This is a genomic window from Streptomyces sp. NBC_01485 (genome assembly GCF_036227125.1).
GTDB lineage: Bacteria > Actinomycetota > Actinomycetes > Streptomycetales > Streptomycetaceae > Streptomyces.
Map to the genome: position 1 here is coordinate 632,570 of NZ_CP109435.1, position 57,671 is coordinate 690,240.

Annotated in this window: 42 protein-coding genes and 1 pseudogene (2 of these 43 running past the window's edge); 29 read left to right on the top strand and 14 right to left on the bottom strand. The window is 71.3% G+C overall.

All coding sequences use genetic code 11. The features are described from left to right. Positions 1-66, bottom strand: the 5' end (the start) of a protein-coding gene (locus OG352_RS02590; protein ID WP_329213868.1) for a TetR/AcrR family transcriptional regulator. 558 nt of this gene lie to the left of the window's left edge; 66 of the gene's 624 nt are visible here — the first part of the coding sequence; its start codon is at positions 64-66; its stop codon lies off the left edge, out of view. Between the two features lie 488 nt (positions 67-554). Between OG352_RS02590 and OG352_RS02595 the strand changes: the two genes are divergently transcribed. From OG352_RS02595 to OG352_RS02610, 4 genes are all read left to right on the top strand, one after another. Beyond that, entirely contained in the window at positions 555-2,102 is a 1,548-nt protein-coding gene (locus OG352_RS02595; RefSeq protein WP_329213870.1) for an ABC transporter substrate-binding protein, read from the top strand. A gap of 88 nt (positions 2,103-2,190) precedes the next feature. After that, entirely contained in the window at positions 2,191-3,132 is a 942-nt protein-coding gene (locus OG352_RS02600; protein ID WP_329213872.1) for an ABC transporter permease, read from the top strand. Continuing rightward, a complete protein-coding gene (locus tag OG352_RS02605; RefSeq protein WP_329213874.1) occupies positions 3,129-4,964 on the top strand; it encodes a dipeptide/oligopeptide/nickel ABC transporter permease/ATP-binding protein in 1,836 nt (611 codons plus the stop codon). The genes OG352_RS02600 and OG352_RS02605 overlap by 4 nt, the downstream gene beginning before the upstream one ends. Then, a complete protein-coding gene (locus OG352_RS02610; protein WP_329213876.1) occupies positions 4,961-5,857 on the top strand; it encodes an ATP-binding cassette domain-containing protein in 897 nt (298 codons plus the stop codon). Before OG352_RS02605 ends, OG352_RS02610 begins: the two co-directional genes overlap by 4 nt. A gap of 82 nt (positions 5,858-5,939) precedes the next feature. Here OG352_RS02610 and OG352_RS02615 read toward each other — a convergent pair whose 3' ends face one another. Both OG352_RS02615 and OG352_RS02620 read right to left on the bottom strand, forming a co-directional pair. Further along, complete coding sequence (locus tag OG352_RS02615; RefSeq protein WP_329213878.1) at positions 5,940-6,926, bottom strand: Gfo/Idh/MocA family protein; 987 nt, start codon at positions 6,924-6,926, stop codon at positions 5,940-5,942. Further along, positions 6,923-7,546, bottom strand: coding sequence for a TetR/AcrR family transcriptional regulator (locus OG352_RS02620; protein WP_329213879.1), 624 nt, complete (start codon positions 7,544-7,546; stop codon positions 6,923-6,925). Before OG352_RS02620 ends, OG352_RS02615 begins: the two co-directional genes overlap by 4 nt. A gap of 181 nt (positions 7,547-7,727) precedes the next feature. Between OG352_RS02620 and OG352_RS02625 the strand changes: the two genes are divergently transcribed. The 12 genes from OG352_RS02625 (at position 7,728) to OG352_RS02680 (ending at position 26,551) form a co-directional block, all read left to right on the top strand. Next, the gene (locus OG352_RS02625) at positions 7,728-8,951 is read left to right on the top strand and encodes a glycoside hydrolase family 1 protein (protein WP_329213881.1); all 1,224 of its coding nucleotides are present in this window, start codon (positions 7,728-7,730) and stop codon (positions 8,949-8,951) included. Beyond that, positions 8,948-12,004, top strand: coding sequence for a glycoside hydrolase family 2 TIM barrel-domain containing protein (locus tag OG352_RS02630; protein WP_329213883.1), 3,057 nt, complete (start codon positions 8,948-8,950; stop codon positions 12,002-12,004). The genes OG352_RS02625 and OG352_RS02630 overlap by 4 nt, the downstream gene beginning before the upstream one ends. Positions 12,005-12,091: 87 nt before the next feature. Beyond that, entirely contained in the window at positions 12,092-13,903 is a 1,812-nt protein-coding gene (gene uidA / locus OG352_RS02635) for a beta-glucuronidase (protein WP_329213885.1), read from the top strand. Positions 13,904-13,972: 69 nt separating this feature from the next. Further along, the gene (locus OG352_RS02640; RefSeq protein WP_329213887.1) at positions 13,973-15,847 is read left to right on the top strand and encodes a flavin-containing monooxygenase; all 1,875 of its coding nucleotides are present in this window, start codon (positions 13,973-13,975) and stop codon (positions 15,845-15,847) included. Between the two features lie 11 nt (positions 15,848-15,858). Next, positions 15,859-17,520, top strand: coding sequence for a hypothetical protein (locus tag OG352_RS02645; protein ID WP_329213889.1), 1,662 nt, complete (start codon positions 15,859-15,861; stop codon positions 17,518-17,520). Next, positions 17,517-19,340: a glycoside hydrolase family 3 protein gene (locus OG352_RS02650; RefSeq protein WP_329213891.1), complete on the top strand. Its 1,824-nt coding sequence runs from the start codon at positions 17,517-17,519 to the stop codon at positions 19,338-19,340. Before OG352_RS02645 ends, OG352_RS02650 begins: the two co-directional genes overlap by 4 nt. 82 nt (positions 19,341-19,422) lie before the next feature. Then, on the top strand, positions 19,423-20,046 hold the full coding sequence (locus OG352_RS02655) for a TetR/AcrR family transcriptional regulator (RefSeq protein WP_329213893.1): 624 nt from the start codon (positions 19,423-19,425) through the stop codon (positions 20,044-20,046). Between the two features lie 164 nt (positions 20,047-20,210). Beyond that, positions 20,211-21,875: an AMP-binding protein gene (locus tag OG352_RS02660; RefSeq protein ID WP_329213895.1), complete on the top strand. Its 1,665-nt coding sequence runs from the start codon at positions 20,211-20,213 to the stop codon at positions 21,873-21,875. Then, positions 21,872-22,630 carry an enoyl-CoA hydratase/isomerase family protein gene (locus tag OG352_RS02665; protein ID WP_329213897.1) on the top strand — a complete coding sequence of 253 codons (759 nt, stop codon included), beginning with the start codon at positions 21,872-21,874 and terminating at the stop codon, positions 22,628-22,630. The genes OG352_RS02660 and OG352_RS02665 overlap by 4 nt, the downstream gene beginning before the upstream one ends. Before the next feature lie 4 nt (positions 22,631-22,634). Continuing rightward, positions 22,635-23,381, top strand: coding sequence for an SDR family oxidoreductase (locus OG352_RS02670; RefSeq protein WP_329213899.1), 747 nt, complete (start codon positions 22,635-22,637; stop codon positions 23,379-23,381). Positions 23,382-23,416: 35 nt separating this feature from the next. Beyond that, positions 23,417-25,162 (top strand): CocE/NonD family hydrolase, encoded by a 1,746-nt coding sequence (locus OG352_RS02675; protein WP_329213901.1) that lies wholly within the window; start codon positions 23,417-23,419, stop codon positions 25,160-25,162. A gap of 39 nt (positions 25,163-25,201) precedes the next feature. After that, positions 25,202-26,551: an alpha/beta hydrolase domain-containing protein gene (locus OG352_RS02680; protein ID WP_329213903.1), complete on the top strand. Its 1,350-nt coding sequence runs from the start codon at positions 25,202-25,204 to the stop codon at positions 26,549-26,551. 276 nt (positions 26,552-26,827) lie between these two features. Here OG352_RS02680 and OG352_RS02685 read toward each other — a convergent pair whose 3' ends face one another. Then, positions 26,828-29,056: an MMPL family transporter gene (locus tag OG352_RS02685; protein WP_329213904.1), complete on the bottom strand. Its 2,229-nt coding sequence runs from the start codon at positions 29,054-29,056 to the stop codon at positions 26,828-26,830. A 225-nt stretch (positions 29,057-29,281) separates the two neighbouring features. Between OG352_RS02685 and OG352_RS02690 the strand changes: the two genes are divergently transcribed. Then, positions 29,282-29,989, top strand: a complete 708-nt coding sequence (locus tag OG352_RS02690) for a response regulator transcription factor (RefSeq protein WP_329213906.1) — start codon at positions 29,282-29,284, stop codon at positions 29,987-29,989. After that, on the top strand, positions 29,983-31,371 hold the full coding sequence (locus tag OG352_RS02695; protein WP_329213908.1) for a sensor histidine kinase: 1,389 nt from the start codon (positions 29,983-29,985) through the stop codon (positions 31,369-31,371). The genes OG352_RS02690 and OG352_RS02695 overlap by 7 nt, the downstream gene beginning before the upstream one ends. 22 nt (positions 31,372-31,393) lie before the next feature. Here the strand turns inward: OG352_RS02695 and OG352_RS02700 are convergent, their stop codons facing one another. Next, entirely contained in the window at positions 31,394-32,161 is a 768-nt protein-coding gene (locus OG352_RS02700; RefSeq protein ID WP_329213910.1) for an SDR family NAD(P)-dependent oxidoreductase, read from the bottom strand. Positions 32,162-32,241: 80 nt separating this feature from the next. Between OG352_RS02700 and OG352_RS02705 the strand changes: the two genes are divergently transcribed. Continuing rightward, positions 32,242-32,823 carry a TetR/AcrR family transcriptional regulator gene (locus tag OG352_RS02705; protein WP_329213912.1) on the top strand — a complete coding sequence of 194 codons (582 nt, stop codon included), beginning with the start codon at positions 32,242-32,244 and terminating at the stop codon, positions 32,821-32,823. 4 nt (positions 32,824-32,827) lie between these two features. On the opposite strand, the pseudogene OG352_RS02710 reads toward OG352_RS02705, so the two are convergent. Next, a pseudogene (locus tag OG352_RS02710) lies at positions 32,828-33,343 on the bottom strand (hypothetical protein); the annotation flags it as partial. Positions 33,344-33,422: 79 nt separating this feature from the next. Here OG352_RS02710 and OG352_RS02715 point away from each other — a divergent pair. After that, complete coding sequence (locus tag OG352_RS02715; RefSeq protein WP_329213914.1) at positions 33,423-33,545, top strand: hypothetical protein; 123 nt, start codon at positions 33,423-33,425, stop codon at positions 33,543-33,545. Positions 33,546-33,604: 59 nt separating this feature from the next. On the opposite strand, the gene OG352_RS02720 is transcribed toward OG352_RS02715, so the two are convergent. Further along, complete coding sequence (locus tag OG352_RS02720) at positions 33,605-34,399, bottom strand: carbonic anhydrase (RefSeq protein ID WP_329213917.1); 795 nt, start codon at positions 34,397-34,399, stop codon at positions 33,605-33,607. Positions 34,400-34,613: 214 nt separating this feature from the next. Between OG352_RS02720 and OG352_RS02725 the strand changes: the two genes are divergently transcribed. Continuing rightward, positions 34,614-38,396 carry an nSTAND1 domain-containing NTPase gene (locus tag OG352_RS02725; protein ID WP_329213919.1) on the top strand — a complete coding sequence of 1,261 codons (3,783 nt, stop codon included), beginning with the start codon at positions 34,614-34,616 and terminating at the stop codon, positions 38,394-38,396. A gap of 36 nt (positions 38,397-38,432) precedes the next feature. Here OG352_RS02725 and OG352_RS02730 read toward each other — a convergent pair whose 3' ends face one another. Continuing rightward, positions 38,433-38,885 (bottom strand): Lrp/AsnC family transcriptional regulator, encoded by a 453-nt coding sequence (locus tag OG352_RS02730; protein WP_329213921.1) that lies wholly within the window; start codon positions 38,883-38,885, stop codon positions 38,433-38,435. A gap of 115 nt (positions 38,886-39,000) precedes the next feature. Between OG352_RS02730 and OG352_RS02735 the strand changes: the two genes are divergently transcribed. The 3 genes from OG352_RS02735 (at position 39,001) to OG352_RS02745 (ending at position 41,432) form a co-directional block, all read left to right on the top strand. Beyond that, positions 39,001-39,618, top strand: coding sequence for a LysE family translocator (locus OG352_RS02735; RefSeq protein WP_329213923.1), 618 nt, complete (start codon positions 39,001-39,003; stop codon positions 39,616-39,618). Positions 39,619-39,634: 16 nt separating this feature from the next. Further along, the gene (locus OG352_RS02740) at positions 39,635-40,129 is read left to right on the top strand and encodes a PaaI family thioesterase (protein ID WP_329213925.1); all 495 of its coding nucleotides are present in this window, start codon (positions 39,635-39,637) and stop codon (positions 40,127-40,129) included. An 88-nt stretch (positions 40,130-40,217) separates the two neighbouring features. Further along, positions 40,218-41,432 (top strand): pyridoxal phosphate-dependent aminotransferase, encoded by a 1,215-nt coding sequence (locus OG352_RS02745; RefSeq protein ID WP_329213927.1) that lies wholly within the window; start codon positions 40,218-40,220, stop codon positions 41,430-41,432. Between the two features lie 13 nt (positions 41,433-41,445). Here OG352_RS02745 and OG352_RS02750 read toward each other — a convergent pair whose 3' ends face one another. Then, positions 41,446-42,042, bottom strand: a complete 597-nt coding sequence (locus OG352_RS02750) for a TetR/AcrR family transcriptional regulator (RefSeq protein WP_329213929.1) — start codon at positions 42,040-42,042, stop codon at positions 41,446-41,448. A gap of 108 nt (positions 42,043-42,150) precedes the next feature. Here OG352_RS02750 and OG352_RS02755 point away from each other — a divergent pair, with 108 nt between their 5' ends. Both OG352_RS02755 and OG352_RS02760 read left to right on the top strand, forming a co-directional pair. Beyond that, positions 42,151-43,080 (top strand): NAD(P)-dependent oxidoreductase, encoded by a 930-nt coding sequence (locus OG352_RS02755; protein WP_329213931.1) that lies wholly within the window; start codon positions 42,151-42,153, stop codon positions 43,078-43,080. 107 nt (positions 43,081-43,187) lie between these two features. Further along, positions 43,188-44,192, top strand: a complete 1,005-nt coding sequence (locus OG352_RS02760; protein WP_329213933.1) for an MBL fold metallo-hydrolase — start codon at positions 43,188-43,190, stop codon at positions 44,190-44,192. Between the two features lie 12 nt (positions 44,193-44,204). Here the strand turns inward: OG352_RS02760 and OG352_RS02765 are convergent, their stop codons facing one another. After that, positions 44,205-45,068, bottom strand: a complete 864-nt coding sequence (locus OG352_RS02765) for an SDR family NAD(P)-dependent oxidoreductase (protein ID WP_329213935.1) — start codon at positions 45,066-45,068, stop codon at positions 44,205-44,207. A gap of 139 nt (positions 45,069-45,207) precedes the next feature. On the opposite strand from OG352_RS02765, the gene OG352_RS02770 reads away from it, so the two are divergent. After that, positions 45,208-45,852, top strand: coding sequence for a TetR/AcrR family transcriptional regulator (locus OG352_RS02770; protein ID WP_329213937.1), 645 nt, complete (start codon positions 45,208-45,210; stop codon positions 45,850-45,852). Positions 45,853-46,080: 228 nt separating this feature from the next. On the opposite strand, the gene OG352_RS02775 is transcribed toward OG352_RS02770, so the two are convergent. Further along, positions 46,081-49,269 (bottom strand): glycosyl hydrolase family 95 catalytic domain-containing protein, encoded by a 3,189-nt coding sequence (locus OG352_RS02775; RefSeq protein ID WP_329213940.1) that lies wholly within the window; start codon positions 49,267-49,269, stop codon positions 46,081-46,083. A 356-nt stretch (positions 49,270-49,625) separates the two neighbouring features. Between OG352_RS02775 and OG352_RS02780 the strand changes: the two genes are divergently transcribed. Then, positions 49,626-53,576: a carboxypeptidase regulatory-like domain-containing protein gene (locus OG352_RS02780; RefSeq protein ID WP_329213943.1), complete on the top strand. Its 3,951-nt coding sequence runs from the start codon at positions 49,626-49,628 to the stop codon at positions 53,574-53,576. A 65-nt stretch (positions 53,577-53,641) separates the two neighbouring features. Here the strand turns inward: OG352_RS02780 and OG352_RS02785 are convergent, their stop codons facing one another. Beyond that, the gene (locus OG352_RS02785; RefSeq protein ID WP_329213945.1) at positions 53,642-54,076 is read right to left on the bottom strand and encodes an MFS transporter; all 435 of its coding nucleotides are present in this window, start codon (positions 54,074-54,076) and stop codon (positions 53,642-53,644) included. Between OG352_RS02785 and OG352_RS02790 the strand changes: the two genes are divergently transcribed. Continuing rightward, the gene (locus OG352_RS02790; RefSeq protein WP_329213947.1) at positions 54,036-55,355 is read left to right on the top strand and encodes a glycoside hydrolase family 3 C-terminal domain-containing protein; all 1,320 of its coding nucleotides are present in this window, start codon (positions 54,036-54,038) and stop codon (positions 55,353-55,355) included. The genes OG352_RS02785 and OG352_RS02790 overlap by 41 nt on opposite strands. Before the next feature lie 187 nt (positions 55,356-55,542). Here the strand turns inward: OG352_RS02790 and OG352_RS02795 are convergent, their stop codons facing one another. Together OG352_RS02795 and lnt are read right to left on the bottom strand one after the other, a co-directional pair. Beyond that, complete coding sequence (locus OG352_RS02795) at positions 55,543-56,022, bottom strand: NUDIX hydrolase (RefSeq protein WP_329213949.1); 480 nt, start codon at positions 56,020-56,022, stop codon at positions 55,543-55,545. 124 nt (positions 56,023-56,146) lie between these two features. Beyond that, positions 56,147-57,671 carry the 3' portion of an apolipoprotein N-acyltransferase gene (lnt, locus tag OG352_RS02800; RefSeq protein WP_329213951.1) on the bottom strand. It continues 86 nt past the right edge of the window, so only the last 1,525 of its 1,611 coding nucleotides appear in the window; its start codon lies off the right edge, out of view; its stop codon occupies positions 56,147-56,149.

Genomic DNA, 57,671 nt, shown 5'->3' on the forward strand with positions numbered 1-57,671 from the left:
ACGGACGATGTCCGCACGGCGGGCCGCTGTCTTGGCGTACGGTCCGCGCTGTCTTGCCCGTTCCACGTCGCGCCCCCCTTGCTGTTGGCCGCACGCGCCAGTGGGGCGGTCACGGTCGATCCTCGCTGGAGATGCCCAGCACCATAGCGCCCGTGCGCCAAAACCTGCCACATGGCCAGCATTCAAAAGTAACCGCGCGAACGCGGGCAAGACTTCAGCCAACCCTGCGACCTGGTCCTTTACCACTCAAGGCGCCCAACGCCCTCGCGAGAGCCCCGTCCCGACAGGTAACGCTCTGGTCAAGAACGGCGCATACCCCCTTCCCGTCCACTCCCACCGACGCCTACGTTCCACAAACGAAATCCAACCGCCTGGTAAGCGTTGCCGAATTAACACGTTCGAGACGCAGAGCGTCGGCTCAGGTGATGATGTGCCGCACCTGCCCTCCGACGCCGAGGTACCGACCGCACGCCGGTCGACAGGAGCACCGGGACGGTGCCGGCCGCATTCGACGCACCGGACCCCGGATCGCACGGGACAAAAAGGAATCCACCATGACGCGTATTCGATCCAACGGCCCGCGAGCGCGGTTCCGGGCACTTCCCGTGGCGATCACGGCCTCTGCGCTGCTGACGCTGACCGCGTGCGGCGGAGGGACGACGGGCTCGTCGTCGCCCGGCGCCGAGTCGCTCTCCCTCGCCATCCAGTCCACGCCGAACTCCTTCGACCCGACCCAGCTGACCGACGGGCAGGCGGGCTACGTCTGGGGCGCCCTGTACGACACGCTGCTGTACACCGACAACAAGGGCAAACTGGAGCCGAACGCGGCCGAGAGCTGGAAGTACTCCTCCGACGGGCTGAACCTCACCCTGAAGCTGCGCCAGGGGATGAAGTTCTCCTCGGGCGCGGCGGTGGACGCGGCCGCGGTGAAGGCGACCCTGGAACGCACCATGGCCACACCCGGGGCGCAGCAGGGCCAGCTCGCCTCCGTCAAGTCGGTGGAGGCTCCCGACGCCACGACCGTCGTGATCCACCTCAAGCAGCCGGACGGCTCGCTGCTGGCCACCCTCTCGATGGCGGCGGGAGTGATCGGCGACCCGGCGACGATGACCCAGAAGAGCACCGCGCTCAACCCGGTCGGTTCGGGTCCCTACGTCCTCGACAAGTCGTCGGTGACCGGCACGACGTACGTACTCAAGCGGCGGGCCGACTACTGGAACGTGAAGGCCTATCCGTTCCAGAGCGTGACGGTGAAGGTGATCCAGGATCCCACCGCCTCGTCCAACGCGCTGCAGGCCGGCCAGATCAACGCCGGTCCGGCCGCCCCCGAGAACTCCGCCAAGCTCAAGGCGACGGGCTACAAGATCTCGCCCCTCAAGGCCACGGCGGTGGCGAACCTGGTGCTCGCCGACCGGGCGGGCAGCATACTCAAGCCGCTCGCGGACCCGCGGGTGCGGCAGGCGATCAACATGGCGTTCGACCGGCCGAAGATCGCCGAGCAACTGCTCAAGGGCGCCGCGCAGCCGACGCTCCAGGTCTTCAACCCCGCGGGCGGCGCCTACGACCCCGCGCTCGAGAAGACCTACCCCTTCGACCCCGCGGCCGCGAAGAAGCTGCTGGCCGAGGCCGGCTATGCGAACGGGTTCTCCGTCACGATGCCGGGCTTCATCTACACCAAGGCGTTCGAGCCGACCGTCACGCAGGCGCTCGACGACATCGGGATCAAGGTGAAGTGGACGCCGGTGCCCGCGCAGAACAACTTCTCGGCGATCACCTCGAAGAAGTACCCGATGTTCCTCTTCCTCGACGGGCTGAGCATCTCCGCGCGTGAGGCGGGCAACAACTTCACCCCGGGCGGCTTCCTGAACCCGTTCCACTCCACGGACCCCGAGCTCACCGAGCTGCTGGGCCAGGCGGCGGGCGAGCTCGACCCGGCGAAGTCGGGTGCCGCCTACAAGAAGGTCAACGAGTTCGCCGTCAAGGACGCGTGGAGCTCGCCGATCTCCTTCCTCGGCAACAGCTGGGCGACCAAGGGCGTCGTGTACCTCGGTGACGGCTCCAACACCCTGAGCACCATCCGGGCGTTCGGCATCTCCGACTAGCCCGCGTGCGTTCCGGGCCCGCGGCGGCACCGCCGTCGCGGGCCCGGAACCACGTCCCGTCGGTCCTGGTCCGAAGGAGCCCCACCCCATGATCTCCTACGTGTTGCGTCGGCTCGGCACGAGCCTGGTGCTCACCGTCCTCGTATCAATGATCACGTTCTTCCTCCTGAGCACGTCCTTCGACGGCATCGTCAGAAGCATTCTCGGAACCGGTGCCACGGCCGCGACGGTCCAGGCGAAGAAGGCCGAGATGGGCATGGACCGTCCGGTGATCGTCCAGTACCTGGACTGGCTGCTGCACGCCCTCAAGGGCGACTTCGGCGTCTCGTACTTCACCAGCCAGCCCGTCGGAACGGCCGTCGCCGACCACCTCACCGTCACACTGTCCGTCGTCGTCGTGGCCCTGTTCCTCACCGCCGTCATCAGCGTCGTCCTCGGCGTCCTGGCGGCGTCGCGCGGCGGCGTGGTCGACCGGCTCACGCAGGTCGCCTCGCTCTTCGGCTACATCGTGCCGAACCTGCTGCTCGCGATCGGCCTCGTCGTCGTCTTCGCCGTCAAGCTGGACTGGCTGCCGGCCACCGGCTACACGCCGTTCGCCGAGAGCCCGGGCCGCTGGCTGGCCTCGATCACCATCCCGGTGATCGCCCTGATGGTGGGCGGCATCGCGAACCTGTCCGCGCAGATCCGCGGCGCCATGATCGGCGAGCTGCGCAAGGACTACGTCCGCACCCTGCGCACCCGTGGCATCTCCCCCCGGTCGATCGTGCTGCGACACGCCCTGCGCAACGCCGCCGGGCCGGCCTTCACCGTCCTGTCCCTGGAGTTCATCGCGATGCTCGGCGGCGCCCTCATCATCGAGAACGTCTTCGCACTGCCTGGAATCGGCAGTTACTCCTTCAACGCCGCCCTCCAGGGCGACGTCCCGATCATCATGGGCCTCTCCCTGTTCGGCGTCCTGTTCATCGTGGGAGTCAACCTGATCGTCGACATCGTCAACGGCTGGCTCAACCCGAAGGCGAGGCAGCAGTGAGCGCCCCCGACCTCGCGACCGTGACGGGGCCGAGCGCCCCGCAGCGCAAGTCGCCCCTGCGCAAGATCCTCAAGGACCCGCAGGCCGTCATCACCGGCGGAATACTGCTCGTCATCGTCCTGCTGGGCGTACTGAGCCCGCTGCTCACCTCGCACGGCCCGAACCAGGCCTCGCTGGACGCGATCAACGCCGCCCCCGGCAGCTCGGGCTATCTGCTCGGGGGCGACCAGAGCGGCCGCGACATCTTCTCCAGGCTGCTGCACTCCATCAACACCAGCATGATCGCCGGCCTGATCGGCGCGAGCGTCTCGCTCGTCATCGGCGTCACGGCGGGGCTCGTCGGCGGCTACTTCGGCCGCCGGGTGCGGACCACCACCGACTGGGTGTTCAACCTCATCATGACCTTCCCCGGTCTGCTGCTGCTGATCGTGCTGCTCCCCCTGACGGGCGGCGACTACCGGGCCACCATGCTGATCTTCGGCGTGCTGTCGTCCCCCGGCATCTTCCGTCTCGTCCGCGGCCTCGTCGTCGGGGTGAAGAACGAGCTGTTCGTGGACGCCGCGCGGGTCTCGGGCCTGACGGATCTGCGCATCCTCGGCCGGCACGTGCTGTTCGTGATCCGCGGGCCGATCATCATCGCGACCGCGTTCCTGATGGGCTCGTCCATCAGCCTGCAGTCGGGCCTCGCGTTCCTCGGTCTCGGGTCGAACACGGTCCCCAGCTTCGGTCTGATGATCGGCGAGGGCTTCGTCAACATCTATGAGACGCCGATGCAGTTCATCTGGCCGAGCCTCACGCTCGGCCTCATCAACGCGTCGTTCGTCCTGCTGGGCAACTCGCTGCGCGACGCGCTGGACCGGGCCCGGCCGAAGCCGGCCAAGATCACCACGCCCGCACGGCCGCAGACCGTCAAGAGCGCCAACTCCGGCGCGAACGCCGACTCCCCGGCCACGCACCTGCTGACGGTGGAAGACCTCGCCATCGCCTACCCCACGCCCTCGGGTGAGCTGAAGGAAGTCGTCAGCGGTGTGTCGCTGACCCTGGACGCGGGGGAGACCCTGGGCCTCGTCGGCGAGTCCGGGTCGGGCAAGACCCAGACCGCGTTCGCGCTCCTCGGCGTGCTGCCGGCGGAGGCGGTCGTCACCCGCGGCTCGATCAAGCTCGACGGACGCGAGCTCCTCGGCCTCGGCGAGGGCGAACTACGCGAACTGCGCGGCACGTCCGTGGCATACGTGCCGCAGGAACCCATGTCGAACCTCGACCCTTCGTTCACGGTGGGGTCGCAGCTCATGGAAGGACTGCGCGCCGCGCAGCCGATGTCCCGGCAGGCCGCGCGCGCCCATGTGCTCGCCCTGCTGAAGCGCGTGGGCATCCCCGACCCCAAGCGCACCTTCGACTCCTACCCGCACCAGATCTCCGGCGGCATGGCGCAGCGCGTGCTCATCGCGGGCGCGGTGGCCAGCAGCCCGAAGCTGCTCATCGCCGACGAGCCGACGACCGCGCTCGACGTGACCGTCCAGGCGGAGATCCTGGACCTGCTGCGGGACCTGCAGAAGCAGTTGAACATGGCCGTGCTCCTTGTCACCCACAACTTCGGTGTGGTGGCGGACAGTTGCAGCCGGGTCGCGGTGATGCAGCAGGGCGAGGTCGTCGAGGTCGGGGAGGCGCTGGAGATCTTCCGGACGCCACGGCATCCGTACACCCGGATGCTCCTGGGCTCCATCCTCGACGAGAACAACCTGCGCACCGATCCCCCGGACGCCGTGGCCGCGGCCCTGGCGAAGGCCGCCGCGGCCGACACGACCGAGGTTCTCGAGGAGAAGGCATCATGATGGCTCCCCTGCTCGACGTGAGCGATCTGCGCGTGGCCTATCCGGGGCGCGGCTTCCGGGCCCGCCCGGTGGAGATCCTGCACGGGGTGTCCCTGACGGCGCATCCGGGCGAGACCCTGGGGATCGTCGGCGAGTCCGGGTCCGGCAAGACGACCATCGGCCGCGCCGTGCTCGGCCTGGTGAAGCCGAGCGGCGGACGCGTCCTGTTCGCGGGCGAGGACATCACCCATGTCGCGGGCAAGGCGCGGCGCGCGCTCGCGCGCGACATCCAGGTCGTGTTCCAGGACCCCTACACCTCGCTCAACCCGTCGCTCACCGTCGGTGACATCCTCAGCGAGCCGCTGGTGGTCCAGGGCGCGACGCCGCACGACGCGCGGGCGCGGGTGCGTGAGCTGCTCGACCAGGTGGGGCTGCCGAAGGACGCGTCCGAGCGACTGCCGAGCGAGTTCAGCGGCGGTCAGCGCCAGCGCGTCGCGATCGCCCGGGCGCTGGCTCCCGAGCCGAAGCTCATCGTCTGCGACGAGCCCGTCTCCGCGCTCGACCTGTCGACCCAGGCGAGGGTGCTCGACCTGTTCATCGACATCCAGCGGCGCACCGGGGTCGCGTACCTGTTCGTCTCGCACGACCTCGGGGTGGTGCGGCACGTGAGCCACCGGGTGAGCGTGGTCTACCAGGGCGACATCGTCGAGACCGGTCCCGCCGGACAGGTCACCTCGACCCCCGAACACCCTTACACCCAGCGCCTGTTGCTCGCTGCCCCCGTCGCGGATCCGGTCGAGCAGGCACGGCGACGCGCCGAACGGCGCCGCCTGGCGGAGGCAGACGCCGACTCCGAAGCCGGCGCCAAGGCGAGCGCCGACGCCGAGCAGGACGTGCGGGCCGGTGCGGCCTGACCGTGTACAGGCCCCTGCACTCCAGGCCCACCGGAGCGGCCGCCCCGCGGCGGCCGCTCCGGTCGTGGTCGCGTCGGCTGCGCTAGGGGGTGAGGGGGGCGCGCGGTCGCAGGCCGCCGGCCCGGTACACCGCGTCGATGACCCGCATCGTCGCCGTCGCCTCCCGCGCGTCCGTCAGGTTGGGCGCCCCGTCGGTCACGGCGTCGCGGAACGCCTCCAGCTGGAACGAGTAGGTGGTCCGCGGGTCGCCCTGCTCCACGACGACGCCCGAGTCCGTCGTGAGCGTCAACTCCCCGTACAGGTAGGGGTGGTAGGGCATGCGCACGTACAGGGTCCCCGCCGAACCGCTGACGCGGAGGTCGGCGGCGTAACCGCCGCCCCCCTCCATGATCGCGACGACCTCGCCCGACACCCCTCCCGCGAAGGCGAGTCGGGCTGTCACCGCACCGTCGACGCCGTCCACGTCACGGATCTGCGCCCCGGTCACCTCCGGCTCGCCGAACAGGTGGCGCAGCAGCCGTACCGGATAGACGCCGAGGTCCATCAGGGCGCCGCCGCCGAGGTCCGGCTGCCACCGGATGTCGGTGGCGGTGTCGGCGTGCGGCGTGCTGAACTCCGCCCGGGCGGTGCCGATCCGGCCGAGCACACCGGAGTCGATCAGCTCGCTCATCCGCGCCCACATCGGGTGGTACCGCGAGTGCAGGGCCTCCATCACGACGAGTCCGCTCGACTCGGCGAGTTCGGCGATCGCCGCGGCCTCGTCGGCGTTCGCCGTGAACGGCTTCTCGCACAGCACGTGCTTGCCGGCCTCGATGGCGCGTCGCGTCCAGTGTCCGTGCAGGGCGGCGGGCGTGGGGACGTACACGGCGTCGACGGCCGGGTCGTCGACGACCGCGTCGTAGGAGTCGAGCACCCTCGGGATGCCGTGTTCGGCCGCGAACGCGACGGCCCGCCCGGTGTCCCGGGCGGCGACGGCGATGACCTCGACGCCGTCGAGTGTCGCGGCGGGCTCCAGGAGCGCCGACTTCACGATGCGGGCGGCGCCGAGTACGCCGACGGAGAGGCTCATCGGGCCACCAGTCCCGGGACGACGGACACCAGGAAGGCGCGGATGGCGGACTCCATCGTCACCGAGTCACGGTCGAAGAGCCACTGGGCCTGCAGGCCGTTGATGAGGGCGAGCGTCATCGCGGCGAGGGTGGCCGGGTCCACCTCCGAGCGCAGTTCGCCGCGTTCGGCGAGCGCTGTGTACGCCTCGGTGTAGAAGCGGCGGACGCTGCGATAGCGGTTCGCGAAGTACGTGTGTGCGGGGTGGCCCGGAGAGGTCGCCTCGCCGGAGAGGACGCAATGCAACTCCATGATTCCCGGCTGCAGTTCGCTGTCCACGATGACGGCCAGCATTCCCCTCAGGGCCTCGACGGGGTGGGCTGCCGGGTCGATGGCGTCGGCCGACTTGAGGAACTGGGCGCCGCGTTCGTCGCGCAGCTCCAGTACGGCGATGAGCAGGTCCTCCTTGCGCGAGAAGTGGTGCAGCAGCCCGGTGTGGCTGATCTCGGCGCGCTTGGCGATGTCCTTCATGGTGGCGCCGTAGAAGCCGGTCTCCCCGAAGGCGTCCACACAGGCTTCCAGGATCCGTCGGCGCACCTCCGCCGACTTCGCGTACGGCCCACGGCCGTTGGTTGCGTTCATGCGCACTCTCCCGCTGCTGGCCGCCCGACCGGTCCGGCGGCCTCGTGGTCGGCCACCCCGAAAAGGGCGGCCGCGAAAATAGTATCGCGATTCGAATTTCATGCTAGCGTAGAACCATCGCCGCCGGTCTCCATCGACCGAGCCGCGGCCTCTTCTCCGGTCTCCAGCAAGGATCTCGACGGTGACTGAACTGATTCCCGGCTTTCTCTGGGGCGCGTCGACCGCTCCGCACCAGATCGAAGGCAACAACACCAACAGCGACTGGTGGGCGTACGAGCCGCACATGCCCGGCATGGCGCGCAGCGGCGACGCGGTCGACAGCTACCACCGGTACGCCGAGGACATGCGCCTGCTGGCCGACGCCGGCCTGAACTCCTACCGCTTCGGGATCGAGTGGGCCCGCATCGAGCCCGCCGAGGGACACATCTCCCTGGCCGAGCTGGCCCACTACCGGCGGATGATCGACACCGCCGTGGACCTCGGCCTCACCCCGGTCGTCACCCTCCACCACTTCACCAACCCCCGCTGGTTCACCGAGGACGGCGGCTGGCTGGAAGACCGGGCGATCGACCGCTTCCGGTCCTACGTCGAGACGGCCACCCGCATCCTCGACGGCGTCGAGTGGGTCTGCACCATCAACGAGCCGAACATCCTCGCCCTGATGGCGCTGATGGGCCAGTCCCGGCAGGCACGGTCCGAGGACGACGCGGAGAAGTGGCTGAGCCCCACCCTCGAGGGGGACGCCCGCCCGGTGCTGCCCTCCCCCGACCCGACGATCGGGCGCCGGCTGGCCAAGGCCCACCAGGCCGCCCGCGAGGTTCTCAAGGAGCGCACCGGCGCCAAGTCCGGCTGGACCGTGGCCTGCCAGGCGCTGACCCCGACCCCGGGCAACGAGGAGAAGCTGCGCGAGGTGCGCTACGTCCGCGAGGACCTGTACCTCGAGGCGGCCCGCGGCGACGACTTCATCGGCGTCCAGTCCTACTCCAGCCAGACCGTCGACGCCAACGGCATCGTCCCTCACCCCGAAAGCCCCGACAACACGCTGACGGGCAACGCGTACCGGCCCGACGCGATCGGCATCGCCGTCCGGCACGCCTGGGAGACGACCGGCGGAACCCCGGTCCTCATCACCGAGAACGGCATCGCCACCGACGACGACACCCGGCGGATCGCGTACACCTCGGAGGCTCTGGGCCACCTGTTCTCGGCGATCGACGACGGCATCGACGTACGCGGCTACCTCCACTGGACCGCCCTGGACAACTACGAGTGGGGCCACTGGGAGCCCACGTTCGGACTCATCGCGGTCGACCGCGAGACGTTCGAGCGGCACCCGAAGCCGAGCCTCGGCTGGCTGGGAGAGGTCGCCCGCAGCGGCGGCAAGGCACTGGAGGAGCAGGCATGACGACGACGGAGAACACGATGGGCCCCTGGGACGCTTCCGGGCTGCACTCCGTGGGCCGGCTGCCGATGCGCGCCCTGCGCCGCACCCCCGACATCGAGCTCGACGGCACCTGGGACTTCCAGCTGCTGCCGTCGCCGACCGCGCCGCTCGACCTGAACTGGAAGAAGGTCCAGGTCCCGAGCCTGTGGACGATGCAGGAGGACCTCGCGAACGGGGACGTGCCGCACTACACGAACGTGCCGATGCCGTTCGACGAGGTGCCCCCGCAGGTTCCCGCGCACAATCCGACGGGCGTCTACCGCCGGGTGATCCAGCTGTCGCCCGTCGCCGGGCGCCGGACGATCCTGCATGTCGGGGCCGCCTCGGGTCTGCTGCGCGTGGTCGTCAACGACCGCCCGGTGGGCACCAGTTCGGACTCGCACCTGGCGGCCGAGTTCGACATCACCGACGCCGTCGTGCCCGGCACGAACCGGATCGACCTCCGGGTCGCCAAGTGGTCCGCCGGCAGCTTCCTGGAGGACCAGGACCACTGGTGGCAGTCGGGCCTGACCCGCCCGGTCTACCTCTACACGGTGGCGGACATCGCCCTGGCCGACGTGTCCGCCGTCGCCGACTACGACCCGCAGACCGGGCGCGGCGACCTTCAGGTGAACGTGTCCACTTCGGGGCTGGGCCACCTCTACGACACCGGCGGCTGGTCGGTGCGGATCGACGTGCTCGACCGGTCGATCCGGCTGCCCGTCTCCGCCCGCCTCGGCACCCGCACCCTCCCGCTGCCGTCCCTGGACCGGTCGGTGCGCCCCGAGCCGCTGCTGCCCGAAGACTTCATGGACATGATCAGCATCACCGCGGCAGGCGCGCCCGTCCCCCCGGAGTTCCGCGCGATCCCGGCGACCATGACCAAGCTCCCGGACCCGGCGGCGCCCGCCGGCTGCACGGCCTTCTCCCTCTCCGACCTCGACGTCACGCCCTGGTCTGCCGAGACCCCCCACCTCGAGGACCTCGTGGTGCAGCTCGTGTCACCGGACGGGAAGGTCGCCGACGAGGCCCGGATCCGCGTCGGCTTCCGCCGGGTGCGCGTCGAGGGCCGCGACCTCCTCGTCAACGGCGAGCGGGTCCTGATCCAGGGCATGGCACGCCACGACGTCGACCCGAAGACCGGGCGCGTCATGTCCCGGGAACGGCACCTGGCGGAGCTGTCCCTGCTCAAGCGGTTCAACGTGAACGCGATCCGCACCTCGCACTACCCCAACGACCCGCAGGTCCTCGACCTGTGCGACGAGATCGGGTTCTACGTCATCGACGAGGCGGACGTCGAGGGCCACGCCTTCGCCTCCACGATCGCCGACGACCCCACCTACCTGAACCCGATCATCGAGCGCATCGCCCGGATGGTGCTGCGCGACCGCAACCACCCGTCGGTGATCTCCTGGTCGCTGGGCAACGAGACCGGCGACGGCTCGGCGCACGACGCCGCCGCCGCCTGGATCCGGCGCTTCGACCCCACCCGGCCCCTGCACTACGAGGGCTCGATCTCCACCGACTGGCACGCCGGCCACGCCTCGACCGACATCCTCTGCCCGATGTACCCGGCCATGGCCAGCCTCACCGGCTACTCCGCCGACCCGCGCGCCGACCGCCCGCTGATCACCTGCGAGTACGCCTTCTCCATGGGCAACGGCACCGGCGGGCTCTCCGACTACTGGGAGCTCTTCGAGTCGCTGCCCGGCCTCCAGGGCGGCTTCATCTGGCAGTTCACGGACCACTCCCTGGACCGGGACGGCGACGGAAAGCTGCGCTACGGCGGCGACTTCGGCGACGAGACCCACAACGGGCCGATGCTCGTCAACGGCGTGGTGTTCCCCGACCTCACCCCTAAGCCCGCGCTGTTCGAGGCGCGCGGCCTGTTCAGCCCGGTCCGTACCGTCTCGGACGCCGAGGAGGCGCGGGCCGGGACGCTGCGGATCCGCAACCGCCAGTCGTTCGCGGACCTCAGCGCGTACACGCTGGAACTGCGCGTCGAGACCCCGGCCGGTCCGGCCGCAGCCGTGGCCGTCCCGACCCCGGAAGTGGCCGCGGGCGCCGAGGGCACGATCGAGATCCCCGCCGCACTGCGGAAGTTGCTCGCCGCCGAACCGGCGACCCTGGCGCTGACCCTGACCGTGCGGACCCGCGAGGACGCCCTGTGGGCGCCGGCGGGCACCGAGGTCGCCGCCGAGCAGGTCACGTTCCCCCAGGCACCCGTGCGGCTGCCCGCCGCCCCGGCGCGCAGGGCCGCGCTGCCGCTCGACGCCGAGGGCAACCTGAGCCACCCGCTGCTGCGCCGCTCCCCGCAGCTCAGCCTGTGGCGGGCGCTGACCTGCCACGACAAGTCGTTCTCGCTCGACAACCGGTTCGTGCGCTCCGGCTTCTTCAAGCTCACGCCCGCCGACGTCGAGGTCAAGGAGACCGGCGACGGGGCCGTGGTCACCACCCGTTACGAGGCCGCCTTCGGCGACGAGGTCGTGCACCGGCGGACGATCACCGCGCTCGCCGACGGCGACTGGGTCCTCGCCGAACAGGTGACACTGCCGGAGGGCACCCGGGACGGGCTGCGCGTCGGCATGGAGTTCGAACTCGTCGACGGGTTCCAGGACGCGGGCTGGGTCGGTCTCGGCCCGTGGGAGAACTACCCCGACCGGCGGGCCTCGGCCCTGCTCGGCTCCTGGGAGAGCCCCATCGACGACCTGGCCGTGCCCTACCTCCTCCCGCAGGAGAACGGGACCCGCGGCGGGGTCACCGCACTGAACCTGACCGGCCCCGCCGGCACGGTCCGCACCGCCCACCCGACCGCGCTCCACATGAACGTGGGCCGCTACGAGGTGAGCGAGATCGAGGCGGCCGAGCACTGGTGGGAGCTCGCGCCGAGCCACAAGACGGTGGTGCACCTCGACATCGCGCACCGCGGTCTCGGCACGGCGGTCCTCGGCCCCGACACCCACCCGCGCCACCGGCTCGCCGGCAGCGAGTACGCGTGGGAGTGGCGCCTGACACTCGAGAACACCGCCGACTGACGGCTCCGGCCCCGCCCGCCCGATGCGGCGCGGGGCCGCCCGGCCGTGCGCCGGAGCCCACGACCACACCGCGTAGGAGAACCTTCGATGCTCAAGCCCCGCTCCACCGCCACCCGCGAGCTGGTGAACCTCGACGGGATCTGGCGGTTCGCCGTCGCCCCGGCCGTCGGCCCCGAGCCGTGGACCGGCCCCCTCGACACGCGGCTGGAGGCACCCGTACCGGCCAGCTACAACGACCTGTTCACCGACAGCGCGATCCGCGACCACGTCGGCTGGGTCTGGTACCAGCGCCTGGTGCGGGTGCCGCGCGGCTGGGCGGGCGAGCGGGTCGTGCTGCGGGTCGACGCCGCCACGCACGAGGGGAAGGTGTACGTCGACGACGTGCTGGTCGCCCAACACGTGGGGGGCTACACGCCGTTCGAGGCGGACATCACCGAACACGTCCGCCCCGGCGGGGAGTTCCGGCTCACCATCGGCGTCAACAACGAGCTGACCAGCGTCACGATGCCGCCCGGCTCGATCACCGTCTCCCACGACGGCCGGCGCAAGCAGACGTACCTGCACGACTTCTACAACTACGCGGGGCTCGCCCGGTCGGTGTGGCTGTACAGCAAGCCGGTGGTCCACGTCGACGACATCACCGTCGTGACCGGCCTCGACGGCGGAGCCGGGACGGTCGGCTACTCGGTCGAGACGAACGCGCCGGCCGCGGTCCGGGTGCGCGCGGTCGACGCCGACGGCATCGAGGTCGCCGCCGGGGAGGGGGCGAACGGCACGCTGCGGATCGACGACGTGAAGCTGTGGCAGCCGGGTGCGGCGTACCTCTACGACCTCGTCGTCGAGGTCCTGGACGGTGGCGGTGACGGTGGCGGCGAGGTCGTGGACACCTTCACCGAGCCGTTCGGGGTGCGCACGGTCGAGGTGCGCGGGACCCAGTTCCTCATCAACGGCGAGCCGTTCTACTTCACCGGCTTCGGCAAGCACGAGGACACGCCGGTGCGCGGCAAGGGCCACGACGACGCCTACCTCGTGCACGACTTCCAGCTCATGGAGTGGATGGGCGCCAACTCCTTCCGCACCTCGCACTATCCGTACGCCGAGGAGGTCATGGAGTTCGCCGACCGGCACGGCATCGTCGTCATCGACGAGACCGCGGCCGTCGGCCTCAACCTGGCCGTGGAGGCCGGGCTCATGGGCACCCCGCCGCGGGCCACGTTCTCCGACGAGACGTTCGGCGACGACACGCGCGCGGCGCACGCCCAGGCGATCCGGGAGCTGATCGCCCGCGACAAGAACCATCCCAGCGTCGTGATGTGGTGCATCGCCAACGAGCCGTCCTCCAACGAGCAGGGCGCGCGGGAGTACTTCGAGCCGCTCGTCGAACTGACCCACAAGCTCGACCCGACGCGTCCGGTGAGCTATGCGGCGGTGATGTTCGCGACGCACGAGAACGACCTCATCGCCGACCTCTTCGACGTCCTGTGCATCAACCGCTACTACGGCTGGTACATCGCCACCGGCGACCTGGCCACCGCGGAGTTGTACCTGGAGGGCGATCTGCGCGGCTGGGCCGAGAAGTTCGGCAAGCCGATCATGATGAGCGAGTACGGGGCGGACACCCTGCCGGGGCTGCACTCCGTGTGGGACACGCCCTGGACGGAGGAGTACCAGCTCGCCTACCTGGAGACGAACCACCGCGTCTTCGACCGCATCGACGCCTTCATCGGCGAACACGTGTGGAACTTCGCCGACTTCCAGACCTCGCACGGCATCCACCGGGTCGGCGGCAACAAGAAGGGCGTCTTCACCCGCGAACGGCACCCCAAGGCCGCCGCCCACGCGCTGCGGCAGCGCTGGCTGCCGCTCGGCGGACGCAAGCCGTCGAACACCGGCGAGTAGACCGCCACCCCCGACGTCCGGGCGAGCAGACCGGACACCCATCGTCCGACGGACAGCAGAGAGGCCCCCATGGTCACCCCCCGCAAGCAGCCCGCCTCCTTAGCCGGCGAGCCGGACCGGCTCGACTTGCCTCGCCGGCTGCCCGCCTCCTCGGCCGGGGAGCCGGACCGGCTCGGCTTCGATCCGGACGCCCTGCGCGCCAGGTACCGGGCGGAGCGCGACCGCCGGATCCGCCCGGACGGCAACAGCCAGTACCGGCGCATCACCGGTGAGTCGGGCACGTACGGCGACGACCCCTACGCGGAGCCCGAGTCAACCCGTGAGCCCCTGTTCGACCGGGTGGAGGTGGCGGTCGTCGGAGGTGGCTTCGGTGGTCTGCTCACCGGCGCCCGGCTGCGGCAGGCCGGGGTGCGGGACATCCGGATGATCGAGCAGGCGGCGGACTTCGGCGGCACCTGGTACTGGAACCGCTATCCGGGGGTCCAGTGCGACATCGAGTCGTATGTGTACATGCCTTTATTGGAGGAGGTCGGCCATGTCCCGACCTGGCGGTACGCGCCGGGTGAGGAGATCCGGCAGCACGCCAGGGCGATCGGCCGGCACTTCGACCTCTACCGCGACGCCTGTTTCCAGACCCGGGCGACCGAACTGCGCTGGGACGAGGGCGAGTCGGAGTGGATCGTCTCCACCGACCGCGGCGACCTGATGCGGGCCCGCCACGTGGTGGTCTCCAGCGGGACGCTCAGCCTGCCCAAACTTCCCGGCATCCCCGGCATCGAGACGTTCAAGGGGCACACGTTCCACACGAGCCGCTGGGACTACGCCTACACCGGCGGTGACGCGAGCGGGAACCTCGACAAGCTCGCCGACAAGCGCGTCGCCGTCATCGGCACCGGCGCGACCGCCATCCAGATCGTGCCTCATCTCGGGCGCGACGCACGGCAGTTGTACGTGTTCCAGCGCACGCCGTCCTCGGTCGACGTGCGCGACAACCGCCCCACGGACCCCGCCTGGGCCGAGTCTCTGACCCCCGGCTGGTCCCGGCGCCGCCGGGACAACTTCCTCACGCTCGTCAGCGGCGGCCAGGCGGAGCAGGATCTGGTGCGGGACGGCTGGACCGCCTCCGCCCGGCTGTTGCAGAACCTCGTCCCGACCGACAGTTACGCCCACCTGCCGGCCGGGGAGCGGGACCACCTCGGCGAACTGGCCGACTTCCAGAAGATGAACGAGCTGCGCGCCCGGGTGGACGACCTGGTCGAGGATCCGGCCACGGCCGAGGCGCTCAAGCCCTGGTACCGCTACATGTGCAAGCGGCCCGGATTCAGCGACACCTATCTGCAGACCTTCAACCGGCCGAACGTCACCCTGGTGGACACCGCCGACCACGGGGGTGTGCAGCGCATCACCGGCAACGCCCTGGTGGTGGGCGGGACGGAGTACGAGGTCGACTGCATCGTCTTCGCCACCGGTTTCGAGGTGGGCGTCTCCGGGATCCTGTCCGGCGAGCTTCCTGTGTACGGCCGCGACGGGGTCACCTTCCCCGAGCGGTGGAAGGAGGGGCCCAGGACGCTGCACGGCCTGTACAGCCACGGCTTCCCCAACCTCTTCCAGCTCGGCTCGCTGCAGAACGCCGCGTCCGTGAACTACGTCCACATCCTGGACGAGCAGGCCACCCACGTCGCCGCGGTCCTCGCCGAGGCCCGCGAGCGCGGGGCCCGCCACGTCGAGCCGAGCGCCGACGCCGAGGCCGCCTGGGTCGACACCATCCACGAGAAGGTGCCCAGCCTCCACAAGTTCCAGGCCGAGTGCACGCCCGGCTACTACAACAACGAGGGCATGCCCAGCGGGCGCAGCGAGTCGTTCGGCGACGGGCCGATCGCCTTCCACGAGCTGCTCAGGCGCTGGCGCGCGGAGGGCGGCATGGACGAGGTCGTCGTCGGATGACCCGGGAGGCGATGACGCACCCCAGCCGATTCGACCCCACCGGCCGCCGCCGGCCGACGAGCGACCGCTTCGACGTGCGCAGGCTCAACCCGCCCAACCGGCTGTGGGGCGCCAACGGTGTCGCGTTCGGCCCCGACGGACGGCTGTACGTGGCGCAGTTCCTCGCCGGGCAGATCAGCGCCGTGGACCCGGCGTCGGGTGACGTCGAGGTCGTGGTGGAGCTCGACAGCCCCGTACAGGCGCCGGACGACCTCGCGTTCGGCGCGGACGGCTCGATGTACATCACCGACCTGACACCGGGCCGGGTGTGGCGCCGCGGCCCGGGCGGCGACTACGGCCTGGTCTGCGACGCGCTCCGGGCCCCCAACGGCATCACGTGTGTCGGGGACCGGCTCTTCGTCAACGAGATGACGATGAACGGCCGTCTCCTGGAGCTGTTCCCCGGCGGCGGCGACCCGGTCGTCCTCACCGACGGTCTGGCCCTGGGCAACGCCATGCAGCTCGGGCCCGACGGCTGGCTGTACTACCCGCACATGGTGGACAACCAGGTCTGGCGGATCCCCCCGGACGGCGGCACGCCCGAACTGTTCGCGCGGGACGTGCACGACCCGGTGGCGGTGCGCTTCGACCGGGGCGGGACCCTGGTCGTCCTCTCCCGCGGCATCGCCGGCATCGTGACCCGCATCGACCTCGCCACCGGTGCCCGGTCGGTCGTCACGTCGGGCGTCGCGGGGCTGGACAACGCGGCCTTCGACGCGGAGAACCGTATGTTCGTCTCCAGCTTCGCCAGCGGCGGCGTCACGCAGATGCACGCCGACGGCCGGATCCGCGAGATCGTGCCGCGCGGCCTCGACGGCCCGTACGGGATCACCGTCGACCTCGGCGGCACGGTGCACGCGGCCGACCACTACCGGCTGGCCCGCCTGACCGGCTCCGCCTCGGACGAGCCCGGCGGCACCACCCGCGCGCTGATGCCCTTCGTGCACGGCGTCACCGCGGACGACGGACTCCTGCACACGACCTCACAGCTCGGCCAGGTGCGCACCGAGGACCCGGCCCGTGGCACGACACGATTACGGGCGACGGGCCTGAACGAGCCCGGCGGACTGGCCGTCGCCCCGGACGGCTCGCTCGTGGTCGCCGAGTCCGGCGCGGGCCGGGTCGTACGGATCGACGAGGCCGACACCCTCACGGTGCTCGCCGAGGGACTCGCCCACCCCGTGGACGTGGCCTTCGACGAGCGTGCGACCTGCTATGTCAGCGACGACCGGCTCGGCGCGGTGCTCCGCGTCGACGACGGCAAGGCGGTGACCGTCGCGGACGGGCTCGGTTCGCCGCAGGGGCTTGCCGTCCGCTGCAACAAACTGTTCACTGTCGAGGTCGAGCACCGGAGGCTGCGTTCGATCTCCCTCGTCACCGGCGAGAGCCGGATCGAGGCCGAGGATCTCGCGGTCGGTCTGCCCCCGGGAGTCGCCGGCCCCCACCCCGCGCCGGTCTCCGCTCCCGCCGGTCCCCCGCGCCAGTTCGCCGGACTCGCGCTGAGCCCGGACGGCGCCCTCCTCGTCTCGGCGAACGGGGAGGGGAGCGTGCTGCGCCTCACCATCCGTCGACGAGACAACCGAAACAGCCGAGGCAACCGATCGGCTGAGCACCCCGAGGAGACATGCGAGTGACCCGCACCGACCCGACGACGCCGTCGCCCCGCGCCCGCTTCCGCAAAGGTGCCGAGGCCCCGTACGAGGACCCGTCCCGCCCCGTCGAGGAGCGCGTCGAGGACCTCCTCGGCCGGATGACGCTGGAGGAGAAGGCCGGCCTGATGTTCCACAGCCAGGCCCTCATGGGGCCCGGCGGTGAGTTCGTCGAGGACCCCGAGCAGGTGCAGTGGGGCCGTCCGATGCGCGAGACGATCGAGCAGCGTCACCTGAACCACTTCAACCTGGTCGGCGGCGCCGAGCCCGAGGAGATCGCGGCCTGGCACAACCGCGTCCAGGAGGTGGCACTCGGCACCCGCCTCGGCATCCCCGTGACCCTGTCCAGCGACCCGCGCCACCACTTCACCGAGAACTGGGCCACGTCCGCGGTCGCGATCGGTTTCGCCCAGTTCCCGGAGACGACCGGCCTCGCCGCGATCGGCGACGAGGAGACGGTACGGGCCTTCGCCGACGTCGTGCGGCGGGAGTACCTCGCGGTCGGCATCCGGGTGGCCCTGCACCCGCAGATCGACCTGGCGACCGAGCCGCGCTGGTCCCGGATCAGCGGCACCTTCGGCGAGAACGCGGACCTCACCGGCCGCCTGGTCGCCGCGTACATCAAGGGCCTGCAGGGCGAGACCCTCGGCTCCCACTCGGTCGCGGCGATGACCAAGCACTTCCCCGGCGGCGGACCGCAGAAGGACGGCGAGGACCCGCATCTCTCGTACGGCCGTGAACAGGTCTACCCGGGCGGCATGTTCGACTACCACCTCGCGCCCTTCCTCAAGGCGCTGGAGGCCGGCACCTCGCAGATGATGCCCTACTACGGCATGCCGGTGGACACCGAGATGGAAGCCGTCGGCTTCGGCTTCAACAAGGGCGTGATCACCGGGCTGCTGCGCGAGAAGCTCGGCTTCGACGGCATCGTGTGCACCGACTGGGGCCTGGTCACCGACAACGACCTCGTCTCGGCCCGGGCCTGGGGCGTCGAGCACCTCACCCCGTCCGAGCGGACGCTGAAGGTCATCGAGGCCGGCTGCGACCAGTTCGGCGGCGAGGCCTGCCCCGAGCTGGTGGTCGAGCTGGTACACGCGGGCAAGGTGTCCGAGGAACGCGTCGACGTCTCCGTACGACGGCTGCTGCGCGAGAAGTTCGTCCTCGGTCTGTTCGAGAACCCGTTCGTGGACGTCGACGCCGCCGCGTCGGTGGTGGGTACCGCGGAGGCGGTGCTGGCCGGACGGCTCGCGCAGAGCCGGTCGGTCACCCTGCTCAAGAACGCCGACGCCGTGCTCCCGCTCGCCGAGGGCACCCGCGTCTACGTCGAGGGCGTCGACCCCGAGACGGCCGCCGGGTACGGCACCGTCGTGGCCGGCCCCGAGGAGGCGGACGTGGCGATCCTGCGGCTGAGCGCCCCCTTCGAAAAGCGCACTGGTCCCATCTCCCAGTATTTCCACGCCGGCCGGCTCGCCTTCGACGCGGACGAACTCGCTCCGGTCCTCGCCATGTGCGCCAAGGTGCCCACCGTCGTCGACATCTACCTGGACCGCCCCGCCGTGCTTCCGGAGATCGCCGAGGCCTCGGCCGCCCTGGTCGGGAACTACGGCTCGGGCGACGTGCCACTGCTCGACGTGCTCTTCGGACGGCAGGCCCCCGAGGGCAGCCTGCCGTTCCCCCTGCCCCGCTCGATGGCCGACGTCGAACGACAGCGCTCCGACGTCCCGAGCGACGGCAGGGACCCGGTGTTCGCGTTCGGCCACGGACTCGCCTACCGACCTCGCGAGGGGGGTGCAGCGTCCTCGTGAACCGTGCCTTCGGAGCCCCACAGTACGATGAGGCATGATTCCGTACCCGAACAGTTCGGCCCCGGTGGGGAGTGGCTCATCCGTGCAGCCCGGCTCGCGGACCGGTCGGCGCGCGAACGGTGCCGGACGTAAGCGACTCGACGACGACCGGCGGGACGAGCTGCTCGGGAAACTCCAGGTGATCGTCCTGGCGGAGGGCTTCGCCGGGCTGACCGTCGACACGCTCGCCACCCGTCTGCAGTGCTCGAAGTCCACGCTGTACGCGCTCTCCTCCAACCGCCACCATCTCGTGGCGACCGCTCTCAAGCGTTTCTTCCACGACGCCGCGGAGCGGGTGGAGGAGGAGGTCGCCGCGGTCGCGGACCCGGCACAGCAGATCGCCACGTATCTGGCGGCGGTCGGCAACCAGATGCGCCGTATGTCGGCCGCGTGCTACGACGACATGCTCGACAACGACACGACGAGGGAGATCTACACGGTCAACTCGCTCGCCGCGACGAGCAGGGTCCGCGGGATGATCCACGCGGGCGTGGAGTCGGGCGACTTCCGGGCGGTGCACGCCGAGTTCGTCAGTCAGGCCGTGGGGCTGCTGATCGACGGCATCCACAGCCGCGAGCTGCTCGGTTCGACGGGGCTGTCCTCCGGGGACGCGTTCATCGAGCTGAGCGACCTCGTCCTCGGGGCGGTGTCCAAGACGCCTCGCTGACCGGCGAGGGGCCCTCGGACCGCGTTTCGGTCACGCCGTATCCGCATTCAGCCCGTCGACTGTTGTTCACACCCTTGATGAATACTTCATAGAGTACTAACGTACGCGAAATCGTACCCGCACATTGCGAAGGTCGCCTTCGTCGTTCCGTTATGAGGCAAACGATGGCCCTCACCGATCCCCGCTCTGCCACCGACCCGCTCGACCGGGTCCAAGAGCTGGTCACCCTCTACAGCGACCCGCACGCGAGCGTCGCCCACCTCCTCTGCGACCGGCACCCGTCCGACGCCGTGGCCTACACCGTCATCGAGCCTGACCTGTCGGCCACCGTGCTCACCTACGGCCGGCTGAAGACGGAGTCCGAGCGGTTCGCCGCCGCCCTGGCCGACCTCGGCGTCGGGCCCGGCGACCGCGTGGCGACGCTGATGGGCAAGAGCGTCGACTACCTCGTCGCGCTCCTCGCGACCTGGCGGCTCGGCGCGGTGACGGTGCCGCTGTTCACCGCCTTCGCGTCCCCGGCGATCGCCCTGCGCCTGCTGGCCAGTGACGCCAAGGTCGTCATCTGCGACGAGACGCAGCGGGCGAAGCTGGAGCCGGGCGAGGACATCCCGGCCGACGCGAAGTGGCAGATCGTCGTCAGCCAAGGCCCCGGCAAGCCCGGTGACCTCCGCTTCCCCGAGCTGCTCGACGCGCAGGAGCCCGGCCACCCCGCCGCCGCCCTGGGCGGGGACGCGCCGCTGGTGCACATCTTCACGTCCGGCACGACGGGCCGCCCCAAGGGCGTCGTCGTACCCGCCGCGGCGATCTCCGGCTTCCGCCTCTACGCCGAGTACGGCTGCGGCGTGACGAAGGACGACGTCTTCTGGAACGCCGCCGACCCCGGCTGGGCCTACGGGCTCTACTTCGGCGTGATCGCCTCGCTGAGCCTGGGCGTGCCCAGCGTGCTGCTGCACTCCGGGTTCTCCGCCGAGCTCACCTGGCAGGTGATGAACGACTTCAAGGTCACCAACTTCACCGCCGCCCCCACCGTGTACCGGTCGCTGCGCGCCTCCGGCGTCCCGGTGCCGGACGGCCTCGCGCTGCGCTGCGCGTCCAGCGCGGGCGAGCCGCTGACCCCCGAGGTCAACGCCTGGGCCGAGCAGGCGTTCGGCATCCAGGTGCACGACCACTACGGGCAGACCGAGGCCGGCATGCTGGTCAACAACCACCAGTTCCCGGCGCTGCGCCGGGAGGTGCTGCCCGGGTCCATGGGGCATCCGATGCCCGGGTGGAGCCTGCGCGTCCTGCACGAGGACCGCGACGAGATCGCCCCCGCCAACACCGTCGGCCGGATCGCCGCCGACCTCGCCGCGAGCCCGCTGGCCTGGTTCCACGGGTACGAGGGCGACCCGGTGAAGAGCGCGGAGAAGTTCAGCCCCGACGGCCGCTGGTACTACACCGGTGACGTCGGCCGGGTGGACGAGGAGGGCTACTTCCACTTCTCCTCGCGGGACGACGACGTGATCATCATGGCCGGTTACCGCATCGGCCCGTTCGACGTCGAGTCCGTCCTGGTCACCCACCCGGCGGTGGTCGAGTGCGCGGTCATCGCCGCGCCCGACGAGGTCCGCGGCGAGGTCCTGGAGGCGTTCGTCGTCCTCCAGGACGGAGTCGAGGCCTCCGACCAACTGGCCGTCGAACTCCAGCAGTTGGTGAAGAAGCGCTTCGCCGCCCACGCCTACCCCCGCACGGTGCACTTCACCGACAAGCTGCCGAAGACGCCCAGCGGAAAGATCCAGCGATTCGTCCTGCGCCAGCAGCGCCAGACCGACCCAGGGGCCCACGCGTGACCACCGCCGTACTCACCGAGCAGAGCGGCGCCGTCCGCTGGATCCGGCTCAACCGGCCCGAGAGCCGCAACTCGATCAACCCGGACCTGATCGAGTCCCTGGACGACGCCGTCGCCTCCGCGATACAGGATCCGGACACCGAGGCCGTGGTGATCGCCGGGAACGGGCCGAGCTTCTGCGCCGGCGCCGACCTGCGCCACCTGCTGGAGCTGGCCCGCACGGGCGGCGACCCGCTGGCCTTCCTCGGCACGGTCTCCGAATGCTTCACCCGGCTGGAGACGGCGCCGAAGCCCGTCATCGCCGCCGTGCACGGCCATGTGGTCGCCGGCGGGCTGGAGCTGGCGCTCGCCTGCGACGCCGTCGTGGCCCGGGCCGGCACGGTCATCGGCGACGGGCACATCCGCAACGGCCTGCTGCCCGGCGCCGGATCGAGCGTGCGGCTGCCCCGCAAGGTGGGCGACCCCCTGGCCCGGCGCCTGATGCTCACCGGCGAACTGCTGCCGGCCGAGCAGTTCGTGCCCAGCGGCTTCGTCCAGGCCGTCGCCGACGCCGAGGAGTTCGAGACGACCGTCTCGGCCGTGGCGCGGTCCTTCACGGGCCTGCCGCCCGGCCATGCGCGGATGAAGCAGCTGCTCGCCGATCCGACCGTGGCTCAGGCCCTGCTGCAAGAGCTCGACGTGTTCGCCGAGCACTGGCGCGAGCAGGACATCGCCGCCAAGCTCACCCATTTCTTCGACCAGCGAGCCGTGAGGTAGCACCGTGCGACGTTATGAAGACCGAGTCGTTCTGATCACCGGGGCCGGACAGGGCCTGGGCCGCGCCATGGCCCAGCGGTTCGCCGCGGAGGGCGCGCGACTGGCGTTGTGCGACGTCAACGACGCCTCACTGAAGGAGACCGCCGAGCAGTGCGCCGGTGACGTGCGCACGTCGGTCGTGAACGTGGCCGACCCCCAGCAGGTCGACGAGTGGGTGGCCGGCACGGTGGACGCCCTCGGCCGGGTGGACGTCCTGGTGAACAACGCCGGGGTGATCCGCGACAACCGGCTGGAGCGGATGACCGACGACGAGTGGGACGCCGTCGTCGACGTCAGCCTGCGCGGCATGTTCCACTGCTGCCGGGCGGTGTTCCCGCACATGAAGCGGCAGGACTACGGCCGCATCCTGTCCTTCTCGTCCATGTCCTGGCGGGGCAACTTCGGGCAGGTCAACTACGCCGCCGCGAAGGCCGGCGTGGTGGGCATGGCCCGCACGATCGCCCTCGAGGGCGCCAAGCACGGCATCACGTCGAACGCGATCGCGCCCGGCCTCATCAGCACGCCGATGCTGGCCTCGATGAACGACGCCGCCCGCGCCAAGCTCGCCGCCCGGGTGCCCATGGGGCACATCGGCGACCCCACGGACATCGCCGAAGCCGCCGCCTACCTGTGCTCGGAGGCGGCCCGGTACGTGACGGGCGTCATCCTCGACGTGGACGGCGGGATCAGCACCGGCACCGCTCTGCGCTGACCGACCACCAGTCGAACTGAAGGGGACACAACCACATGGCTGACGCCGCTGAACTCGTCGTCGAGAACGACGTGATGGTGCCGATGCGCGACGGCATCCGTCTGCGCACGGACATCTTCCGGCCTGCCGGGCCGGGCCCCTACCCGGTGCTGCTCCAGCGCTACCCGTACACCCCCCGCGACGGCATCTCGGCGATGTTCGCGGAGATGATCGCCCGGCAGGGCTACGCCGTGATCGTGCAGAGCTGTCGCGGCCGGTACGGCTCGGAGGGCGAGTTCTATCCGTTCGTACCGGACGTGGAGGACGGCTACGACGCCGTCGAGTGGGCGGCGGCCCAGCCCTGGTCGAACGGCAAGGTGGGCATGTGGGGCATGTCCTACAGCGGCTTCTCGCAGTGGGCCGCCGCCATCGCCCGGCCGCCCCACCTGGTCGCGCTCGCCCCGTTCACCTGCGGCTGGGACTGGAGCGAGAGCACCTGGTACTACGCGCCCGGCGTGCTCCACCTCGGCCTCGCGCTGAGCTGGAGCGGCCTCATGACCACGGAGGAGGCCGACCGCCGGGGCGTTCCGTCGCCGCTGCCCGGTTTCGCCGCCGCCGGTCGGCTCATGGACGGCCGGGGCCTCGGCGACCCGGCGAAGCTCGCCGAGATGGGCCGGCTGGAGGTGGAGGCCACCCGCAGCATGCTGGACCGCCGCCCGCTGCGGGACGTCGAGGAGCTGCGGGAGCTGGCGCCGTGGTTCCGCGACTGGTGCGACCAGGACGACGGACAGGACCCGGCCTGGCAGCGGATCAGCGCCGCCGCCCATGTCGAGGACATCGACCTGCCGATCTTCCACCTGGGCGGCTGGTACGACTTCTTCGCCAAGGGCAACCTGGACGCCTACACCACGCTGTCCAAGGAAGGCTCCACCGAGCGGACCCGCAAGGGGCAGCGGCTGCTCGTCGGGCCGTGGAACCACAACTGCGTCCAGCAACGGCCCGACGCCGACGACAACGCCGGGTACTTCGTCGACTTCAGCCCCGAAGCACCGGTCATGCGGTTCTTCGCCCACCACCTCAAGGGTGAACTGCCGGACTACGAGACGCAGGAGCCGCGGGTCCGGCTGTACGTGATGGGCGACAACGTCTGGCGCGAGGAGCAGGAATGGCCCCTCGCCAGGACCGAGTGGACCCCGTACCACCTGCACGGTGCCGACGGTGACCGCAGCCTGTCGACCGAGCCGCCGGCCGACGAGCAGCCCGACACGTACGTGTACGACCCGAGCGACCCCGTGCCCGGCTCCCTGCGGACGGGCGCGGCGTACAACGACCCGGTCGACCTCGACGCCGTCGCCCTGCGGTCCGACGTGCTCGTCTACTCCACCCCGGCGCTGGAGGCCGAGGTGGAGGTCACCGGTCCGGTGACGCTGGAGCTGTGGGCGTCGTCGTCCGTGGAGAACACCGACTTCACCGCGAAGCTGGTCGACGTCTTCCCCGACGGCACCGCCGTCACCGTCTGCCAGGGCATCGTCCGCACCGGATACAAGGTGGCCGAGCCCCGGACGCCGGGAACGCCGTACCGCTACGAGATCAGCCTGTGGGCGACGAGCACCGTCTTCCAGGCCGGGCACCGCATCCGGCTCGACGTCTCCTCCAGCGAGTACCCCACCTTCGACCTCAACCCGAACACGGGCGAGCGCATCACCCACGCCACCTCGGACAAGACGGTTCCGGCCACCCAGCACGTCTTCCACGACGAGCTGCGCCCTTCCCGTCTCATCCTCCCGATCATCCCCCGCTGACGGCCGCACCAGCCCGACGGACCACCCGCAAGGAGCGTCATGGAAACCGTGACCCCCGCAGTACTGCGCCGATCGCCGGACGACGGCTCGGCGACGTTCGCCCCCTACGGCACCCACGTGCCCTCCCTCGACACCTACGACTACGTCGAGGAGGAGTGGATCGCCACCGGCGAGGAGGACGGCCACTCCTACGCGACGACGGTGCTCGTACGACGCCCCCGGGACCGGGCGCGTTTCAGCGGCACCGTGATCGCCGAGCCGCTGCACGTCCACGGCATCGCGCCGATCTGGATCTACAGCGGCCCCTACATCCTGCGGTCGGGCCATGCGTGGGTGGAGATCACCGCGCAGAAGACCACGCTGGACCTGCATGTGAAGGCGTCCAACGCGCAGCGCTACGAGTCCCTGCACATCGAGGGTCCCGACAGCGCGGACTTCGACATGAACGCGAACCTCGGAGACCGCGAGGCGTCGAGGGTGTTCTTCAGCGAGCTGCGGCGCCGCAACCGGGCGACGAGCACGATCCTCGCCCAGGTCGGCGCCGCCCTCCGATCGCCCGAGGGACCGTTCGCGGGCGCGGAGCCGGCCCAGGTCGTCCTCGCCGGACACTCGCAGACCGGCTGGGTCACCACCGCCTTCACCGGCGACGCCCACGACGTACTGCGCCTGGCCGACGGCTCGTCCGTCTACGACGGCTTCTTCCCGTCGGGCTTCCCCCTCGACGCCTTCCACGACGTCGACGTACCGGTCGTGCAGGTCATGAGCGACGGAGACGTCTCCGTGCCCTCGTACTCGTTCGTCCCCGGGCACGAGGGACGCAAGTACCGCCGCGACGACAGCGACAAGCCCGGCGACCGGTTCCGCCTCTACGAACTCGCCGGCATCCCCCACATGGGCACCCGTTACGCGCCCTACAACGACGTGTCCCTGTGGAAGGCGACCTTCCCGGCGGACGACGTCTCCTTCGGCCCGAAGATGAACAGCCTGCCCCACTTCGAGCTGTTCAACATGGGCCTGCACCACCTGGTCGAGTGGGTGGCGAACGGCACCGTGCCGCCCCGCGCCGACCGCCTGGAGGTGGGCCCGGACGGCTACTTCGTCCTCGACGAGCACGGCAACACCCGGGGCGGGGTGCGCAGCGCCCAACTGGACGTGCCGCACTCCACGTACCGGCCCAACCCGACCAACCCGGACGGCACTCCGAGCTATCTGACGATCGGCAGCGAGGAGCCGTTCGACGCGCCGAAGCTGCGGGAGCTGTACCGGGACTCCGCCGACTACCTCCAGCGCTTCGACCACCGTCTGGACGAGCTGATCGGCGAGGGCTGGTACCTCGCGGAGGACGCCGAGGATCTGCGGCGCGAGGCGCGGGAGATCGAGATCCCGTGAGCGGGATCCGGTGAGCGGGATTCCCCAGCGGAAGCCGAACGGCGGCGGAAACGGGTGAAGTACGCCCCTTCCCGCCGCCGTTCATGCACAGCCCTGCCGGTCCTGCCGGTCCTGCCGGTCCTACGTCCTACCGGTCCTACCGGTCCTACCGGTCCTACCGGTCCTACCGGTCCTACGTCCTACCGGTCCTACCGGTCCTACCGGTCCTACCGGTCCTACCGGTCCTACGTCCTACCGGTCCTACCGGTCCTACCGGTCCTACCGGTCCTACCGGTCCTACCGGTGGGACGTGAGCAGGTCCCTGTCCCGGTCGGCCTGCGCCGGACCCGCCAGCTGACGGGTCAGCTTCTCGCCCTCGACGTCGACGTGCGGCAGCGCCCGGTGCAGGAAGCGCGGCAGCCACCAGGCCGCGTGCTGGAGCACGGACATCGCGGCCGGCACCAGGCACATCCGGACGACGAACGCGTCGAGCAGGACGCCGACCGCCAGGGCCAGACCCATGCCCTTGGTGATCTGCATGTCGGCGAAGACGAAGGAGCCGAAGACGCTCACCATGATGACCGCCGCCGCGGTGACGACCTTCGAGCCGTGGCCGAAGCCGTCCACCATGGCCGCCACCGGAGCCTTGCCCCGCGCGTACTCCTCGCGCATCCGGGAGACGAGGAAGACCTCGTAGTCCATGGCGAGGCCGAACAGGATGCCGATCAGCAGGATCGGCAGGAAGCTGATGATGGTCGGGCTCGCCTGGGTGCCGAGCACGGAGGACAGCCAGCCCCACTGCAGGACGGCGACCAGGACGCCCAGCGAGCCGCCGAGCGACAGCAGGAAGCCCAGCGCGGCCTTCAGCGGCACGGCGATCGAGCGGAACACCAGGGTCAGCAGCAGGACCGCGAGGCCCATGACCACCAGGCAGTAGACGGGCAGCGCCTCGGTGAGCTTCGCGGCGACGTCGATGCTGACGGCGGTGGAGCCGGTGACGTTGATCTCCGAGTCCGTGGACTTCTCGATGCCGTCGCGGGCGGCCCGGATGTCGTGCAGCAGCTGCTCGGTGCGCTCGTCCTGGGGACCGCTCCGCGGTACGACGCCGACCAAGGCCGCGTTCCCGGTGGCGCTGAGCCGGGCGGGCGCCACCGAGGCGACGTCCGGCAGACCGGCCGCGACCTGGGCGATCTCCTTGGCCGCGGACTCGGTGGCCTTGGCCCCGTCGCCCTCGACCAGGATGACCAGCGTGCCGCTGTAGCCGGGGCCGAACGCGTCGTCGGTCATCTTCTGCGCGCGGACGGCCTCCGCGTTGGTGCTGGGCAGCGACAGCCCGAGCCGCAGATCGGCGGCGGGCACGGCCAGCACGCCGAGGCCGACCAGGCCCAGCAGCAGGACGGCCCAGCGACGCCGGTCCATCAGCCGCGCCCAGCGCACGCCCGCGCCGACCGCACCGGAGCGCTGCTTGTCCAGCGAGCGCTGCGCGGACCTGCGCAGCGCCGGGATCCGGCTGAAGGCGATGCGCGGGCCGAGCAGGCCCAGCACGGCGGGCAGCAGGGTGAGCGCCAGCACCACCGCGCCGACGACGGTGAGGGCGGCGCCGAGTCCCATGACGGCGAGGAACGGGATGCGTACGACGGTCAGGGCGGCGAGCGCGATGACCACCGTCGCGCCGGCGAACAGCACGGCCGAGCCGGCGGTGCCCACGGCGAGGCCCGCGGACTCCTCCGGGTCCATGCCGTCCCTGACCTGCGTCTGGTGCCGGGAGACGATGAACAGCGCGTAGTCCACGCCGACGGCCAGGCCCAGCATCAGGGCGAGCATCAGCGCGGTGCTGTCCATGTCGACGACGCTGGTGAGCGTCAGCAGGGCCAGGACGCCCAGCGCGACCCCGACCACGGCCATGGCCAGCGGGACGACGGCGGCGCGCAGCGAGCGGAACACCAGGATCAGGACGATCAGGGTGATCAGCATGCCGGCCGCCTCACCGGCGCCCCCGGCGGCCGACTCCACGGGGTCGAACGCCCGGCCGCCCAGGGCCACCGTCAGCCCGCCGGAGCGTGCCTGCTCCGCCGCCGCCTCGATCTCCTTGACCGAGGTCGCGCTGATGTCGGCGGACTTCTCCGCGGTGAAGGTGACCTGGCCTATGCCGGTGCGGCCGTCGCGGGAGACGTTGCCCGCCGCGGCCGAGGGAGTGGTCACGGACTGCACGCCGGGTGTCTTGGCGATCCGGGCGGTGGCGGTGCGGATCGCGTCGCCCGCCGGACCGGCCGTCACCGTCTGGCCCTGGGGCGCGCGGAAGACGATCTGCCCGGTGATGCCGTCGCTGCCCGACGGGAACTCCCTGCCCAGGACGTCGGAGGCCTTCTGGGCCTCGGTTCCCGGGATGCTGGTGGAGGAGGTGAACGGCTTCATCAGGGTGGCGGCCGACGCGCCGAGGGCGCACAGCACGACCAGCCAGCCGATGATCACCGTCCATTTGCGCCGGTAGGAGAACCTCCCCAGGCGGTACAGGAACGTGGACAAGAGAACTCCCTGGAGGTGAGCGCGCAGACGGGAGGGCCCGACACACGTGGAGTGGAGAAGACGCGGGGCCCGACAACGGCGACGCTATGAGCCGTCCCGGCCCGTGAGCGCCGTTCGGCCCCGTCCGGGACGCTTCTCACACGGAACTCCCATGGAAGGCGCCCCGGCCGTCGGGCACCCTTGATCACGAGACGACGGCATGACCTGCACGGAGAGGCAGCACCGATGAACGACGAGGAGCCGCGGGCGCGGGGGCGGCTGCTGGTGGTCGACGACGAACCGGCGATCGTGGACACCGTCGCCCGGTTCCTGCGGTTCGTCGGGTACGAGGTGCGCACCGCCGCCACCGGCCGCGAGGCGCTGACCCTGGCCCGGGAGTTCCTGCCCGACCTGGTGCTGCTCGACATCATGCTGCCTGACAGCGACGGCTTCGAGGTTCTCAACCGGCTGCGCGCCGACGGGCTGCCGGTCGCCGTGGTCTTCCTCACCGCCCGCGACACGCGCAAGGATCTCGTCCGGGGGCTCAGCGCGGGCGGTGACGACTACATCACCAAGCCCTTCGGTCTCGACGAGGTCGCCGCCCGCATCGGCGCCGTCCTGCGCCGCACCCGCGCGCACCGCCCGAGCGACCCCACACTCGGGGTCGCCGACCTCACCCTCAACACCCTGACCCACGAGGTGCGCCGGGCCGGTGCCCTCATCGACCTCTCCCCCACCGAGTTCCGGCTCCTGCGGTACCTGATGCTGCACCAGGGCAAGGTGATCACCCGGGCCCGGCTCCTAGAGCACGTGTGGTCGTACGACTTCAACGGCGACGACACGGTGGTGGCCACCTACATCAGCTATCTGCGCCGCAAGGTCGACGGTCAGGGGGAGCGGCTGATCCACACCCATCGCGGCGTGGGGTACAGCCTCAGGGCCACGGAGTGCTGAAGGGCTGGTGGCGGAACCGGCCGCTGCGGACCCGGATCAGCATCCTGCTCATCGTCCTCTTCAACGGTGTGCTGACGGTGACGAGCGTCGTGGTGTTCTCCTTCCTGCGCTCCTCGCTGTACGAGGAGCTCGACCACCGGCTGACCGCGACGACCGCCGGCATGGCCACCGGCGACTCCGTCGGCGCCGAGATGCCGGGCAGCCGCGGCGTCGGCTACGGATGGGTCAAGTTCGGCGGAGATCTGTACGCCACCCTGCTCGACGGCGATCAGCGCCCCCAGGGTCCGGGCCCGCGCTATCCGGATCCGCCGCCGCCCGCCGGCACGCCGGTGACCGTGCCGGGCGACACGTCGGCGGCTCATGACGAGTACCGGCTCCTCACCACGCGGCTCGCGGACGGGCGGACAGCCGTGGCCGCCGTCGACACCGCCTCGACGGAGGCAGCGGTCCGCCGTGCCGTCCACGTGGTCGTGGCCGTCCAGTTGCTCGCCGACGTCGTCCTCGGCGTGCTAGGCGTCCTGGTCGTACGGCGTTCGCTGCGCCCGTTGGAGGACGCCGCGCGCACCGCGGACCGTGTCGCCGCCGGGGACTTCGCCCCGCGTCTGGTGGACGCCCGCATCGCGCCGAAGACCGAGGTGGGGCGGCTCGCCGACGCCCTCAACCGGATGCTGGACCAGATCCACACCGCGCTCGCCGCCCGCGACGCCTCGGAGGAGCGGCTGCGGCAGTTCGTCGCGGACGCCTCGCACGAACTGCGCACCCCGTTGCAGTCGATCCGCGGTTACGGCGAGCTCTACCAGCGCGGTGCGCTGCCCGACACGCGGGCGGTCGACGAGGCGGTGGAACGCATGCTGGCCGAGGTGCACCGGATGACGCGGCTCGTGGAGTCGCTGCTGATGCTGGCCCGCTTCGACGAGGACGACCCGGACGACCTCGAACCCGTCGACCTCAGCCGGGTGGTCGCCGAGTCCTGCCGCGACGCCGCCGCCGTCGAGCCGGCCCGCCCCTGGACGGTCGCCGTGGCCCCGGACGTGACGGTGTGGGGCGACGAGGCCCAACTGCGGGGCGTCGTCGCCAACTTGCTGGCCAACGTGCGGATGCACACGCCACCGGAGGCGGCCTGCGCGGTCGAGCTGTCGACGGCGGAGGACCAGGCCGTTCTGCGCGTCCGCGACGAGGGCGCCGGCATCCCGGCCGACGCCGTCCCCCATGTCTTCGACCGCTTCTACCGCGCCGACAAGAGCCGAAGCCGGGCTCGCGGCGGCAGCGGTCTCGGCCTCTCCATCGTCGCGGCCGTCGCCGACCTGCACGGCGGCGCCGTCAGCGTCGAGAGCCCGCCGGGAGGCGGCACCCTGGTCGAGGTGACCCTGCCCGCCCGGTGAGCGGGGCGCGCCCCGGACCGTCCTAGGCGCGCATCGAGGTGCCGCCGTCGACGCACAGGACCTGGCCGTTGGTCCACTCCGACAGGTCGGACAGCAGGAACGCGACGGTGGCGCCGATGTCCCGGGGCTCACCGTGCCGCACCGCCGGTGTGCCCGTGAGGATCATGTCGCGGAACTCCTCGGGGAGGTTCAGCTTCGTCGCCTCCGTCAGCACCAGGCCGGGCGCGACGCAGTTCGCACGCACTCCGTCCTTGCCGTACTTGCGGGCGACATGCCGGGTCAGCGCGGTGATCCCGGCCTTCGTCACCGAGTAGGCGACCTTGTCCGACATCCCGGCGTAGACGGCGCCGGACACGGTGTTCACCACGGAGCCGCCGCCGCCCGCGATCATGTGGGGCAGGGCGTGCTTGAGGGTCAGCAGATAGCCCGTGAGGTTGACGTCGATCGTGCGCTGCCAGGCGGCCAGGTCGATGTCGACGACGTTCGTGTCCTTGGCGACCTCGTCCGGATGGATGTTGGCGGCCACGTTGAAGAGTCCGTCGATCCGCCCGTACTCCTTCATCGCCCGGTCGATCTGGCTCTTGACCTGGTCCTCGTCCGAGATGTCGACGACCATGGCGACGCCTTCCCCGCCGGCGGCGCGGGCGGCGGCCAGCGTGGCCTCGGCCGAGGCCTCGACGACGTCGCTCACCACGATCGTGGCACCGCCGGCGCCCAGGATCTTCGCCGTCGCGGTGGCGAGCCCACCTGCGCCGGCGAGGACGACGACCTTGTTCTCGAGGCCTTCCATCTGCAATCTCCTTCGGGCTGGGGTGCCTGTCCCCAGAAACGTACATGCGTGTACGGATAATGACCAGTAGTCTGCGACGCATGTCAGAAGACGCCCAGCGCACGAAACGGCGCGACGCCGCCCGCAACCGGGAGCGGCTGCTGACGGCCGCCCGCCGGGCGTTCGCCGAGCACGGGCCCGACGTCGCGTTCGAGGAGATCGCCCGCGCCGCCGACGTCAGCCGGACCACGATCTACCGCAACTTCGCCACCCGGCAGGAACTCGTGGCGACGGTCTACGAGGACAACGTCGCGCGCATCGAGCAGCACGCCGCCGGGCTCGGCGAGCGTCCGGACGGTGTCGTGCGCCTGCTGGACTTCGTGCTCGACCAGCAGCGCGACAACCGGAGCCTCGCGCACGCCCTGTCCGGCGCGGACGTCGAGTGGCTGACCGGCCTGTCCGTCCGCACCGTGGCCGCCTTCCGGCCGCACCTCGAACGTGGCCGCGCGGCCGGGTTCGTCCACCCGGACGTCGACGTCCGGGATCTGATGCTGGCCTTCCCCATGGCGGCGGGCGCGATGGCGGACAACGACCTCGTCCACCGCGAGCGGACGGACGACCGCGTCCGCACGATGCTGCACCGGGCCCTCTTCACCGACCGGGGGCGGGCGGAGCGGACCTGACCTCTCAGCACCGCCCCGGATCCGAGGACGACGACGCGCCGTACCCGGAGAGGTATCCGGAGGAGATGCGGTACACCCCCGGTGTGTCGACGGTGAGGCGGGTGAACTCGCCCTGCTGCCGCAGGCAGCCGCCCTCGGCGTGCAGCCACGGCGAGTACGCGACCCGTACGGTCACCGAACCGGGCTCGGGCATCCGCACGTCCAGCTCGGCGACCGAGGTGCGGACGACGCCCGCGGGCGCCGACACCAGCGGCACCGCGTCCCGCACCCGGTACACCGTCCAGTGCGCGTCGTTCCACATCGGCTCCAGCCACGCGGGCCGGCTGCGCACCAGGTCCGCCTCGGCCATCCCGTAACGGTCCGGCTCGGCGGCGGGCAGCACCACGAACCCGACCGCCCAGCGGTCCAGCCAGGCCCGGTAGGAGGTCTCGGTGAGGGTGCCGTCGTAGAAGAGGCGGCCGCGGGTGACGTCGAGCTGGGTGTTCCACCCGCGCGCGAGGTTGACGTGCGGAGCCAGCAACTCGGAATGGGCGGTCAGTTCGACAGTGGCTGTCATGGGGGGACATCTCCGTTTCGGAAGACCACGACAGTGCGGTGCCGTGTCTGTTGCAGACGTTCAGGGCCTCGTCCCGCCGTGCCACCGGCGGCTGCGCGGCCTCTCACACGCGAGCGCGATCCGCGGCCACCGCGCGGTCGTCGACAAGCGCCGGGTGCCCACGTGACTTCCCCGGCCGGGCGCCTGCACTGCACGGCCGGGGAGCTGACGCGGCGGGGTGGGCCGTCAGGCCGAGGGCGCGCCGGTCAGGACTTCCACCCGGCCGGTGTCGAGCGAGTAGTAGGCGCTGACGACGGCCAGGTCGCCCTTCTTCACGAACGGGGCGAGGTCCCGGTTGGAGCGCAGGGCGGCGGAGGTCTGCTTGATGTGGACGCGGGTCATGGCGTCGACCGGGTCGTCGGACTTCACCTTGAGGCTCGCCTGGTACGCCGGACGCAGCGCGTCGGAGATCGCCTGCAGGTTGCCCGGCAGCGTCTTGCCGTCCCGCAGCGCTCCGTACGCCGCCTTGATCGCGCCGCAGCGCTGGTGCCCGAGCACGACGATCAGCGGGGTCCCCGACGTCATGGGGCCGTACTCGACGGAACCGGTGACCACCGGCCCCACCGCACCGCCGCCGGTGCGCAGCACGAACAGGTCGCCGAGCCCGGTGTCGAAGAGGAGCTCCGGCGGCACCCGGGAGTCGATGCACGAGAGGATCACGCCGTAGGGATCCTGCGCCTCGGCGACGAACCGGCGGCGGACGGGATCCCGGTCCGGGTGCTGGAGGGTCCCGTTCACCCAGCGCTTGTTGCCCTCCATCAGCCGCGCGAACGCGCCCCAGGGAGAGTCGGGCGCCGCACTCGCGGACGGGGACGGGGACGGGGACGGGGACGGGGACGGGGACGGAGAATTCGTCGGCTTCGCCGCCGTCGCCGACTCCGTACCGTCCGCCTTCGACGAACAGCCGGTGATCAGGGCCGCGCCGGCCAGCAGTCCTCCGGTGAGTACGGCCCTGCGCTGCGGTTGCCCGATGCTGCTCATGAATCTTTCTTCCTTCCGAAGCCGTACAGACTCGTCCGTCAGACTCATCTGTGTAGATCCGTTGAGGCTGGCAGCCCGGAAGTTGATGTTCATGCCCCTTTCGCCAGGGGATTCAATTCCGCGAGACGTGCCCCCCGCCGCTGTCATCAAGGCCACATCTCGCCGGAATCGGGTGACGTCCGATCGGTGTGGAACGTATGTTGATCGTCCTTGAATGACGTTTTCATCCGCTGCGCGGGAGTTGTACGGAAGTGGGGTGGACCTCGTGGGGCGTCCGGAGAGGCCGGTCGATCCGGCGGCAGGACCGGTACAGCGGCTCGCCCATGAGCTGCGGGAGCTGCGCCGGGCCGCCGGAGGGCCGTCGTACCGGACCATGGCGGAGGGGGCCGAGTTCACCGCGGCAACGTTGTCAAAGGCGGCGGGCGGGGAGCGGCTGCCGTCGCTCCCCGTCGTCCAGGCGTACGTGCGGGCGTGCGGCGGCGACCCCGGGGAGTGGGAGGCGCGCTGGAAGGAAGCGGAGTCGGAGGTCGCGGAGGTACCGCGGGACGACGAGGACGCGACGCCGCCGTACCGCGGGCTGGCGCGGTTCGAGCCGAGCGACCGTGAGCTGTTCTTCGGGCGGGACCGGCTGGTCCGGGAACTCAGCGAGCTGCTGTGCGGGCGTCGGTTCGCGGTGGTGTTCGGGGCGTCGGGCAGCGGGAAGTCGTCGTTGCTGCGGGCCGGGCTGATTCCCCGGCTGCGGGAGGAGATCGCGAGCCGGGGGCGGCCGGCGGCGCTGCGGGTGTTCACCCCGGGGGCCCGGCCGGCCGAGACGTACGGGCATCTGCTGGCCCCCGCGGAGGGCGAGCCTGAGAGCTGGGTGGTGGTCGACCAGTTCGAGGAGGTCTTCACCCTCTGCCGGGACAAGGCGGAGCGGAGCCGCTTCATCGACCTGCTGCTCGCCGCCCGGGACCCCCGGAGCCGGCTGAAGGTGCTCATCGCCGTACGCGCCGACTTCTACCCGCGTTGCGCCGAGCACCGGGAGTTGGCGGAGGCGCTGTGCGGGGCCGGGCTGCTGGTCGGGCCGATGAGCGCGGACGAACTGCGGGACGTGGTGATCAAACCCGCGCAGGCGGCCGGGCTCATCGTGGAGCGGGAGCTGACCACGCGGATCGTCGAGGAGGTGCTGGACGAGCCCGGCGGACTGCCGATGCTGTCGCACGCCCTGCTGGAAACGTGGCGCCGCCGCCGCAGCCGCATGCTCACCCTGGCCGCGTACCAGGCGGCCGGCGGGGTGCGGGGCGCCATCGCGGCGACCGCCGAGGACGCCTACGGGCAGCTCTCCGAGGCGCAGACGCGCGCCGCCCGGCAACTGCTGCTGCGGATGGTCGAGCCCGGGCAGGGCACCCCCGACACCCGGCGCCCGCTGACCCGGGCCGAACTCGACGAGTGGACGGACCCCTCGGTCGCGGTGGTGGTCGAGGGGCTGACCCGCGCCCGGCTGCTGATCTCCGACGAGGAGGGCGTGCAGCTCGCCCACGAAGCGCTGATCACCTGCTGGCCCCGGCTGCGCGGCTGGATCGAGGAGGACCGCGAACGGCTGCGCCACCACCGCGCCCTGACGGAGGCCGCCCGCGCCTGGCTGGAGCACGACCGTGATCCCGGCGCGCTGTACCGGGGCACCCGGCTGGCCCGCGCCGAGGAACTCTTCCCCCAGTACGCGACCGACCTCGCGCTGACCGCGGTGGAACGGTCCTTCCTCGTCGCCGCGTTCGAGACCCGGGCGGCCGAGTGCCGGGCCGCCACCCGTGCCGTGCGCCGGTCCCGAGCCCTCGTGTCCACGCTCTCGGCGGTCCTCGTGGTGGCGCTGGTCGCCGGTCTGGTCGCCTGGCGGCAGCACGCCGACAACGAGCGCCGCGGCACCGACGACGCGGCCCGCAACATCGCCGAGGTGTCCGACTCGCTGCGCACCACCGACCCGCGCACCGCCCAACTGCTCGGCGTCGCCGCCTGGCGCGTCTCCCGGCTGCCCGAGACCCGCCGGGCCCTGCTCGGCGCCCTCGCCCAGCCCGCGACGGACAACTTCACCGACCCCGCGCCGGGGGACAGCCCCACCCGTTTCCTCACCGGCTCCGGTCGCACCCTGCTCAGCGTCGACGGCCGCACCTGGCAGACCTGGGACGTGGCCGGCCACCGCCGTATCGCCTCGGGCCGGCTGCCGGCCGGTCAGGTCCTCTCGGCCGCCCCGGACGGCCGGGTGATCGCGATCGCCGGGGACGACGGCGGCGTACGGTTGTGGGACACGGCCGCCGGACGGTGGACCGGTGCGCCCGCGCCGACGACCGGGACCGTGGAGTTCGGCGTCGGCGGACGCGATTACATCGCGGACAGCGTGGGCGACGACCGGGTGTGGCTGCGCTCCGTCACGGACGGCCGGCTGCTGTTCGAGACCCGGGCGCCCACCCCGGCCGACGTCGCCCCGAGCGCGGACGGCCGGACGGTGGCCGTCTGCCCCACCGGGAAGCCCCTCCAGGTCTGGGACCTCGCCCACCACCGCACGCTGCCCGGCGCCTGGGAGCACGCGGGCGCACTCTGCCACGACGACGACCGCTCGGCGCTGGTGTTCAGCGGCGGCACCCGGTTCGCCGCCGTCACCGACACCGGGGTCCATGTCTGGGACACCGCGTCGGGGCGTCGGATCGCCGACCTCGCCACCCCGGGCGTGACGGCCGCCGCCTTCAGCGACGACGGCGCCTTCCTCGCGACCGCGGACAGCGGCGAGATCAAGGTGTGGCGGCTGTCGGACACCACCGCACCGGTCCTGCGGCACGCCCTCGACAACCAGCGGCTCTACCGAGGAATCGCCTGGGACCCCAGCCGGCCTCTTCTGCGCTACCTCGAAGGCGGCACCGTCCACACCCTCGACCTCGGGGCGGCCGTCACCTCCGCCTGGGCCGACCAGCCGCTGGACACGGTGCTGCTCAGCCCCGACGGGCGCACCCTCGCCACCGCCGAACGCACCGGCGACACCTACCGGATCCAGCTCCGCGACACCCGCGACGGCCAGGTGACCCGGACCCTGCCGGCCCCGCCCCTGCCCTCTTCGCCCGACCCGGCCGAGCCGATCGCGCCGTCCGACACGCTGGCCCTGCTGGCGTTCAGCCCCGACAGCACCACCCTCGCCTACGGCGTCTCCGCCCCCGGACGGGACGACGCTCCCCAGCGCTTCACGGTCTGGGACCTGACCCGCAGCCGCGAGCAGACCACGCTGGACATGGCGACACCATCGGCCGACGGAGCCGCGGTCGCCCTCGGCCTGGGCCCCGGCGGCCGCACCCTGTACGCCGTCCGCGCGCCTCTCGGCTCCCTGAGCAACGAGGTATGGGACACCGAACGCCACCGGCGCACCGCCGTTTTCCCGGCGGCGACCGGCAGCCGTCTGGCGGTCCGCCCCGACGGTGGACTCCTCGTCGGCGACAACCGCGCCGTGAGCCTGCCGTCCGGCAAGTTCAGCACACCCGACCTGGTCGAGGGCGAGGGGATCGGCGCCCTCGCCTTCGCCCCCGATGGCTCCCGTCTGGCGGCGGGGGACGAGACCGGCCGGGTCACGCTGTGGGACGCGAGCGTCCAGCACCGCGCCGGAGTCCTGCGCAACGTCTTCCCCGCCCCCCTGGGCGACTACCCCGAAGCGGTCAGCGCCCTCGCCCTCAGCCCCGACGGCCGCACCCTCGCCGTCGGCGGCGACGCCGGCACCCTCCAGCTCTGGGACACCGCCACCCGTCAGCCCCTCGGCGGGCCTCTCACCACCCCCGGCGAGCCCGTCGGCTCCCTCGCCTTCAGCTCCGACAGCACCACCCTGTACGCGGCCGGCACCCACGTCCCGCTCCAGCGTTACACCATCGACCCCGCCCGGGCCGTCACCCTCGTCTGCGCCCGCACCGGCGGCACGGACCTGACCAGGGCTCAGTGGGACACGTACGTACCCGATGTGCCGTACCGCAAGGTGTGCGGCGGCTGACGCGCCGGGTGAAGCGTGAGCAGGACTTCCAGGGAGCTACGCAGGCAGCGGGCGGTTGTTGACGACGTGCTTCATGACCAGGGTGGACGTCAGGCGCTGCACTCCCGGCAGCACGGCCAACCGCCCGTCGTACAACTGCTGGAAGGCCGTCAGGTCGGCGGTGACCACGCGCAGGAGGTAGTCGGTCTCGCCGAAGAGGCGCTGGGCCTGCACCACGAACGGGACCTCGGCCACGGCCCGCTCGAAGGCGGTCACCGTGTCCTGGTCCTCCCAGCGCAGGGTGACGAACACCAGGGCCTCGAAGTCCAGGCCGACGGCGGCCGGATCCACCACCGCGCGGTAGCCGCTGATCGCGCCGGTGCGTTCGAGGTCGCGCAGGCGCCGGTGGCACGGCGAGACGCTGAGCTTCACCCGCGCGGCCAGTTCGGTCACCGTCAGACGGCCGTCCAACTGCAGCTCGGCAAGAATCTTCCGGTCCAGGTCATCCATGAGCAAGATTATCCCCCAAGGTACGCGAGGCCGGGGAATCTTTGGAAACACCTTCGCTCGAAAAGCACCTAATCTTCCCTCCCGTACAGATGAACGGAAGAGGGATCGATTCACCATGGACACAGGCACCATCGCGGCTTTCCTGGCAGTGGACCTCCTGCTGGTCTTCACTCCGGGCGCGGACTGGGCCTACGCGATCTCGGCGGGACTGCGGAAGCGGGCGCTGGTCCCCGCGGTGGCCGGGCTGGTGGCCGGGTACGCCGGTTACACCCTGCTCGCCGTGGCCGGCCTCGTGGTGATCGTGGCGAGCTCCGCGACCGTGCTCACGGCGCTGACCGTGCTCGGGGCGGCCTACCTGATGTGGCTCGGCTGGGGCGTCCTGGCACGGCCGGTCACGCCCAGCGCCGCCACGGAGACCATGGGCGCCTCCGGCCGGCAGGTCATGCTGAAGGGCGCGGGGATAAGCGGGCTCAACCCCAAGGCGCTCCTGCTGTACTTCTCCTTGTTTCCCCAGTTCATCGACCCCTCAGGGGGCTGGCCGGTCGCCGCGCAGACCGGTCTGCTCGGCACCTTGCACATGGTGAGCTGCGCCGTCGTCTACTTCTCTGTGGGGATACTGGCCCGCACCGTGCTGGCGGCCCGTCCCGCGGCGGCCCGCGCGGTCACCCGCACGAGCGGTGCCATGATGATCGCCATCGGCGGGTTCCTGCTCGTGGAACGCCTCGTCGGATAACCGGATCAGGAGAGTCATGGAACAGCCGGAGCCGGCACAGGAACAGGCGCAGGAACAGGAACAGGAACAGGAACAGGAACAGGCGAGCCCCGAGGTGCAGGCGCGGGTCCGTGCCAGTTTCGAACGCCAGGGTCTGATGGGGCATCTCGGTGCGCGCATAGCGCACATCGCGCCGGGACGTGTGCACATCGTGCTCCCCCAGCGACCCGAGGTGACCCAGCAGCACGGTTACTTCCACGCGGGGGCGACCAGCGCCATCGCCGACAGCGCGGGCGGTTACGCGGCGTTCACGGTGTTTCCCGAGGAGGCCTCGGTGCTCACGGTGGAGTACAAGATCAACCTTCTGGCGCCCGCCGTCGGCGACCACATCGAGGCCGTGGGGACGGTCCTGAAGTCCGGACGCACCCTCACCGTGTGCCGGCTGGAGGTCTTCGGCGTCCAGGAAGGCCGCAGGACGCTCGTCGCGACCGGTCAGCAGACGCTGATCTGCGTGCAGAGATCCGAGCAGTGAGTTCCAAGCAATGAGTTCCGAGCAGTGAGTTCCGAGCAGTGAGTTCCGAGCAGTGGGTAACGCGACACGTCGAGCCGGAGGCCGCGGCATGAGCAACAGCAGCACGAGCAGCAGGGGCATCAGCGGCATACGGATCTCGCGACGCGCCCAGGCCGTGGCCCCGTTCTACGCGATGGAGTTCGGCAAGCAGGCCGCCGCGCTGGAGGCCCAAGGGCACCACGTCGTCAAACTCAGCATCGGCGAGCCGGACTTCGGCGCGCCCCCGGCCGTCCTGGACTCGATGCGCGAGGTCATGGACGGCAGGCCCATGACCTACACCGCGGCCCTCGGACTCCCGGCGCTGCGGCAGGCCATCGCGGACTTCTACCGCGACCGGCACGACGTCGAGGTCGACCCGTCCCGGATCGTCGTGACGGCGGGCGCCTCGGCCGCGCTCGTGCTGGCCACCGCCGCCCTCGTCGACCCCGGCGACGAGGTGCTCATCTCGGACCCGTCCTACCCGTGCAACCGGCAGATCGTCGAGAGCTTCGGCGCCCGGGTCTCGCTCGTTCCGACGACCGCCGGGACCCGCTTCCAGCTCGACACCGCCTCGGTGCGCTCGCACTGGACGGACGCGACGCGCGGCGTCATGGTCGCCAGTCCGTCGAACCCGACCGGCACCTCGGTCCCCACGGACGAGCTGGCGGCGATCTGCGACCTCGCCCGCGAACGCGGCGCGTGGCGCATCGTCGACGAGATCTACCTCGACCTCAGCGACCACGACGACCGGGGCAGGCCGCCGCGCAGCGCGCTGTCGTTCGACCCCGACGCCGTCGTCATCAACAGCTTCTCGAAGTACTTCGGCATGACCGGCTGGCGGCTCGGCTGGTGCGTCGTCCCCGAGGCCCTCGTACCGGCGATGGAGCGCCTGGCCCAGAACTACTTCCTCTGCGCCTCCGCCCCCGCCCAGCACGCCGCCCTGGCCTGCTTCACCCCCGAGTCCCTCGCGGTCTGCGAAGCCCGCCGCACCGAACTCGCCGAACGGCGCGCGCTCGTCCTCGACGGCCTGGACCGGATCGGCCTGCCGGTCCCGGTCCCGCCCGACGGCGCGTTCTACATCTACTTCGACGTCAGCGACACCGGACTCACCTCATGGCAGTTCTGCGAACGCGCGCTCCAGGAGGCACACGTCGCCGTCACCCCGGGCAGGGACTTCGGCGTCCACACGGCGGACACCCACGTCCGGCTCTCCTACGCCGCGTCGGCCGACGAACTACGCGAGGGGATCGACCGGCTCGGGAAATTCGTGGCCACGCTCCGGTAGAGGCGGGGGCTGGTCAGTCGCGCCTGCTCACCGCCGCGTCGAGGAGGGGGCCGAGTTCCCGGGCGACGGTGGCCAGGGGGCGGACGTCCTGCTCGGCGCGGGCCATGAGGATCGCGCCCTCCAGGGCGGCGATCATGAGCGTCGCGAGTGCGGCGGACCGCCCGTCGGGCACGCCCATGTCCGTCAAGGCGCGGGCCACGGGTCCGGTCCAGGTCGCGAACGCGGCCGCCGCCGCCTCCCGCGTGGAGGCCGTGGACTCCGCGCAGTCCACCGTGGCGGCGGCCACCGGGCAGCCGCCCGCGAAGCCGTCGGCCTCGAACTCGTCGGTCCACTGACGCACCATCTCGGCGAACAGCCCGCCGGGCGTCGGCTCGGGCAGTGCGGCGAGGAAGCGGTCGACGCGGTGGCCCGCGTACCGGCCGGCCCAGTCCACCGCCTCGTTGACGAGCTGTTCCTTGCCGCCGGGGAAGTAGTGCTGGAGCGAGCCGCGCGGGGCCCCGGCATGGGCGGCGACCTCGCGCATACCGGTGGCGGCGACCCCGTCGCGCCGGATGAGCTGGGCCGCGCTGAAGACCATCCGCTCGCGCGGCCCCCGCCCGGACACCGCCATGTTCGACCTCCACCACCGTGCCGCGAGTACTCCGACCTCACCCTATGACAGCGGTCATAGCGAAGACTAATATGACGGCTGTCATAGCCAGCGGGAAGGCAGCGCATCATGTACGTCGGTTTCATCGGTCTCGGGGTCATGGGGCAGCCCATGGCCCTCAACCTCGCCCGCGCCGGGACGCCCCTCGTCGTCTTCAACCGCACCCCGGCCCGGTGCGAGCCCCTGCGCGCCGCCGGGGCGGAGGTCGCGGCGGACCCGGCCGAGGTCTTCGAGCGGGCCGGCGCCGTGATCCTGATGCTGGCCGACGAGACCGCCGTCGACACCGTCCTGGGGCGCGGCACCCCGGACTTCGCCGCACGCGTCGCCGGACACACCGTCGTCCACATGGGCACGACATCCGCCGAGTACTCGGCCGGACTGCGGGACGACATCCGGGCGGCGGGCGGGAGTTACGTCGAGGCCCCGGTCTCCGGCTCCCGAGTCCCGGCCGAGCAGGGGCAGTTGGTGGGGATGCTGGCAGGCGACGAGGACGCGGTGACGGCAGTACGGCCGCTGCTCGCGCCCATGTGCCGGGAGACGTTCGGCTGCGGTGCGGTCCCGGGCGCGCTGCTGATGAAGTTCTCGGTGAACCTGTTCCTGATCACGATGGTGACCGGTCTGACGGAGGCGTTCCACTTCGCCGACCGGCACGGCCTCGACCAGCGCCTGCTCCAGGACGTCCTGGCCGCGGGCCCGATGGCCAGCGCCGTGTCCCGGGTGAAGGCGCCGAAGCTGCTGGCCCGCGACTTCACCGTCCAGGCGGCGGCCGCGGACGTCCTGAAGAACAACCGGCTGATCGCCGAAGCCGCCCGCAAGGCGGACCTGGCCTCACCGCTCCTGGACATCTGCCACACCCTCTACGGCGAGACCGTCGAGCAGGGGCACGGCGGCGAGGACATGGTGGCCGTACTGCGCGCCCTGGAGGCCCGGACCGACGGCGCTCCCGTTTCTCCGCCGGCCTCGACCTGGGCGAGCACTTCCCGCCGTTCGCCGGCCTGACGAGCGTCCAGGCCCGGCACGCCCATCGGGGCTACCGGCAGCAGCTCAAGGGGCGCCGGGCGCAGTGGTGAGTCGCGCAACTGCCCACGCTGACAAGGAGGTTGTTCATGGACGGTGAAGACCAGAAGCTCCCGGCCTGGGTGACCTGGCAGCGCAGGCCCTTTCCCGACGCCAACCTGCTTCTGCTGCGCGGGGGCCGACCGGCCCTCGTCGACAGCGGGTTCGTCGGCCACGCGGCGGAGACGGCCGCCTGGGTCCGCGCACACGCCGGGGACCTGTCGCTGGTCGTGAACACGCACTGGCACTCCGACCATGTCGGGGGCAACGCGCTGCTCCAGGCCAGGGGGGCCGGCATCGCGGCCGGCGTACCGGACGCCCGGGCCGTCGCCCGGCGGGATCCGGGGTGCTGCCTGGCGGAGTACCTCGACCAGCCGGTCAGCCCCTACACCGTCGACGAACCGCTCCACGACGGGCAGGTCCTGCGGCTGGGCGACGCCGACTGGACGGTCGTCAGCACGCCCGGACACACCCCCGGCCATCTGTCGCTGTGGGAGCCCGAGGAGCGGCTGCTGGTGGTCGGCGACGCCCTGTCGGAGTACGACGTCGGCTGGGTCAACCTCGCGCTCGACGGCCCCGACGCGGCGTCCACCGCGCTCGCCTCCCTGCACCGGCTGGCCGACCTGCGGCCCCGCTCGGTGCTGCCCGCGCACGGGCCGATGCCCGCCGACCCGAGTGCCACGTTCGCCGCCGCGGTACGTCGCGCCCAGCGTCTCGTCGACGACCCGGCCGGCGCGGTCTGGTACGGCGCACGGCGGATCTTCGCCTTCGCCCTGATGATCCGGGGCGGGGTTCCCGCCGACGAGGTCGAGCCCTATCTGCACGTGCGGGCCTGGCTGACCGACGCGGCCCGGCTGCTGGGCGAGGCGCCCGAGGCACTCGCCACCGAGCTGGTCGACACCATGCTCCGCAGCGGCGCGATCGCCCTGCGCGACGGGCGGCTGCACGCGACCGCCGAACACACGCCCGTCACCGCGGAATCCCTGCGGGTGCCGTATCCCCGGGCATGGCCGGCAGCGGCACCGACAACCGCGGAGGCCGCCGAGCGGCAGTGACGGCCGCCCGCTTCACCGGGTCCGGGGCAGTACCGGCAGGTCGGTCAGCTCCGCCGACCGCTCCCACAGTCGCCCGGCCAGGTGCGGGTCGCGGGCCTGCTCGTTCTTGGGCTCCTCGCGGGTGAGCCGGTGGAAGTAGGCGCCGTTCACCGACTGCGGGTCGACGGTGGCCAGGTGCAGCAGGGGTTCGGCGCCCTGCTCGGGAGACAGGAGCAGCACCTTGCCCACCCAGGAGCTCATCAGCTTCCCTTGCATCGCGTTCTCGCGGGCGACCTCGGTGGCGACCGAGCCGGGGTGGAAGGCCGAGGTGGTGACACCCGTGCCCCGCATGCGGTGCGCGAGCTCCCGGGTGAAGAGGATCGTCGCGATCTTGGACGCCCCGTAGGCCCGCAGCTTGTGGTAGCCGACCCCGGTGCCGTTGAGGTCGTTCAGGTCGAGGTGCGCCTTGCGGTACTGGAGGCTGCCCGTGTTGATCACCCGGGCGTCCGGCGATTCGGCCAGGCGGTCCAGGAGGAGGTTCGTGAGGAGGAACGGCGCCAGGTGGTTGACCTGGATGTTCATCTCATGGCCGTCGACGCTGGTCCGGTGGTCCTCGAAGATGGCGCCCGCGTTGTTGGCCAGGACGTCGATCCGCCCGTGGGCGGCCAGCAGGTCCGCGGCGAGCGTGCGAACCGAGTCCAGCGACCCGAAGTCCGCCAGGTGCATGGTGCCGCCGACCTGGGCCGCGATCGCCGCCGTCTTCTCCCGGGACCGCCCCACCACCGCCACGGACGCGCCCCGTTCGGCGAACAGCCGGGCCGCCGCGGCACCGATCCCGGCACTGGCGCCGGTGACCACCACCGTCCTGCCCCGCAGATCCCGCACTCCACCGCTCATCAGGTTCCTCACTCTCATCACCAGCTGTGTTACTTGCCGCTCATGGCGAATAGCTCAAGCGATATTCAGCTATCGCTTGCGTTTCGAGTGAACCGTACCGTCTAGTGATAGTCAACTATCGGATGGTAGGGTCCACGCCATGTCCCCCGATGCCGCGCGGCGGCTGCGCGCCGATGCCGCGCGAAACTCCGAGAGGATCCTGCGGGCCGCGCGGGAGGTGTACGCGGAGAGCGGCCCCGACGCGATGCTCGAGGAGATCGCCCGCCGCGCCGGCGTGGGCATCGCGACGCTCTACCGGCGCTTCCCCAACAAGGAGGCGCTCGTCCGGGCGGCCCTGGGGCAGAGCATCACCGAGCAGCTCTCTCCCGCGATCGAGCAGGCGCTGGACGGTGACGACGCCCGACAGGGCCTGGTCACGCTACTGGAAGCCGCCCTGGTCATGGTGGCCCGCGAGCGCAACACCCTGGCCGCCGCGGACAACCCCGGCGCCCTCACGACGGGGGCCGCCGCCCCGTTCCTCGACTCCCTGATGCTGCTCGTCCGCCGGGGACAGCAGGCCGGCACCATCCGTGCCGATCTCCTCCCCGACGACATGCAACGGATCATCGGGATGCTCATCAGCGTCCTGTGGAACATGGACCCGGACAGTGACGGCTGGCGGCGCTATGTCGCGCTCATGCTGGACGCGCTCTCACCCGTCGGCGCGAGCCCCCTCCCACCGGCGGCTCCGATGACGGAGTGCCGTGAGGGAAAGCAGCCGGGCCACCCCACGCTCGGCGGTTGAGAAAACGGTTTCTTCCTGAGATCTGAGCCGTACGCTCATCCGGCCGACCCTGTCGCCCGCCACGGCGAGCCAGGACGCCTGGATGAAAGGCGTCACTTCCGTCGCCATTCACGCCAGAGCGCATGCGGAAGACCCCCGGAGCAGCACCAGCTCCGGGGGTCTTCGGCGTGCCGTACGCATGCCGGGCGGTCGGGTGTCCGGCGCCGTACCCGTCGGCACCCGTCAGCGTCAGGGCCTGGCCGGCTTCACCTTCCTGTCGACGCCGTTCACCCGCACGGTGACGTTCCCCCGGTTGCGCGCCCGGTCGGCCACGACGCGGTAGGACGTGACCTTCCCGTTGCGCCACTCGCAGTCGATCTCGTAACCGCCGCGGGCGCGGAGCCCGGTGAAGGAACCCTTGGCCTTCCAGCCGTCCGGCAGGGCGGGCAGCAGGTGGACGACGCCGTCGTGGCTCTGCACGAGCATCTCCGCCACGGCGCCCGTGATGCCGAAGTTGCCGTCCATCTGGAAGGGCGGGTGGTTGCCGAACATGTTGGGCAGCGTGTTGTAGGCCAGCAGTCCGCGCAGCATGATCTGGGCGCGCTGCCCGTCACCGAGGCGGGCGAAGAGGGCCGCCCGCCAGGGCCAGGTCCACGAACGGCGGCTGTCGTCCGGCACCGTCGCGGCCGTGAACGGGACGCCGTCCTTCTCGCCGCACCGCGCCTTGAGCGAGACGAGGGCGGCGGCCGCGAAGTCAGTCGTCTTCGGGGTGATCTGGCGGCCCGGGTAGACGGCGAAGAGGTTCGAGGTGTGGCGGTGGTAGTCGGTGGGGCTGTCCATGTCCTCCTGCCACTCCTGCAGTTGGCCCCACTTGCCGATCTTGTTCGGGGCGAGGCGCGCCTGCATGTCCGCGACCTTGGCCCGGTAGGCGGGATCCGCCTTGAGCGCCGCCTCGCAGTCCAGGTAGTTCTGGAACAGGTCCCAGATGATCTGCTGGTCGTACATGACGCCGTCCTCGCGCGGCCCGTGCTCGGGGGACCAGCCGTTCGGCGAGACGAGGAGTCCGTCCGCGCGCTCCTTCAGCTGGTCTTCCCAGAACTCGCAGATCTCCTTGATCATCGGGTAGGCGACGGTGCGGAGGTAGCCCATGTCCTGGGTGAACGCCCAGTGTTCGTACAGGTGTTGGGCGTACCAGGCGCTCGCGACGGTGTTCCACTCCCACGAGTTGCCGCCGAAGACGCTCTGGCTGGTGCGGGCGGTCCAGCCGCGTGTGTCCTTGCCGAAGGCGTTGCGGGTCGCGACGCGGCTGGGCACCGCCACCTGCTGGACGAACCCGACGAGTGCCTCATGGCACTCCGACAGGTTCGTCGTCTCGGCTCCCCAGTAGTTCATCTGGATGTTGATGTTGGTGTGGTAGTCGGAGGCCCACGCCGGCTGGTTGCTGTCGTTCCACAGGCCCTGGAGGTTGGCGGGCAGGCCGTTCGGGCGGGAGGAACTGATCAGCAGGTAGCGGCCGTAGTCGAACATCGTCTGTTCGAGCGTCGGGTCCTCGCCGCCCGCCGCGTACCGCGCCAGCCGGGCGTCGGTCGGCAGCGCGAAGACGGCGGCGTCGGAGGTGCCCCAGGCGACCGAGACCCGGTTCATGAGGGCGCGCGTCGCGGCGGTGTGCTCGTCGCGCAGCTTGTCGTAGGACCGGGCGGTCGCCTTGGCGAGTGTTTTGGCGACGATCGGCTGCGGATCGGGTCCGCGCCACCCGGCGGCGGCGTCCAGCTTGTAGTCGGTGCGGGCGTCGAGGAACAGGGTCAGGGTCGTGCAGCCGCTGAACCGGAGCACCGACCCGTCGGCGCGCAGGTCGCCGTCGGTGTGCACGGCCCGGACGGTGCAGGTGTGCTTGAGCCCGTTGCCCATGACACCGCTGAAGGCGATCCGGCCGGCGCGGGCGTCGACGGTCGTCGGGGCGTCGTCCTGTGCGGACGTCAGCGATATCGCGCCGGAGAGTTCCCGGGCGCCGTCCGACTTGTACCGGAAGACCATGACGTCGGCGGAGCGGCTGGCGAAGGCCTCGCGCAGGACACGCCGTCCCGGCGCGCCGAAGCGGGTGACGTGGACGCCCTTCACGAAGTCCAGGCTGCGCTGGTAGTCGACGACCGTCCGCTGCGTGCGCGAGTCGAAGCCCTGCCCCTGGAGCGCGATCTCCGCGATCTGCATGCCGCCGGAGGACGCGCCGGGGGTCAGGGTGAGCCGGTAGGCGCGGTAGGCCGTGCCGTTGGTGATCGGGAAGGTCCGGGTCTCACCTCGGCCGGCGAAGGACTTTCCTGGGTTCTGCGTGTCGAGGGCCGTCCAGGCACGCCCGTCCTGCGAGGCCTCGAGCGTCCATCGCCGGGGGTCGTCCCGCGGCCGGTCCGGTGCCGCCGTCAGCGCGTACGAGGTGACGACGACCGCGCGGGGCAGGTCGGCCTGCCAGACGACCGGGGCGTCGGCGTCGACCCGCCAGACCGTGGCCGGGTCGCGGTCCACCGAACGCGAGATGTCCGTCCTCCGGGATCCCTTGCAGTGCCCGCTCGGCGACGACAGGTACATCGAGCCGCCCGCGCCGAAGTCGACGCCGGACAGACCGATCTCGCTCACCTGGAAGTGGCTGACGCCCGCCTTGGGGACGAAGTCGAACCGGTAGAAGCGGTAGGCGGCGGGAGCGGCGCAGGTGAATTCCTTCGTCTGGAAACGGCTCTCGAAGGGCGCCGCCAGCGTGCGGCTGTCCAGCGTGGTCCAGGTGGTGCCGTCGGCGGAACCGGAGAACGTCCACTCCTGCGGGTCGCGCTGCGGCACGTCGTTGGCGCTGGTCAGTCGGTAGGTCGCGACGGCGACAGGTTCGGGCAGGTCGACCTGCCACCGCACCTTCGCGCCGGGCCCCTCGATGCACCACTTGGTGTTCGAGGCGCCGTCGTACGACTTGTCGACGCCCTCCGACGAGGAGCTGCTGTACGGTCCGCCCGGAGCCGTGACCACCGGATTCGCGCGGGGAGCGAAGGTGACGACGACGTCGCCGAAGTTCCGGTACGAGCCGAAGCCGGTCATCCCGGTGTCGAAGTCGCTGTCCGGCTTGCCGGCGAGAGCGTTGTCGTAGTTGTTGACGCCGCCCCACAGACTCTGCTCGTTGAACTGGATGCGCTCCTCGTAGGGATCGGCGAAGAGCATGGCGCCGAGCCGGCCGTTGCCGATCGGCAGGGCCTGCGACTCCCAGTCCACGGCGGGTACGGAGTACTTCAGCGCCTTGCGCGACAGGGTCGGCCACTGGACGGCCGCCGGCCCGCCGGTCCCCGCGGCGACGGCCTGTCCCACGGGGGCTCCGCCGGCCAGCTGAGTGATCAGAGGTGCAAGGGCGAGGGCGCCGCCGAACTTGAGGACGCTTCGTCGCTGCGGTTGGGATTCATTGATCACGGTGAAATCTCCCGGCCCATTCATCGGCTCTTTCATCGGCTCTTTCCAGAAGAACTGACAGCCACATCGACGCCTGTCGAGGGCGCGATCATCGTCGCCGGATGATAGATCGGATGTCTAGAGGTAGGCACCAAAGGGCGTCAAGCGTGCCGGTTCGACGCCGGCTCTTGCGGCGACTCCGGGCGGCCAGGAACTCGGCGGCTCACCCATCAGGCGTCCGCCCGGGCCGCGAAGGCTCCTGTTCGGTACCGAGCGACTCGAACAGGAGTCCATAATTTCACATACATGGCATGCCCATGACGTACGCTCCCACCGATCTTTCTCCTTCGTACCCCCAAAGGTCTGGGAGGACCCGGATGATCAAGGTGGCCCTTTTCCAAGCACGGTTGGCGAGACTTGTCGCCGTCGTCGGCACTCTGGCGGCGCTGACGGTGGGATTACCGGCCGCCGCTTCCGCCTCCGGCGGCACGAACACGATCAATACGAGCACGACCAGTACGAACACGATCAGTACCGAGACGATCGGTACCGAGACGGCCGGTACCGGCGCAGCGTCGGAGCCGCAGCCGGCGGCCACCCGTCAACTGTGCGCGAGACCCGAACGGCCCGGCGAAATGGCCTGCTTCGCGGTCGCACGCGACGACGTCCCGTCCGGCAAGGGGCTGCAACCCCTGCTGGCCCCGGCCGGGCTGGGCCCCGCCGATCTGCAGAGCGCCTACGACCTGCCGTCGGACGCCGCGGGCGGCGGTGCCACGGTGGCCGTCGTCGTCGCCTACGACAACCCCAACGCCGAGGCCGATCTCGCCACCTACCGCTCGCAGTTCGGCCTGCCGCCCTGCACCACCGCCAACGGGTGCTTCCGCAAGACCGACCAGCGGGGCGGCACCGACTACCCGCAGCCCGACGCGGGCTGGGCGGCCGAGATCGCCCTCGACCTGGACATGGTCAGCGCCGTCTGCCCGCGGTGCTCCATCCTGCTCGTCGAGGCGGACGGGCCGGACATCGACAGCCTCGGCACAGCGGAGAACACCGCCGTCGCGCTCGGCGCGACGTACGTGTCCAACAGCTGGGGCGCCAGCGAGAACGCGGTCGGCGACGTCTCCGGCGACGCGTACTTCAAACACCCGGGCGTGGCCATCACCTTCAGCACCGGCGACTTCGGCTACGGCTTCGGCCCCAGCTTCCCGGCGACGCTGCCGTACGTGACCGCGGTCGGCGGGACCTCCCTGAGCCGCGACGGCGCGGCGGCCCGCGGCTGGAGCGAGACCGCGTGGACCGGTGCGGGCAGCGGCTGCTCGGCCCACCAGGCCAAGCCGTCCTTCCAGACCGACCGCGGCTGCGCGAAGCGCGCCGAGTCGGACGTGTCGGCGGTCGCCGACCCGAACACCGGGGTGAGCGTCTACAACACGTACGAGGACGGAGGCTGGGGCGTGTACGGCGGAACCAGCGCGTCCGCCCCGATCATCGCCGCGACCTACGCCCTCGCCGGGGCGCCCGGCAAGACCACCTACCCGGGCGCCTACCCGTACGCCCACCCCGGCGCGCTCAACGACGTGACCACCGGCACCAACGGCACCTGCTCCCCCGCCTACCTGTGCACCTCCAACGCCGGCTACGACGGCCCCACCGGCCTCGGCACCCCCGACGGCACCGCCGCCTTCACGACCGGCCCGTACGGCGAGCTGGCCGGCAAGGTGACCGACCCCGGCACCGGCGCGCCGCTCGGCGGGGTGCGGATCACCGCGGGCGCGAACGCCACGACGACCGACGAACAGGGCGCGTACGACATGACCCTCCCGGCGGGCACGTACGACGTGTCCGCCGCCAGGTTCGGCTACGGCAGCGCCACGACGGCCGGGGTCGAGATCGCCGACCGGCAGACCGCCACCCGGAGCTTCACCCTCACCGCCCAGCCCCTGGTCACCGTCAGCGGACGGATCCGGGACGGCTCCGGGCACGGCTGGCCGCTCCACGCAGGCGTCCAGGTCGCGGACGAGCCCGCCACCCGTACGTACACCGACCCCGACACCGGCCGCTACACCCTCCGGCTGCCCGCCAACAGCACGTTCAGCCTCCAGGTCGACCCGGTGTACCCGGGCTACCAGGTGACGACGACCGACCTGACGGTCGCGGACCGGGGGCGCACCAAGAACGTCAGCGTGCCCGTCGACGCCGCGGCCTGCGTCGCGCCCGGCTACACGCAGGCGTACAGCAACGGCACGGAGACCTTCGACGGTACGCAGACGCCCGTCGGCTGGACCGTCACCGACGCCGCCGGCCGGGGCCACGCCTGGCGCTTCGAGGACCTCGCCGGACGGGGCAACGTGACCGGCGGGTCGGGCGGCTTCGCCATCGTGGACAGCGACCACTACGGCGACTCGCAGGACACCTCCCTGCTCTCCCCGGTACTCGACATGACCGGCCACGCGACCCCGGCGGTCCGCTTCAGCACCTACTACAAGAAGTTCTCGGACGCCTCCAAGGCCGACGTCGACCTCAGCGTGGACGGCGGGAAGACCTGGTCCACGGTGTGGCACCGCGACACCGTCAACGCCGGTCCCGGGCCGCAGTCCATCGCCCTCCCGTCCGCCGCCGGACAGCGGGCCGTGCAGATCCGGTTCCACTACCGGGGCGACTACGCCTACTACTGGGAGGTCGACGACGTCGCCTTCGGCGGTATGACCTGCACGCCGGTACCGGGCGGGCTGCTGCACGGCACGGTGACCGACCGCAACACCGGAAAACCGGTCGGCTCGGCTGCGATCGGCGGCAAGGGTACGGCGACCACCGCCGCCGACGGCTCCTACGTGCTCTTCTCGCCGGTGACCGGCAAGCAGCGGTTCACCGTGACCGCCGACCACTACAGCGCGCTGAGCACCGCGGCCCGGGTCGGCCGGGACCACGTCACCCGGCTCGACGCCGCGCTGCGCGCCGGACGCCTGTCCGTGTCCCCGGCGTCGGTGCGCAGGTCGGTGACCGAGGGGAGGACGGCGACCACGAAGGTCACGCTGAAGAACACCGGCTCGGCTCCCCTCACCGTGACCCTCACCGAGCGGTCCGGCGACCTGCCGACCGCAGACGCGGCGGACCGTCAGGACGTACCGGGCGACTACAGCCCGCTGCCCCTGACCCCGGGTTCGAACAAGGGCCCCCGAAAGGGCTCCCCCGGCGGCAAGACCGCGAGCGCCGGCGGCGGAGCCGCGAGCCCCGACGTACCGGCCGCCGCGGCCCCCGCCTGGACCGGCCTGGCCGACTATCCGACCCCGGTCATGGACAACGCCGTCGCCACCGGCCCGGACGGCCGGGTCTACTCGGTCGGCGGCGCCGACGGCACGTCCCTCGTGACCGACGGCTACGTCTACGACCCCGTGACCGCCGCCTGGTCGGCGATCCCCGGCGGCCTCACCACACCCCGCGACGCCCCCCAATCCGCCTTCCTCGACGGCAAGTTGTACGTCACCGGCGGCTGGGACGCGGACGGCGCCACCGTCGCCACCACCGAGGTCTACGACCCCCGGCACCACACCTGGTCCACCGCCGAGCCGTCCCCGGCCGGTCACGCGGCGGCCGCCTCCGCCACGCTGGACGGCAAGTGGTACCTGGTCGGCGGCTGCGGCGCGCAGGGCTGCGGCAGCAGCGACGTCCAGGTCTACGACCCGGCCACCGACACCTGGAGCGCGGCGGCCCCGTACCCCGAGGCCATCTCCTGGCTGGGCTGCGGCGGCATCTCCGGCGCCCTCTACTGCGCGGGCGGCACCACCCCGGCGGCCGGCACCCGGCACGGCTACGCGTACGACCCCGCGTCCGCCGCCTGGACCCCGATCACCGACCTGCCCTTCGACCTGTGGGCCTCGGCCTACACCACCGCCGACGGCCGCTTCCTGCTCTCCGGCGGCGCCAGCAGCCTGCTGTCCGCCTTCACCACCGCCGGTTACGCCTACGACCCGGCCGCCCGCACCTGGTCGCCCCTCCCCACCGCCGCCGTCCCTCTCTACCGGGCCGGCAGCGCCTGCGGCTTCTACCGCGTCGGCGGCGCACCGAGCGCCTACGACGCCCATCCCTACGTCGAGCAGCTCCCGGGCCTCGACAGTTGCGTCCCCACCACCGACGTGACCTGGCTCTCGGCCACCCCCACCACCCGCACCCTCGCCCCCGGCCAACGCCTGACGGTCACGGTCCGCCTGGCCGCGACCGCCCCGGCCGTCGACACCACCGGCACCTACACCGCCGCCCTCGCGGTCCGCACGGACACGCCGTACGTCTATCCGACGGTCCCGGTGTCGATGACCGTGACACCCCGCCGATAGCCGGAAAGGAGAACGCCGAAGGCCCCTCATCGCAAGACGATCCGAGGGGCCTTCGGCCTGGCAGGTCAGGCGGCCTGGCCGGTCTCCGCCTCGTCGAGGCGCTTGCCCTTGGGGATGAGCAGGACGGCGACGGCGACCGCGCCGGAGAACAGCAGGAACCCGTTGGTGTAACCGTCGTCGCCGTAGAACTCGGTGCCCTTCAGGACCTTGCCGTCCTTGGCCAGGACCACGAAGGCGACCTGCATGAGCAGCCCCTGCACGACGCCCTGCACCATGCCCCGGGCGCCGTTGGCCAGTGCCTGCTCCTCCGGTTCCACCGACTCGATGATCATGACGGGGATCATGGAGACGATCATGCCCATCCCCACCGCGGCGAACGCGCCGACCGCCATGAACTGGGCGACGCTGTGGTGGAACTGGGAGGTGAGGGCGAGCCCGACGGCCACCAGCCCGCCGCCGGTGGCCAGCAGCAGACGTGAGTCGAAGCGCCGGGCGAGCACTCCGGTCGCCCCCCAGTTCCAGGGCGGCGGCAGCTCGCTCGTCAACTCCACCCGTGTCGACACCCCGTCGGCGGCGATCCGGGCTCTCGGCCACACCGTCACCTACGCGGCCGGGTTCACGAACGACCGAGCGAAGGACGCAGCGAAGAACGGAGCGGAGGACCGAGCGCAGGCCGAAGCGCTGGACGAAGCGCTGGATCCGACGGCGTTGCGCGAGGAGGCCGTGCGGATCGCCCGGGAGGCCGAGATCGCCGTGGTCTTCGTCGGACTGCGCGGCGAGACCGAGGGCAGCGACCGCGAGCACCTCGAACTGCCCGTCGAACAGGTGGAGTTGGTGCACGCGGTCGCCGCCGTCGCCGTGCGCACCGTGGTCGTCCTCTCGACCGGCGCGGTGGTGTCCCTGGAGGGCTGGCACGACGACGCCGACGCGATCGTGGCTGGCTGGCTGCTCGGCCAGGCCGCGGGCGGCGCCCTCGCGGACGTGCTCTCCGGCGCCGTCAATCCGTCCGGCCACCTGGCCGAGAGCATCCCGCTCCGCCTGGAGGACAACCCCAGTTACCTCACCTTCCCCGGCGAAGCGGGCCATGTCCGTTACGGCGAGGGCGTGATGGTCGGCTACCGCCACTACGAGAGCGTCGGACTCGACGTCCGCCACCCCTTCGGACACGGGCTGAGCTACACCACCTTCAGCACCGGCGAGTTGGCCGTCGACGTCACCGGTGACGACACCGCCACGGTCCGGGTCACCGTGACCAACACCGGTGACCGGGCCGGTAAGCACGTCGTCCAGGTGTACGTCGCCACCGCTGCCGGACCGGTGTGCCGTCCCACCCGTGAGCTGCGCGCCTTCACCAAGGTCGCCTTGCGGCCCGGAGAGTCCCGTACCGTCGAACTCCCCCTGGATCGCCGCGCGTTCGCCTACTACGACGTCGAGCAAGGGCGTTGGGCGGTCGCGCCGGGCTCGTACACGGTCCAGATCGGCGCGAGCGCCGCCCGCGTCGTCGCCGAACAGACCGTCACCCTCACCGGCGACACCACCGCCATCGCCCTGTCCCTCGACTCCTCCCTCGGCGACTGGCTCGCCCACCCGGTCGCCGGCCCGCTGCTCCAACAGGCGCTCAGCGCCGGGGAGACCGTGGAACAGCGCCGGGGGTCGGAGGCCAACGGCGACCTCATCCACATGATCGCGTCCATCCCGGCCCGCCAGTTCCTGCACTTTCCCGGCATCACCCTCTCCACCGACGACCTGACCCAGATCCTGGAGAGCACGCAGCGCTGACGCCATCGGCAGCCACCACCGCTGCCCCGAGGACATACGGCTGCCGGCCGACGCGGGCCTGAACCGCCTACCGCTTCGGAATCGGGTGGGCCCGCAGCGAGCCCGTCGAGGGACACGTCTCACTCACCGAACCACACAGGCCCGTCCGCTGCCGTCGGCCGCAGGCCCGGGTCACCGCCCCGTCCCGTCACTCGGACGTCGTCGTCTCGAACCACGTGGGCTCGTCGGAGAGCGCCTGCTTGATGCGGAAGAGCTGCCGTTCGTGCATCGGCGGCAGGGCGTCCAAGGCGAACCAGCCCACGTCGACGGACTCGTCGTCGTTGACCCGCGCCTCGCCGCCGACGGCCCGGCAGCGGAAGGTGACGTCCATGAACTGGCACTTGTCGCCGTTCGGGTACTCCACCTGCCTCCCCGTCCGGATCAGGACGACGCGCTCGGGGACGCAGTGCACGCCCGCCTCCTCGTACACCTCGCGCACTGCGCAGTCCGCCGGCTGCTCGCCCGGGTCCGGGATGCCGTTGATCACGGTCCACTGGTGGTTGTCCGCGCGCTGGCCCAGCAGCACCCGGCCGGCGTCGTCGAAGACGACGGCGCTGACGCCGGGGAGCCAGAGCAGTTGGTGGCCGGCGGAGGCCCGGATCTCGGTGATGAAGTCAGGAATCGGCATGCACCGACCCTATCCAGTCGGCCCTGTACAGGAGGGTCCTCCTGTCCGGGACGCTCCTCCTGCCCGGGGCGCTCCTTCTGTCGGGGACGGTCCTGTCCGGGCGACCCCATCGGGGACGGGCCGATCAGTTCGTCGCGCTCCGTCGGGCCCGCACCCCGGCGCCGATCGCCCATCCCAGACCGCCCGCGGCGACGAGCACGAGGGCGATCTCGGGCAGGATGCCCAGCTTGGTCGCGGGCGTCTCCGAGGAGCGCAGGGGCACCTTCTGCACCAGCGAGTCCGCGACGAACATGCCGGTCTTCTGGGTGATCCTTCCGTCCGGCATGATGATCGCACTGACGCCGCTGGTCACGGGCACCGTGACGGTCCGGCTGTGCTCGACCGCGCGGACGCGTGACATGGCGAGCTGCTGGTAGGTCATCTCGCTGCGGTCGAAGGTCGCGTTGTTGCTCGGCACGGAGATCACCTGCGCGCCGTGGGTGACCGTGTCGCGCACGGCCCAGTCGAAGGCCGCCTCGTAGCAGGTGGCGAGACCGACCTTGGCGCCGTCCATGTCGAACACGCCCGGCTTGCTGCCCCGGCTGAAGTCCTGGCGGACCATGGAGGTCCAGTTCCCGTTGATGGCCCCGATGAGCGAGCGCAGCGGGAGGTACTCGCCGAACGGCTGGACCTGCCGCTTGTCGTACGTCTGGGTGGGTCCCTTCACCGGGTCCCACAGGATCTGCTCGTTGTAGAGCTTGCCGTCGCGCTCGACGACCCCGCCGACCGAGATGGGCGCGCCGATCGCCTTGGCCGCGTTGTCGATGACGACGGCCGCGTCGGCGTAGGCGAAGGGGTCGATGTCGGAGGAGTTCTCGGGCCACAGCACGAAGTCGGGCCGGGCGACCTTGCCCGCCTTGACCTCGGCGGCCAGCCGCTCCGTCTCGCGCGCGTGGTAGTCGAGGACGGCCCGGCGCTGGGCGTTGAACTCCAGGCCGAGGCGGGGGACGTTGCCCTGGATGACGGCGACCGTCGCGGTGCCGTCCTCCGCCTTGTCGCTCACCAGCGTGCGGGCGGCCACGGCGGCGACGACCGGAACGGCCACGCTGAGGAGCGCCACGGCGGCGGCCGACCGCCGCAGCTCACCCGTGCGCCGGCGCTCCAGGACGAGGCGTACGACCTCGTACAGGCCGAAGCCGCACAGGACGACCGCGAAGCCGAGGACCGGGGTGCCGCCCAGTGCGGCGAGGGGCAGGAAGACGCCGTCCGCCTGGCCGAAGGCGATCTTGCCCCAGGGGAAGCCGCGGAAGGGCACGCGCGCGCGTGCCGCCTCTCCGGCGATCCAGAGCGCGGCCGCCCACAGCGGCCAGGCCGGGAGCTTCGACACGGCGGCGGCGCCCACGCCGACCAGCGCGACGAAGACCGCCTCGATGGCCACGAGGGCCAGCCAGGGCCCCGGGCCGACCTCGACGCCGGTCCACACCAGGAGCGGCAGCAGGAAACCCAGCCCGAAGAGGTAGCCGAGACCGAAGGCCGCCTTCCAGCTCCGGCCGCGCAGTACCCAGCCGAAGACGGCGAAGGCCGGCAGCGCCAGCCACCACAGCGTGCGTGGCGGGAAACTGACGTAGAGCAGCACTCCGGAGAGCGCCGCTGCGGCGGCCGGGACGAGG

Excerpts from the sequence above, each read along its gene's own strand:
- OG352_RS02595 (WP_329213870.1), top strand. The coding sequence starts at position 555 with ATGACGCGTATTCGATCCAACGGCCCGCGAGCGCGGTTCCGGGCACTT.
- OG352_RS02600 (WP_329213872.1), top strand. The coding sequence starts at position 2,191 with ATGATCTCCTACGTGTTGCGTCGGCTCGGCACGAGCCTGGTGCTCACC.
- OG352_RS02610 (WP_329213876.1), top strand. The coding sequence starts at position 4,961 with ATGATGGCTCCCCTGCTCGACGTGAGCGATCTGCGCGTGGCCTATCCG.
- OG352_RS02615 (WP_329213878.1), bottom strand. The coding sequence starts at position 6,926 with ATGAGCCTCTCCGTCGGCGTACTCGGCGCCGCCCGCATCGTGAAGTCG.
- OG352_RS02620 (WP_329213879.1), bottom strand. The coding sequence starts at position 7,546 with ATGAACGCAACCAACGGCCGTGGGCCGTACGCGAAGTCGGCGGAGGTG.
- OG352_RS02630 (WP_329213883.1), top strand. The coding sequence starts at position 8,948 with ATGACGACGACGGAGAACACGATGGGCCCCTGGGACGCTTCCGGGCTG.
- uidA (WP_329213885.1), top strand. The coding sequence starts at position 12,092 with ATGCTCAAGCCCCGCTCCACCGCCACCCGCGAGCTGGTGAACCTCGAC.
- OG352_RS02640 (WP_329213887.1), top strand. The coding sequence starts at position 13,973 with ATGGTCACCCCCCGCAAGCAGCCCGCCTCCTTAGCCGGCGAGCCGGAC.
- OG352_RS02645 (WP_329213889.1), top strand. The coding sequence starts at position 15,859 with ATGACGCACCCCAGCCGATTCGACCCCACCGGCCGCCGCCGGCCGACG.
- OG352_RS02660 (WP_329213895.1), top strand. The coding sequence starts at position 20,211 with ATGGCCCTCACCGATCCCCGCTCTGCCACCGACCCGCTCGACCGGGTC.
- OG352_RS02675 (WP_329213901.1), top strand. The coding sequence starts at position 23,417 with ATGGCTGACGCCGCTGAACTCGTCGTCGAGAACGACGTGATGGTGCCG.
- OG352_RS02680 (WP_329213903.1), top strand. The coding sequence starts at position 25,202 with ATGGAAACCGTGACCCCCGCAGTACTGCGCCGATCGCCGGACGACGGC.
- OG352_RS02690 (WP_329213906.1), top strand. The coding sequence starts at position 29,282 with ATGAACGACGAGGAGCCGCGGGCGCGGGGGCGGCTGCTGGTGGTCGAC.
- OG352_RS02700 (WP_329213910.1), bottom strand. The coding sequence starts at position 32,161 with ATGGAAGGCCTCGAGAACAAGGTCGTCGTCCTCGCCGGCGCAGGTGGG.
- OG352_RS02705 (WP_329213912.1), top strand. The coding sequence starts at position 32,242 with ATGTCAGAAGACGCCCAGCGCACGAAACGGCGCGACGCCGCCCGCAAC.
- OG352_RS02720 (WP_329213917.1), bottom strand. The coding sequence starts at position 34,399 with ATGAGCAGCATCGGGCAACCGCAGCGCAGGGCCGTACTCACCGGAGGA.
- OG352_RS02725 (WP_329213919.1), top strand. The coding sequence starts at position 34,614 with ATGACGTTTTCATCCGCTGCGCGGGAGTTGTACGGAAGTGGGGTGGAC.
- OG352_RS02730 (WP_329213921.1), bottom strand. The coding sequence starts at position 38,885 with ATGGATGACCTGGACCGGAAGATTCTTGCCGAGCTGCAGTTGGACGGC.
- OG352_RS02735 (WP_329213923.1), top strand. The coding sequence starts at position 39,001 with ATGGACACAGGCACCATCGCGGCTTTCCTGGCAGTGGACCTCCTGCTG.
- OG352_RS02740 (WP_329213925.1), top strand. The coding sequence starts at position 39,635 with ATGGAACAGCCGGAGCCGGCACAGGAACAGGCGCAGGAACAGGAACAG.
- OG352_RS02745 (WP_329213927.1), top strand. The coding sequence starts at position 40,218 with ATGAGCAACAGCAGCACGAGCAGCAGGGGCATCAGCGGCATACGGATC.
- OG352_RS02750 (WP_329213929.1), bottom strand. The coding sequence starts at position 42,042 with ATGGCGGTGTCCGGGCGGGGGCCGCGCGAGCGGATGGTCTTCAGCGCG.
- OG352_RS02755 (WP_329213931.1), top strand. The coding sequence starts at position 42,151 with ATGTACGTCGGTTTCATCGGTCTCGGGGTCATGGGGCAGCCCATGGCC.
- OG352_RS02760 (WP_329213933.1), top strand. The coding sequence starts at position 43,188 with ATGGACGGTGAAGACCAGAAGCTCCCGGCCTGGGTGACCTGGCAGCGC.
- OG352_RS02765 (WP_329213935.1), bottom strand. The coding sequence starts at position 45,068 with ATGAGCGGTGGAGTGCGGGATCTGCGGGGCAGGACGGTGGTGGTCACC.
- OG352_RS02770 (WP_329213937.1), top strand. The coding sequence starts at position 45,208 with ATGTCCCCCGATGCCGCGCGGCGGCTGCGCGCCGATGCCGCGCGAAAC.
- OG352_RS02780 (WP_329213943.1), top strand. The coding sequence starts at position 49,626 with ATGATCAAGGTGGCCCTTTTCCAAGCACGGTTGGCGAGACTTGTCGCC.
- OG352_RS02795 (WP_329213949.1), bottom strand. The coding sequence starts at position 56,022 with ATGCCGATTCCTGACTTCATCACCGAGATCCGGGCCTCCGCCGGCCAC.